The organism is Paracoccus sp. Z118, from assembly GCF_019061185.1.
Lineage (GTDB): Bacteria > Pseudomonadota > Alphaproteobacteria > Rhodobacterales > Rhodobacteraceae > Paracoccus.
Map to the genome: position 1 here is coordinate 54,652 of NZ_JAHQZU010000010.1, position 54,971 is coordinate 109,622.

Annotated in this window: 58 protein-coding genes (1 of these 58 running past the window's edge); 13 read left to right on the forward strand and 45 right to left on the reverse strand. The window is 68.5% G+C overall.

Annotation, left to right across the window (positions count from 1 at the left end; genetic code table 11):
* Window positions 1–810, reverse strand: the 5' portion of a protein-coding gene (locus KTN05_RS10250; RefSeq protein ID WP_217329309.1) for a class I SAM-dependent methyltransferase. 264 nt of this gene lie to the left of the window's left edge; 810 of the gene's 1,074 nt are visible here — the first part of the coding sequence; it begins with the start codon at window positions 808–810; its stop codon lies off the left edge, out of view.
* Window positions 807–1,691 carry a prolipoprotein diacylglyceryl transferase gene (lgt, locus tag KTN05_RS10255; protein ID WP_217329310.1) on the reverse strand — a complete coding sequence of 295 codons (885 nt, stop codon included), beginning with the start codon at window positions 1,689–1,691 and terminating at the stop codon, window positions 807–809. The genes KTN05_RS10250 and lgt overlap by 4 nt, the downstream gene beginning before the upstream one ends.
* Before the next feature lie 139 nt (window positions 1,692–1,830).
* Between lgt and KTN05_RS10260 the strand changes: the two genes are divergently transcribed.
* The gene (locus tag KTN05_RS10260) at window positions 1,831–2,097 is read left to right on the forward strand and encodes an accessory factor UbiK family protein (RefSeq protein WP_217329311.1); all 267 of its coding nucleotides are present in this window, start codon (window positions 1,831–1,833) and stop codon (window positions 2,095–2,097) included.
* A 3-nt stretch (window positions 2,098–2,100) separates the two neighbouring features.
* On the opposite strand, the gene KTN05_RS10265 is transcribed toward KTN05_RS10260, so the two are convergent.
* The gene (locus KTN05_RS10265) at window positions 2,101–2,406 is read right to left on the reverse strand and encodes a DUF6476 family protein (protein WP_217329312.1); all 306 of its coding nucleotides are present in this window, start codon (window positions 2,404–2,406) and stop codon (window positions 2,101–2,103) included.
* Between KTN05_RS10265 and KTN05_RS10270 the strand changes: the two genes are divergently transcribed.
* The 3 genes from KTN05_RS10270 to KTN05_RS10280 all read left to right on the forward strand — a co-directional run bounded on the left by KTN05_RS10270 (window position 2,405) and on the right by KTN05_RS10280 (window position 5,960).
* Window positions 2,405–3,439 (forward strand): pseudouridine synthase, encoded by a 1,035-nt coding sequence (locus KTN05_RS10270; protein WP_217329313.1) that lies wholly within the window; start codon window positions 2,405–2,407, stop codon window positions 3,437–3,439. The two genes, KTN05_RS10265 and KTN05_RS10270, sit on opposite strands and share 2 nt — an antisense overlap.
* Window positions 3,440–3,500: 61 nt before the next feature.
* Entirely contained in the window at window positions 3,501–4,406 is a 906-nt protein-coding gene (gene rpoH, locus KTN05_RS10275) for an RNA polymerase sigma factor RpoH (RefSeq protein ID WP_217329314.1), read from the forward strand.
* 504 nt (window positions 4,407–4,910) lie between these two features.
* Entirely contained in the window at window positions 4,911–5,960 is a 1,050-nt protein-coding gene (locus KTN05_RS10280) for a hypothetical protein (RefSeq protein ID WP_254368116.1), read from the forward strand.
* Between the two features lie 106 nt (window positions 5,961–6,066).
* On the opposite strand, the gene KTN05_RS10285 is transcribed toward KTN05_RS10280, so the two are convergent.
* The 3 genes from KTN05_RS10285 to KTN05_RS10295 all read right to left on the reverse strand — a co-directional run bounded on the left by KTN05_RS10285 (window position 6,067) and on the right by KTN05_RS10295 (window position 8,303).
* Entirely contained in the window at window positions 6,067–7,119 is a 1,053-nt protein-coding gene (locus tag KTN05_RS10285) for an SPOR domain-containing protein (RefSeq protein WP_217329315.1), read from the reverse strand.
* Window positions 7,120–7,187: 68 nt separating this feature from the next.
* Window positions 7,188–7,826 (reverse strand): uracil phosphoribosyltransferase, encoded by a 639-nt coding sequence (gene upp, locus KTN05_RS10290; RefSeq protein ID WP_217329316.1) that lies wholly within the window; start codon window positions 7,824–7,826, stop codon window positions 7,188–7,190.
* A gap of 72 nt (window positions 7,827–7,898) precedes the next feature.
* The gene (locus tag KTN05_RS10295; protein ID WP_217329317.1) at window positions 7,899–8,303 is read right to left on the reverse strand and encodes a cytidine deaminase; all 405 of its coding nucleotides are present in this window, start codon (window positions 8,301–8,303) and stop codon (window positions 7,899–7,901) included.
* Window positions 8,304–8,387: 84 nt separating this feature from the next.
* Here KTN05_RS10295 and KTN05_RS10300 point away from each other — a divergent pair, with 84 nt between their 5' ends.
* Both KTN05_RS10300 and KTN05_RS10305 read left to right on the forward strand, forming a co-directional pair.
* Entirely contained in the window at window positions 8,388–10,670 is a 2,283-nt protein-coding gene (locus tag KTN05_RS10300; RefSeq protein ID WP_217329318.1) for an NADP-dependent malic enzyme, read from the forward strand.
* Window positions 10,671–10,726: 56 nt separating this feature from the next.
* Window positions 10,727–11,653: an AEC family transporter gene (locus KTN05_RS10305; protein WP_217329319.1), complete on the forward strand. Its 927-nt coding sequence runs from the start codon at window positions 10,727–10,729 to the stop codon at window positions 11,651–11,653.
* A gap of 3 nt (window positions 11,654–11,656) precedes the next feature.
* On the opposite strand, the gene aroA is transcribed toward KTN05_RS10305, so the two are convergent.
* The 27 genes from aroA to nudC form a co-directional block, all read right to left on the reverse strand.
* Entirely contained in the window at window positions 11,657–12,988 is a 1,332-nt protein-coding gene (gene aroA / locus KTN05_RS10310) for a 3-phosphoshikimate 1-carboxyvinyltransferase (protein ID WP_217329320.1), read from the reverse strand.
* Window positions 12,989–13,096: 108 nt separating this feature from the next.
* The gene (locus KTN05_RS10315; protein ID WP_217329321.1) at window positions 13,097–13,792 is read right to left on the reverse strand and encodes a tRNA (guanosine(46)-N(7))-methyltransferase TrmB; all 696 of its coding nucleotides are present in this window, start codon (window positions 13,790–13,792) and stop codon (window positions 13,097–13,099) included.
* Between the two features lie 120 nt (window positions 13,793–13,912).
* Window positions 13,913–15,586 (reverse strand): ribonuclease J, encoded by a 1,674-nt coding sequence (locus KTN05_RS10320; RefSeq protein ID WP_217329322.1) that lies wholly within the window; start codon window positions 15,584–15,586, stop codon window positions 13,913–13,915.
* Window positions 15,579–16,358, reverse strand: a complete 780-nt coding sequence (locus KTN05_RS10325) for a type III pantothenate kinase (RefSeq protein ID WP_217329323.1) — start codon at window positions 16,356–16,358, stop codon at window positions 15,579–15,581. The genes KTN05_RS10320 and KTN05_RS10325 overlap by 8 nt, the downstream gene beginning before the upstream one ends.
* A gap of 1 nt (window position 16,359) precedes the next feature.
* A complete protein-coding gene (locus tag KTN05_RS10330; RefSeq protein WP_217329324.1) occupies window positions 16,360–17,154 on the reverse strand; it encodes a biotin--[acetyl-CoA-carboxylase] ligase in 795 nt (264 codons plus the stop codon).
* The gene (gene nuoN / locus KTN05_RS10335; RefSeq protein WP_217329325.1) at window positions 17,147–18,643 is read right to left on the reverse strand and encodes an NADH-quinone oxidoreductase subunit NuoN; all 1,497 of its coding nucleotides are present in this window, start codon (window positions 18,641–18,643) and stop codon (window positions 17,147–17,149) included. The genes KTN05_RS10330 and nuoN overlap by 8 nt, the downstream gene beginning before the upstream one ends.
* A gap of 10 nt (window positions 18,644–18,653) precedes the next feature.
* The gene (locus KTN05_RS10340; RefSeq protein ID WP_217329326.1) at window positions 18,654–20,201 is read right to left on the reverse strand and encodes an NADH-quinone oxidoreductase subunit M; all 1,548 of its coding nucleotides are present in this window, start codon (window positions 20,199–20,201) and stop codon (window positions 18,654–18,656) included.
* Window position 20,202: 1 nt separating this feature from the next.
* Window positions 20,203–22,440: an NADH-quinone oxidoreductase subunit L gene (gene nuoL, locus KTN05_RS10345; RefSeq protein ID WP_217329327.1), complete on the reverse strand. Its 2,238-nt coding sequence runs from the start codon at window positions 22,438–22,440 to the stop codon at window positions 20,203–20,205.
* A gap of 7 nt (window positions 22,441–22,447) precedes the next feature.
* Window positions 22,448–22,753, reverse strand: coding sequence for an NADH-quinone oxidoreductase subunit NuoK (nuoK, locus tag KTN05_RS10350; protein WP_217329328.1), 306 nt, complete (start codon window positions 22,751–22,753; stop codon window positions 22,448–22,450).
* Between the two features lie 88 nt (window positions 22,754–22,841).
* A complete protein-coding gene (locus KTN05_RS10355; RefSeq protein ID WP_217329329.1) occupies window positions 22,842–23,444 on the reverse strand; it encodes an NADH-quinone oxidoreductase subunit J in 603 nt (200 codons plus the stop codon).
* Entirely contained in the window at window positions 23,441–23,848 is a 408-nt protein-coding gene (locus KTN05_RS10360; protein ID WP_217329330.1) for a carboxymuconolactone decarboxylase family protein, read from the reverse strand. Before KTN05_RS10360 ends, KTN05_RS10355 begins: the two co-directional genes overlap by 4 nt.
* 21 nt (window positions 23,849–23,869) lie before the next feature.
* Window positions 23,870–24,361, reverse strand: coding sequence for an NADH-quinone oxidoreductase subunit NuoI (gene nuoI, locus KTN05_RS10365; protein WP_217329331.1), 492 nt, complete (start codon window positions 24,359–24,361; stop codon window positions 23,870–23,872).
* Between the two features lie 4 nt (window positions 24,362–24,365).
* The gene (locus KTN05_RS10370; protein ID WP_217329332.1) at window positions 24,366–24,560 is read right to left on the reverse strand and encodes a hypothetical protein; all 195 of its coding nucleotides are present in this window, start codon (window positions 24,558–24,560) and stop codon (window positions 24,366–24,368) included.
* A 3-nt stretch (window positions 24,561–24,563) separates the two neighbouring features.
* The gene (gene nuoH, locus KTN05_RS10375; RefSeq protein WP_217329333.1) at window positions 24,564–25,628 is read right to left on the reverse strand and encodes an NADH-quinone oxidoreductase subunit NuoH; all 1,065 of its coding nucleotides are present in this window, start codon (window positions 25,626–25,628) and stop codon (window positions 24,564–24,566) included.
* Window positions 25,629–25,646: 18 nt separating this feature from the next.
* Window positions 25,647–26,438 carry a hypothetical protein gene (locus KTN05_RS10380; protein ID WP_217329334.1) on the reverse strand — a complete coding sequence of 264 codons (792 nt, stop codon included), beginning with the start codon at window positions 26,436–26,438 and terminating at the stop codon, window positions 25,647–25,649.
* 4 nt (window positions 26,439–26,442) lie between these two features.
* Window positions 26,443–28,473: an NADH-quinone oxidoreductase subunit NuoG gene (nuoG, locus tag KTN05_RS10385; protein ID WP_217329335.1), complete on the reverse strand. Its 2,031-nt coding sequence runs from the start codon at window positions 28,471–28,473 to the stop codon at window positions 26,443–26,445.
* A gap of 21 nt (window positions 28,474–28,494) precedes the next feature.
* On the reverse strand, window positions 28,495–28,677 hold the full coding sequence (locus tag KTN05_RS10390; protein ID WP_217329336.1) for a hypothetical protein: 183 nt from the start codon (window positions 28,675–28,677) through the stop codon (window positions 28,495–28,497).
* Window positions 28,674–29,084, reverse strand: a complete 411-nt coding sequence (locus tag KTN05_RS10395; protein WP_254368117.1) for a DUF5333 domain-containing protein — start codon at window positions 29,082–29,084, stop codon at window positions 28,674–28,676. Before KTN05_RS10395 ends, KTN05_RS10390 begins: the two co-directional genes overlap by 4 nt.
* A 95-nt stretch (window positions 29,085–29,179) precedes the next feature.
* Window positions 29,180–30,475, reverse strand: coding sequence for an NADH-quinone oxidoreductase subunit NuoF (gene nuoF, locus KTN05_RS10400; RefSeq protein WP_217329337.1), 1,296 nt, complete (start codon window positions 30,473–30,475; stop codon window positions 29,180–29,182).
* A 9-nt stretch (window positions 30,476–30,484) separates the two neighbouring features.
* Entirely contained in the window at window positions 30,485–30,739 is a 255-nt protein-coding gene (locus KTN05_RS10405) for a DUF5337 domain-containing protein (protein WP_254368118.1), read from the reverse strand.
* Window positions 30,736–31,437, reverse strand: a complete 702-nt coding sequence (locus tag KTN05_RS10410) for a hypothetical protein (RefSeq protein ID WP_217329338.1) — start codon at window positions 31,435–31,437, stop codon at window positions 30,736–30,738. Before KTN05_RS10410 ends, KTN05_RS10405 begins: the two co-directional genes overlap by 4 nt.
* Window positions 31,438–31,444: 7 nt before the next feature.
* On the reverse strand, window positions 31,445–32,314 hold the full coding sequence (gene nuoE, locus KTN05_RS10415; RefSeq protein ID WP_217329339.1) for an NADH-quinone oxidoreductase subunit NuoE: 870 nt from the start codon (window positions 32,312–32,314) through the stop codon (window positions 31,445–31,447).
* A gap of 43 nt (window positions 32,315–32,357) precedes the next feature.
* Window positions 32,358–33,596: an NADH-quinone oxidoreductase subunit D gene (locus KTN05_RS10420; RefSeq protein WP_217329340.1), complete on the reverse strand. Its 1,239-nt coding sequence runs from the start codon at window positions 33,594–33,596 to the stop codon at window positions 32,358–32,360.
* Complete coding sequence (locus KTN05_RS10425) at window positions 33,596–34,243, reverse strand: NADH-quinone oxidoreductase subunit C (protein WP_217329341.1); 648 nt, start codon at window positions 34,241–34,243, stop codon at window positions 33,596–33,598. The genes KTN05_RS10420 and KTN05_RS10425 overlap by 1 nt, the downstream gene beginning before the upstream one ends.
* Before the next feature lie 3 nt (window positions 34,244–34,246).
* Complete coding sequence (locus KTN05_RS10430; protein WP_371823332.1) at window positions 34,247–34,873, reverse strand: NADH-quinone oxidoreductase subunit B family protein; 627 nt, start codon at window positions 34,871–34,873, stop codon at window positions 34,247–34,249.
* Entirely contained in the window at window positions 34,864–35,229 is a 366-nt protein-coding gene (locus KTN05_RS10435; RefSeq protein WP_217329342.1) for an NADH-quinone oxidoreductase subunit A, read from the reverse strand. Before KTN05_RS10435 ends, KTN05_RS10430 begins: the two co-directional genes overlap by 10 nt.
* A gap of 189 nt (window positions 35,230–35,418) precedes the next feature.
* Window positions 35,419–36,381, reverse strand: coding sequence for an NAD(+) diphosphatase (gene nudC, locus KTN05_RS10440; RefSeq protein WP_254368119.1), 963 nt, complete (start codon window positions 36,379–36,381; stop codon window positions 35,419–35,421).
* A 112-nt stretch (window positions 36,382–36,493) separates the two neighbouring features.
* Between nudC and KTN05_RS10445 the strand changes: the two genes are divergently transcribed.
* Genes KTN05_RS10445 through KTN05_RS10460 form a run of 4 tightly spaced genes read left to right on the forward strand, consistent with a single transcriptional unit; the run spans window position 36,494 to window position 39,772 of the window.
* Entirely contained in the window at window positions 36,494–38,308 is a 1,815-nt protein-coding gene (locus KTN05_RS10445) for a DNA polymerase III subunit gamma/tau (protein ID WP_217329384.1), read from the forward strand.
* A 4-nt stretch (window positions 38,309–38,312) separates the two neighbouring features.
* Window positions 38,313–38,657 carry a YbaB/EbfC family nucleoid-associated protein gene (locus KTN05_RS10450; RefSeq protein ID WP_217329343.1) on the forward strand — a complete coding sequence of 115 codons (345 nt, stop codon included), beginning with the start codon at window positions 38,313–38,315 and terminating at the stop codon, window positions 38,655–38,657.
* 9 nt (window positions 38,658–38,666) lie between these two features.
* Window positions 38,667–39,272, forward strand: coding sequence for a recombination mediator RecR (recR, locus tag KTN05_RS10455; protein ID WP_217329344.1), 606 nt, complete (start codon window positions 38,667–38,669; stop codon window positions 39,270–39,272).
* Window positions 39,269–39,772 carry a thioesterase family protein gene (locus KTN05_RS10460; RefSeq protein WP_371823333.1) on the forward strand — a complete coding sequence of 168 codons (504 nt, stop codon included), beginning with the start codon at window positions 39,269–39,271 and terminating at the stop codon, window positions 39,770–39,772. The genes recR and KTN05_RS10460 overlap by 4 nt, the downstream gene beginning before the upstream one ends.
* A 121-nt stretch (window positions 39,773–39,893) precedes the next feature.
* Here the strand turns inward: KTN05_RS10460 and KTN05_RS10465 are convergent, their stop codons facing one another.
* Window positions 39,894–40,382, reverse strand: coding sequence for an Hsp20 family protein (locus tag KTN05_RS10465; protein WP_217329345.1), 489 nt, complete (start codon window positions 40,380–40,382; stop codon window positions 39,894–39,896).
* Window positions 40,383–40,554: 172 nt separating this feature from the next.
* On the opposite strand from KTN05_RS10465, the gene KTN05_RS10470 reads away from it, so the two are divergent.
* Window positions 40,555–41,250, forward strand: a complete 696-nt coding sequence (locus KTN05_RS10470) for a DUF599 domain-containing protein (protein ID WP_217329346.1) — start codon at window positions 40,555–40,557, stop codon at window positions 41,248–41,250.
* 3 nt (window positions 41,251–41,253) lie between these two features.
* On the opposite strand, the gene KTN05_RS10475 is transcribed toward KTN05_RS10470, so the two are convergent.
* The 11 genes from KTN05_RS10475 to KTN05_RS10525 form a co-directional block, all read right to left on the reverse strand.
* Window positions 41,254–42,057, reverse strand: a complete 804-nt coding sequence (locus KTN05_RS10475) for a crotonase/enoyl-CoA hydratase family protein (protein WP_254368121.1) — start codon at window positions 42,055–42,057, stop codon at window positions 41,254–41,256.
* Window positions 42,054–42,902, reverse strand: a complete 849-nt coding sequence (locus KTN05_RS10480; RefSeq protein WP_217329347.1) for a hydroxymethylglutaryl-CoA lyase — start codon at window positions 42,900–42,902, stop codon at window positions 42,054–42,056. The genes KTN05_RS10475 and KTN05_RS10480 overlap by 4 nt, the downstream gene beginning before the upstream one ends.
* Complete coding sequence (locus KTN05_RS10485; protein ID WP_217329348.1) at window positions 42,895–43,590, reverse strand: glutathione S-transferase family protein; 696 nt, start codon at window positions 43,588–43,590, stop codon at window positions 42,895–42,897. The genes KTN05_RS10480 and KTN05_RS10485 overlap by 8 nt, the downstream gene beginning before the upstream one ends.
* Window positions 43,587–45,509 carry an acetyl/propionyl/methylcrotonyl-CoA carboxylase subunit alpha gene (locus tag KTN05_RS10490; RefSeq protein WP_305799903.1) on the reverse strand — a complete coding sequence of 641 codons (1,923 nt, stop codon included), beginning with the start codon at window positions 45,507–45,509 and terminating at the stop codon, window positions 43,587–43,589. The genes KTN05_RS10485 and KTN05_RS10490 overlap by 4 nt, the downstream gene beginning before the upstream one ends.
* 38 nt (window positions 45,510–45,547) lie before the next feature.
* Window positions 45,548–45,736, reverse strand: a complete 189-nt coding sequence (locus tag KTN05_RS10495) for a hypothetical protein (protein ID WP_217329350.1) — start codon at window positions 45,734–45,736, stop codon at window positions 45,548–45,550.
* A gap of 246 nt (window positions 45,737–45,982) precedes the next feature.
* Window positions 45,983–47,587 carry a carboxyl transferase domain-containing protein gene (locus tag KTN05_RS10500; RefSeq protein WP_217329351.1) on the reverse strand — a complete coding sequence of 535 codons (1,605 nt, stop codon included), beginning with the start codon at window positions 47,585–47,587 and terminating at the stop codon, window positions 45,983–45,985.
* 1 nt (window position 47,588) lies between these two features.
* Window positions 47,589–48,116, reverse strand: a complete 528-nt coding sequence (locus tag KTN05_RS10505) for a lysozyme inhibitor LprI family protein (RefSeq protein ID WP_217329352.1) — start codon at window positions 48,114–48,116, stop codon at window positions 47,589–47,591.
* Window positions 48,113–49,672 carry an AMP-binding protein gene (locus KTN05_RS10510; protein WP_217329353.1) on the reverse strand — a complete coding sequence of 520 codons (1,560 nt, stop codon included), beginning with the start codon at window positions 49,670–49,672 and terminating at the stop codon, window positions 48,113–48,115. The genes KTN05_RS10505 and KTN05_RS10510 overlap by 4 nt, the downstream gene beginning before the upstream one ends.
* A gap of 166 nt (window positions 49,673–49,838) precedes the next feature.
* A complete protein-coding gene (locus KTN05_RS10515; protein ID WP_217329354.1) occupies window positions 49,839–50,270 on the reverse strand; it encodes a DUF1622 domain-containing protein in 432 nt (143 codons plus the stop codon).
* 55 nt (window positions 50,271–50,325) lie between these two features.
* A complete protein-coding gene (locus KTN05_RS10520) occupies window positions 50,326–51,471 on the reverse strand; it encodes an isovaleryl-CoA dehydrogenase (RefSeq protein ID WP_217329387.1) in 1,146 nt (381 codons plus the stop codon).
* 58 nt (window positions 51,472–51,529) lie between these two features.
* The gene (locus KTN05_RS10525) at window positions 51,530–52,282 is read right to left on the reverse strand and encodes an alpha/beta fold hydrolase (protein WP_217329355.1); all 753 of its coding nucleotides are present in this window, start codon (window positions 52,280–52,282) and stop codon (window positions 51,530–51,532) included.
* Between the two features lie 163 nt (window positions 52,283–52,445).
* Between KTN05_RS10525 and thrS the strand changes: the two genes are divergently transcribed.
* Both thrS and KTN05_RS10535 read left to right on the forward strand, forming a co-directional pair.
* Window positions 52,446–54,392, forward strand: coding sequence for a threonine--tRNA ligase (gene thrS / locus KTN05_RS10530; RefSeq protein WP_217329356.1), 1,947 nt, complete (start codon window positions 52,446–52,448; stop codon window positions 54,390–54,392).
* A 230-nt stretch (window positions 54,393–54,622) separates the two neighbouring features.
* Window positions 54,623–54,829, forward strand: coding sequence for a cold-shock protein (locus tag KTN05_RS10535; protein ID WP_217329357.1), 207 nt, complete (start codon window positions 54,623–54,625; stop codon window positions 54,827–54,829).
* Window positions 54,830–54,971: the final 142 nt, after the last annotated feature.

A 54,971-nucleotide genomic window follows, 5' to 3' on the forward strand; every position in this document is an offset into this window, starting at 1 on the left:
CGCCGCGAGCGGGGCGAAATCGACATGCGAGGTCAGGTCCGCCTCGCCCGGATGGGCCAGCGGGTTGTCGTATTCATGCCCGCGCAGCGCCTGCAGGCTGTCGCCGCGCCCCTCCCATGTGCCGTAATCGATGGAGATCGCAACGCCGCCATGCGCCACGATACGCCGCGCCACCTGCGCCGCGACGGCGGGCGCGGCGGGGCGATCCTCGAACACTTCGCCCAATGCGCCCTGCCGGGGAAGCGGCATCGGCGGGGCCAGCGCGAAGGACAGCACGCCATCCGCCTGCGTCACCATCCGCTCGGCCCAGCCGCCCTCGACGCGCAGGAACTGACGGATCGGCAGGGCGTCGAAGAACTCGTTCGCGATCAGGAACAGCGGCGCTTCTGGCAAATCGTCCGCGCGGTCCAGATGGGTGACGGCGCCAAGTTTCTCGGTCTGCACCTGCCGCAGATGGGGCGAGGCCTCGACCAGCGCCACCTGCGCTGCATCGCCCATGCCGGGCACCACCCGCATCGCGCGGCGCATGTCGGCCATCAGCGTGCCCCGGCCCGGCCCGATCTCTGCCAGCGTGAAGGGCGCGGGGCTGCCCTGATCCATCCACGCCTGCGCCAGCGCGAGGCCCGCAAGCTCGCCGAACATCTGGCTGATTTCCGGCGCGGTGGTGAAGTCCCCCGCCGCGCCGAAGGGATCGCGGGTGGCGTAATAGCCGTGCTGCGGATGCAGCAGGCAGGTCTGCATGTAGTCGTCCAGCCGCATCGGCCCCTCGCGCGCGATCCGCGCGGCGATCAGGCGGCCGAGCGGGGTCATGGCAGCGGCCCCTCGGGTCGGCGGCGGGCGCGGATGATAAAGGCCAGCCCGATCAGCACCATCGGCAGCGACAGAAGCTGGCCCATCGTCACGCCAAGGACCGGCCCGCCCAGCACATGGCCCAGCGGGTTGTCGGGGGTGATGAAGCGGGCGTCGGCCTGGCGGAAGAACTCGACGATGAAGCGGGCGAGGCCGTATCCCGCGACGAACACGCCGAGCGCCAGCCCCGGCCGCCGCAGCCCGCCCCGTCGGACCAGCCAGAACAGCACCAGCGCCAGCAGCACGCCTTCCAGCGCGGCCTCGTAAAGCTGGCTCGGGTGGCGGGCGCAGGGCATGGCGGCGGTGGCGCAGGCCTGCGCGGCCTCGCCCGGGAAGATCACGCCCCACGGCAGGTCGGTCGGGCGGCCCCACAGCTCGGCGTTGATGAAATTGGCGATGCGTCCCAGCCCCAGCCCGATCGGCGTCGCCACAGCCAGCGCGTCCGCCAGCCGCAGCGGCGGAATGCCGTTCCGGCGGGCGAAAATCCACGCCGCCAGCACCACGCCCAGAAAGCCGCCGTGAAACGACATGCCGCCCTGCCAGACGCGGATGATCTCGGTCGGGTTGGCGAGGTAGTAGGCGGGCTCGTAGAACAGCACGAAGCCCAGCCGCCCGCCCAGCACGACGCCGACCACGATCCAGGTCAGCAGCTCCTCGACCTGTCCGGGGTGCATCGGCGCGGCGCCGCCCCACAACGCGGGGCGCTTCATCAGCCGCATCATGATCCACCAGCCCAGCAGCAGCCCGACCAGATAGGCCAGCGCATACCAGCGCAGCGCGAAGTCGCGCCCGGCGATGGTGATGGAAAAGACGTCGGGCGAGATGTCGGGGAACGGGATCATGCTTGCCCTGAGCTATTGCGGCGCGGCCACGCTTGGACGGGCGGGCTGGCCAAGTCAACCGCGCCGCGCCTCACGCCTCATTGAAGCCGCGCCCTGCGCTTGCCATATAAGCGGCAAACGCTAGTCCCAAGGAACTCCGATGACGCAGTCCAACCGCATGTTCGACGACCTCTCGCGCCTGATGACCAACGCGGTCGGAGTGGCGCAGGGTGCCCGCGACGAGGCCGAAACCGCCCTCAAGGGCTGGGTGGACCGCTGGCTCGCCGACCGCGACTTCGTCACCCGCGAGGAGTTCGAGGCGGTGCGCGAGATGGCCATCAAGGCCCGGACCGAGAATGCAGAGCTGCGCGCGATGATCGAGGAACTGCGGGCCGGGAAGACCGCAGACGACACCACGGTCGGCTGAGGGCTACTCCGCCGGCACCTGCCGGTGCAGCGAGCCGTCGCGCGCAAACAGCAGGATCTCGCCCGCTTCCGTGACCACCACCGTCCAGTCGCGGGCGAAGGTCACCGCGGCGGGCGCCGCCCCCTCCGGCAGCGCGAGGTTCGCGGGCAGCGCCGGCAGCGGCGGCACCGACAGCCGCAGCCACAGGATCGCCGTCACGGCGATGATCCCCAGCACCATCGTCCCCGCCAGCACCGTCACCAGCATCTGCAGCCAGCGCAGTTCCGGCACTTTCGCCAGCTCGTCGTTCGGCCTATCGTCCTGCCCCATGCCCGACCTGTTCCTGACCATTCCCGAAAACCCGCCCGAGCGCGTTGATAAGGCGCTGGCGACGGCTGCGCCAGACGATGCGGCGCTGTCGCGCTCGCGCCTTGCCAAGCTGATCGCGGAAGGCGCCGTGCATGGCCCGTCCGGCCCGGTCCGCGACGGCAAGGCGAAGGTCAGCGCGGGCGAGACCTACCGCATCGAGCTGGGCGAGCCCACCCCCGTCGAAACGCTGCCCGAAAAGATCCCGCTGAACGTCGTCTATGAAGATGGCGAGATCATCGTCATCGACAAGCCCGCCGGCATGGTCGTCCACCCTGCCCCCGGCAGCCCGTCCGGCACGCTGGTCAACGCGCTGCTGGCCCATTGCGCCGGTAGCCTGTCGGGGATCGGCGGCGAGGCGCGGCCGGGGATCGTGCACCGGATCGACAAGGACACCTCGGGCCTGCTGGTCGCGGCGAAATCCGACCGCGCGCATCAGGCCCTCGCCCGCCAGTTCGAGGATCACAGCGCCGCCCGCCGCTATCTCGCGCTGGCTTACGGCACCATCGACCCGGCCGATCCGCGCCTGCGCGGCCTGCCCGGCGTCGCGTTCGAGCCGGGCGGCCTGCTGCGCATCACCACCAGGCTGGGCCGCCATCCGACCGACCGGCAGCGGCAGGCGATCAGCTTCGATCGCGGCCGCCACGCCGTCACCCGCGCCCGGATGCTGGAACGCTTCGGCACGCCGCCCGCCGCGATGCTGGTCGAATGCCGGCTGGAAACCGGCCGCACCCACCAGATCCGCGTGCATCTGAGCCATTGCGGGCTGGGCCTGATCGGCGATCCCGTCTATGGCGGCGCCCGCCGCGCCTCGGCCCGTGCGCTGGGGCCGGCGGCGGCGCAGGCGGCCCTCGCCTTTCCCCGGCAGGCGCTTCACGCGGCATTCCTGGGCTTTTCGCACCCGGTCACGGGCATTTGGCTGGACTTTGAAAGCCCCCTGCCCGATGACATGACCGCCCTGCTGGAGGAGCTGCGCGCCGGAACCCCCGTTCCCTGATCCGCGTTCGTTTCCTTCCAGCGACACGGATATCATCGGCCCCGAGGCCCCAAGGACCACAATGGCAAACTTCACCGGCCTTCCCGCGCCAAGCCCCGAACAGGGGCTGAACCGCTACCTGCAGGAGATCCGCAAGTTTCCCCTGCTGGAACCGGAAGAGGAATACATGCTGGCCAAGGCCTGGGTGGACCATCAGGACGCCGAGGCCGCGCACCGGCTGGTCACGTCGCATCTGCGGCTCGCGGCCAAGATCGCCATGGGCTATCGCGGCTACGGCCTGCCGCTGGGCGAAGTGGTGTCCGAGGCGAATGTCGGCCTGATGCAGGCGGTCAAGCGCTTCGACCCGGAAAAGGGCTTCCGCCTGTCCACCTATGCGATGTGGTGGATCCGCGCCTCGATCCAGGAATACATCCTGCGCTCGTGGAGCCTGGTGAAGATGGGCACCACCTCGGCGCAGAAGAAGCTGTTCTTCAACCTCCGCAAGGCCAAGGCCAAGCTGGGCGCGCTGGAGGAAGGCGATCTGCGCCCCGAAAACGTCGCCCAGATCGCCAATGACCTCAGCGTGACCGAGCGCGAAGTGATCGAGATGAACCGCCGCCTGTCGGGGGGCGACGCGTCGCTGAACGCGACGGTCGGCTCGGCGGACGGCGATTCGACGGCGCAGTGGCAGGACTGGCTGGAAGACGAGAGCGCCGATCAGGCGGGCGATTACGCCGAAGCCGACGAGCTGGAGACCCGCCGCTCGATGCTGACGGCGGCGATGGACGTGCTGAACGACCGCGAGCGCGACATCCTGATGGAGCGGCGCCTGCGCGACGATCCCCTGACGCTGGAGGAGTTGTCGGGCCGCTACGAGGTCTCGCGAGAGCGCATCCGCCAGATCGAGGTCCGCGCATTCGAGAAGCTGCAGGAGCGGATGCGGAACCTGGCGAAGGATCGGGGGATGCCCGTCGCCGAGGAGGAGTGACCGGCGAAGGCGCGGCAAGGTCGCGCCGCGCCTGCCATCCGGCCTCCGGCTCGGCTGCCACGCATCCCAATGGCGCAGAACGCGCCATTCACCATCTTTGCGGCGACCGAAGTGCTGAAAATCCGCCCTCGGCACGAAGCTGACCCGCCTCACACCGGCCTCGACACGCTGCTGCGCCATTGCGGGTCCGCCATCCGCCGCCCTATCCTGCGGGCAACGAAGGCGGCGCGGCAGGAGGCGAGACACGAGGATGACGGCGGAAGACGAGGCGGGTGGAAGCGCCGGGCTGGCTGACCGGACGCGCCGTAACTTGCGCGGCCGTCGCGCGCCGGGACGGACCGGCGTTTGCGCCGGAAAGCCAAGCGTTGGTGCCTCGCTGGCGGCCGGGTCCGCCCGTGCTTTCAGCGGCACCGCTGCAAGCCCGCCTCCGACGCGCGGATGCGTCGCAATCGCTCGCCCCGGAACGGTCTTTCCTGCCCGACTCGCCGGCGGCAGACCGACGACATGGAGCGGAGACCGGTGACGGCGCTCAGCGCGTTCCAGCGGCTCGAAGCGCCGGGCGTGTGGCGCGAGGGGCCGGAGGCGCGGCTGCGCGATGTCGTCATTTCCGTGGGCGACGCGACGCTGATCCTCAGCGATCCGTTGTCCGAGCAGCCGCTGTCGCACTGGTCGCTGCCGGCGGTCACGCGGCTGAATCCCGGCCAGCTTCCGGCGATCTACGCCCCCGGCGCGCCCGAGAACGACGAGATCCTGGAAATCGACGACGAGCTGATGATCTCGGCCATCGAGAAGGTGCATCTGGCGATCCGCGCGAGCCGTCCGCATCCCGGCCGCCTGCGCGGCGGGCTGGTGGCGGCGGCGGTCGCGCTGGTCGTTCTGGCGGGCATGGCATGGATACCGGGCGCCGTGGTGCGTCACGCCGCGCTGATCGCGCCGCCGGCGCAGCGCGAGGCGGTCGGGCGGCAGATCCTGGCGCAGCTTTCGGCCTCGACGGGCACCCCCTGTGCGCGCGCTGCCGGATCGGCGGTGCTGGACCGGCTTCCGCAGCGGATCACGGGGCTGGACAGCCGGGTGATCGTCCTGCCCACGACGCTGCGCGGGGCGCGGGCGCTGCCGGGCAAGCTGATCGTGATCGGCAACGATCTCGTCGCCGGGCAGGACACGCCGGACGTCGCGGCCGGCCATATCCTTGCCGCCGAACTGACCGCGCGGGATGCGGACCCGATGGCAGAGGCGCTCGACTACGCGGGTTTTCGCGCGGCGGTCACGCTGCTGACCAGAGGCGCGCTGCCGGATGGCGCGCTGCTGGGCTATGGCGAGACGCTGCTGTCCCATCCCCCGCCCCGCCCCGCCGACGACATCCTGCTGGCCCGGTTCGAGGAGGCGGGCGTCGCGAGCACGCCCTATGCCCGCTCGCTCGATCCCACGGGCGAGTCCGTGCTGGGTCTGATCGAGGCCGACCCGTTCCGCGTCCGGAACCCCGGCGAGCCGGTGCTGAGCGACGGCGAATGGGTGCAGTTGCAACGGATCTGCGACGGCGGAGCGCCAGCATAAGCTTGAGGTCCGACCGGCAAGCTGGGCGAATCGATCCGCCCGGCGAGTAGCGGCAAACGCTGCCGTGGCGATCCGGCTGGTCCGGTCGGCGCGGCCATAGGCAACTTCACCGCGGATAGGCATTCGGGAATCCGCCGCCGCGAACCTTGTGCAGGGCTCGCACCAGCTTCTCGCGGCTGTCGAACGGACCGGCCAGCACCCTCACCAGCCGCTCGCCTTCCAGCGCCGCCTCGGCGCGGGCGACGGGCAGGCCAAGCGTGGCAAGTCTGCGCGCGGTGCGCTGCACGCTGGCTTCATCGCGAAACATGCCGACCTGAACGAATCGGGCGCCGGGCGGGATCATGCCGGCGCGACCCTCGCTCTCGGGTTCTCGCCGCGCTTTCGCGGACGCGCGCTGCGTCTCGGCAGGTGTCCTTGCGGCAACCGGTGCTGCCTTCTGCGCCGGGGCCGGCGCTGTTGCTTGGGCGTCCTGGGGTTTACGGGCAGGCGCGGCGGAAGCGGAGGCGACCGATGCAGCCCGCCTCGGCAGGTCCACCGCGGTCATCGCACCGCAGAGGCCGAGCGCGTCCTGCCCGCCGGGGCCGCCGCCGCCGAAGGGCTCGGCACCCAGAAGGCGGCAAAGCTGCGCGGTGTGGTTTCCCGCGCTGGCCCGCGCCATCCCGGCGCGAATCTCCGGGACTGCGGCGATCATGCGCGGCAGCGATGCGGATTCGTCCGCGTCCGGCTGGCTGGCCGCAGACCCCGCCGCTTCGGCGCCGACCTCGCCCGCGCCAGAAAGTTCGCCCGTCTGCAGCCCCGCCATGACCGTTTCGGTCAGCTCACGCGAAATGCGAACGGCGTCATCCTCGGCCGGGCCGGGGAACAGCGGCGCCAAGTCGGCGGGCGCGGTCCGGCGGGCCGAGAGAGTCGGCGGATAGCCGCAGATCGGCGCGCCGTTCCGGTCCTGCCGGGGGCTCCAGCCGCTCCCCTCCCGCACGAAGACGCAGCCGGCGCTGTCGATATACTGCGCCGCTCGGAAATCGGCGGGGGGCAGCTCCGCCGGGCGCTGCGCGGCGGGTGGCGTCGAACCCTCCGATCCGCTCGCGACCTGCCAGGACAGCAGCAATGCCCAGATCGCCGCCGACACAAACATCAGCGCGGAAAAACCGTTCACCTTCATGCTGCATTCCCGATTCGTGCCGTCAGGCCCGAGCGTTACGGGAAAACATCTAAGCGCCCGTTAATCGGCTACTTGGTCCCGAACATCCGATCGCCCGCATCCCCGAGTCCGGGCCAGATATAGCCGTGCTCGTCCAGCCGCTCGTCCAGCGCGGCGGTGAAGATCGGCACGTCGGGATGCGCCTCCTGCATCCGCTTCACGCCCTCGGGCGCGGCCAGCAGGCACAGGAAACGCAGGTTGCGCGCGCCCGCCTTCTTCAGCATGTCGATGGCCGCGACCGAACTGTTCCCCGTCGCCAGCATCGGGTCCACGACGATCACCATGCGCAGGTCCAGATTGGCCGGAACCTTGCTGTAATATTCCACCGGTTGCAGCGTCTCGGGGTCGCGGTAGAGGCCGAGGAAGCCCACCCGCGCCGCCGGGATCAGCTCCAGAATCCCGTCCAGCAGCCCGTTCCCCGCCCGCAGGATGGAGATGAGGGCAAGCTTCTTCCCCTCCAGCACCGGGGCCTCCATCGGGCAAAGGGGCGTTTCGATCAGCGTCGTGGTCAGATCCAGCTCGCGCGTGACCTCATAGGCCAGCAGCAAGCTGATTTCCCGCAGGAGCTTGCGGAAACCTCCGGTCGATGTGGTCTTGTCGCGCATGATCGTCAGCTTGTGCTGGATCAGCGGGTGATCGACGATGGTCAGATGGGGCGTGGCTGGCATGCGGGAACCTTCAGGAAGCGGCGGTCGCGATCATGCGCGAAGCCGCGGCCGAGCGCCACCGCGAAGCGCCGGTCAGGGGGCGGCATTCGCCATGTGGCCGGTGCCGAAGCGGCCCGGCAGCAGGGCGCCGATGGTCGTCTCCAGCACCTGCCCCGATGTCGTGGCCAGCAGCACCGGCACGTCCGGGCCGCCGAACTCGGCCAGCTTCTGCCGGCAGCCGCCGCAGGGCGGAACGGGGCTGGGGCTGTCGGCGATCACGCAGATCGCGGCCAACGCCGTATCGCCGCCCGCCACCATCGCCGCGATGGCTCCCGCCTCGGCGCAGGTGCCCTCGGGGAAAGCGACATTCTCGACGTTGCAGCCGCGATAGATGCGGCCCGACGCGGCCCGGATCGCGGCCCCTACCCTGAACCCCGAATAAGGCGCATAAGCGGTTTCCCGCACCTCGCGGGCGGCGTCGATCAGCGCGTCGGGCATCGGGCTTCCTTTCTCGCGCATCGGCCTTGGAGTGGCTGAAAAAGCGGTTTAACGTTGAACCATTACCGGCTGGAGGGCTTTCGAATGGACGATCGGCGGCAGGACACGGCGCGGCAGGCGGCGCTGGATTATCACGAATTTCCCAAGCCCGGTAAGCTGGAAATTCGCGCCACCAAGCCGCTCGCGAACGGGCGCGATCTCAGCCGCGCCTATTCGCCGGGTGTTGCCGAAGCCTGCCTGGAAATCCAGGCCGATCCGGCCAATGCCGCCCGCTTCACCTCGCGCGGGAACCTCGTCGCGGTCATCAGCAACGGCACGGCGGTGCTGGGGCTGGGGAATATCGGCGCGCTCGCCTCGAAGCCGGTGATGGAAGGCAAGGCGGTCCTCTTCAAGAAATTCGCCAATATCGACTGCTTCGACCTAGAGGTTAACGAAACCGACCCCGAAAAGCTGGCCGCCATCGTCCGCGCGCTGGAGCCGAGCTTCGGGGCCGTGAACCTCGAAGACATCAAGGCGCCCGAATGTTTCGTGGTCGAGAAGCTGTGCCGCGAATCGATGAACATCCCGGTTTTCCACGACGACCAGCACGGCACCGCCATCGTCGTCGGCGCGGCGGCGACCAACGCGCTGCGCGTCGCCGGCAAGCGGTTCGAGGATATCAAGGTCGTCTCGACCGGTGGCGGCGCGGCGGGCATCGCCTGCCTCAACATGCTGCTGAAGCTGGGTGTCAGGCGCGAGAACATCTGGCTCTGCGACATCCACGGCCTCGTTTACGAAGGCCGCGAGATCGACATGAACCCGCAGAAATCCGAGTTCGCGCAGGCCACCTACCTGCGCGTGCTGGCCGACGTGATCGGCGGCGCCGACCTGTTCCTCGGGCTCTCGGGTCCGGGCGTGCTGACGCAGGACATGGTCAGGCGGATGGCCGATCCGCCGATCATCTTCGCGCTCGCCAACCCCCGGCCCGAGATCATGCCCGAGGATGCCAAGGCCGTCAGCCCCAACGCCATCATCGCCACGGGGCGCAGCGACTATCCGAACCAGGTGAACAACGTCCTCTGCTTCCCGTTCATCTTCCGCGGCGCGCTGGACGTGGGCGCGACCCAGATCAATGACGAAATGCAGATCGCCTGCGTCGAGGGCATCGCCGCCCTCGCCCGCGCCACCACCAGCGCCGAGGCGGCGGCCGCCTATAGCGGCGAGCGGCTGACCTTCGGCCCCGACTACCTCATCCCCAAGCCCTTCGATCCGCGCCTAATCGGCGTCGTCGCGACCGCCGTCGCCCGCGCGGCGATGGAATCGGGCGTCGCTACCCGCCCCCTGCCCGACATCGACGCCTACAAGCGCAATCTGGACGGCTCGGTCTTCCGCTCGGCGCTCATCATGCGCCCGGTGTTCGAGGCGGCGGGCACCGTCTCGCGCCGGATCGTCTTTTCCGATGGCGAGGACGAGCGTGTGCTGCGCGCCGCCAACGCCATGCTGGAGGAAACGACCGAGGTGCCGATCCTCATCGGCCGCCCCGACGTCATCGCCACCCGCTGCGAACGCGCGGGGCTGCCGATCCGGCCCGATATCGACTTCGAGATCGTGAACCCCGAAAGCGACCGCCGCTACCGCGATTACTGGGAAAGCTATCACGGGCTGATGGCGCGCCGCGGAATCACGCCGGATGTCGCCCGCGCGGTCATGCGGACCAACACCACCGCCATCGGCACGATCATGGTGCATCGTGGCGAGGCGGACAGCCTGATCTGCGGCACCGTGGGACAGTATTCCTGGCACCTGAAATACATCACCGAGGTGCTGGGACGCGGCGGCCTGACACCGATCGGGGCGTTGTCGATGATGATCCTTCAGGACGGACCCATCTTCATCGCCGACACGCAGGTCAATCACGATCCGACGCCCGAGCAGGTCGTCGCCACCGCCTTCGGCTGCGCCCGTCACCTCCACCGCTTCGGCATGACACCGCGGATCGCGCTGTGCAGCCATTCGCAGTTCGGCAATCTCGACACCTATTCGGGGCGCAAGATGCGCGAGGCGCTGCGGCTGCTGGACCAATCGGACGCCGACTTCATCTATGAGGGCGAGATGCACGTGGACGCCGCGCTCGACCCCGTGGTGCGCGAGCGGATCTTCCCCGGCTCGCGGCTGGGGAACGAGGTCGCGAACGTGCTGATCTTCGCCGGCACCGACGCGGCATCGGGCGTGCGCAACATCCTCAAGACCCGCGCCGAAGGGCTGGAGGTCGGGCCGATCCTCATGGGCATGGGCAACCGCGCGCATATCGTGACGCCCTCGATCACCACGCGCGGGCTGCTGAACATCTCGGCCCTCGCCGGAACGCCGGTCGCCCATTACGGCTGATCGGTTGCCCCTGCGGCCGCCGGCGCTATGGTGCCGGCGGCTTCTGGAGATCGCCCTTGCTGTCACAAGTCCTCGCCGCGCTGGTCCCGGCCGCGCTACTGATCGCGCTGGGATTCGTGCTGCGCGCGCGCAAGCTGCTGGCCGAAACCTTCTGGGGTCCGGCCGAGTGGCTCAGCTACTACATCCTGCTGCCATCGCTGTTCATCTACGGCCTCGCCACCGCCGACCTCAGCGAGATGCCCGTCGGCCGGATCTTCGCGGTGCTGCCCGGCGCGGCTCTGATCGCGGCGGCGCTGGTCGTCGGGGCGCGGCGGCTGTTCCGGGCGGACGACGCTGCCTTCACCTCGATCTTTCAGGGATCGACCCGGTTCAACAACTACGTCGGCGTGATGATCGCCACCGGGCTCTACGGCGCACAGGGCACCGCGCTGGCGGCGGTCGCGAACGCGGCGCTGGTGCCGACTGTCAACATCCTCAGCGTGCTGGTCTTCAGCCGCTTCGGCACCGCCCGGCCGAGCGCCTGGGGCGTGGTGCGGCTGGTCGTCACCAACCCGCTGGTGCTCGCCTGCGCGATCGGCATGGCGCTGCAACAGACCGGCATCGGCCTGCCGCCGGGGATCGCCGGGACGTTCCGCGCCTTGGGCCAGGCTGCGCTGGCGGTCGGCCTGCTCTGCGTCGGCGCGGCATTGCAGCTGGGCAGCATCCGCCGCGATCTGGACCCTGTGCTGCGAAGCTCGGTCGTGAAGTTCACCGTCCTGCCCGCCATCACCTTTGCCGCCTGCCTGATCGCCGGATTGCGGCACGAGGCGGCGGTGGTGGTGATGACCTTCCAGAGCCTTCCCACGGCCTCGTCATCCTACATCATGGCCCGCCAGCTCGGCGGCGACGGGCGGCTGATGGCGAGCATCATCGCCCTGCAGACGCTGATCGCCGGGGCTGCAATCCCGGTCGTGGTGACGCTCGCCGCCCTGTTTCTCGGCTGACCCTCAGCCGATCTCGGCCCCAAGACCGCGCATCAGTGGCAGGAAATCGGGGAAGCTGGTGGCGATCGGCCCCGCATCATCCACCGTGACCGGCGCGCGCGAGACGAGCCCCAGCACGAGGAAGCTCATCGCGATGCGGTGGTCCAGATGCGTCGCGCAGGTCGCCCCGCCCGGCACCTCGGCCATGCCGTGAACGGTCATGCTGTCCCGCGTCTCCTCGACCCGCACGCCGTTCGCCTCGAGCCCCCGCGCCATCGCGTCGATGCGGTCGCTTTCCTTGACGCGCAGTTCCGCGACCCCGTTCATCACCGTAGTCCCTTCGGCCAAGGCCGCGACGACCGACAGGATCGGAAACTCGTCGATCATGCTGGCCGCGCGGTCCGCCGGCACCTCGACCCCGCGCAGGGCGGAGTGGCGCACGACCAGATCGGCCACCGGCTCGCCGCCTTCCTCGCGGTCGTTCTCCCATGTCAGGCCGGCGCCCATCTCGGCCAGCGTGACATAGAACCCGTCGCGGGTCGGGTTACGGCTGACGCCCGGCACCCGGATCTCGGACCCCGGCACCAGCAGCGCGGCCGCCACAGCGAAGGCCGCGGAACTGGGGTCGCGCGGCACCGCGACCGTCTGCGCCCGCAGTTCCGGCTGGCCGGTCAGGGTGATGACGCGGCCTTCCTCGGTCACCTCGGTACGGATCTCGGCGCCGAACCCGGCCAGCATCCGCTCGGTGTGATCGCGCGTCGGCTCCGACTCGATCACCACCGTCTGCGCGGGCGCGTTCAGCCCCGCCAGCAGCACCGCCGATTTGATCTGCGCCGACGCCACAGGCGTGCGATACCGCACCGGCACCGGATCGGCCGCGCCGCGGATCGTCAGCGGCAGCAAGCCGCCTTCGCGCGCCGTCACCTCGGCCCCGAACAGCTCCAGCGGCCCGGTGATCCGCCCCATCGGCCGACGCGACAGGCTCGCATCGCCCGTGAAGGTCGCGGTGATCGGCGTGGTCGCCATCGCCCCCATGATCAGCCGTACGCCGGTCCCGGAGTTGCCGCAGTCGATCACGCCCTCCGGCTCGGCAAAGCCGCCGACGCCCACCCCGTGCACCGACCACTCGCCCTCGCCCACCCGCTCGACCTGCGCCCCGAAGGCCCGCATCGCCCTGGCGGTGTCGATCACGTCCTCGCCTTCCAGCAGCCCGGTGATGCGCGTTTCCCCCACGGCCAGCGCCCCGAGGATCAGCGCCCGATGGCTGACCGACTTGTCGCCGGGAATCATGGCCTCGCCGCGAAGCGGGCCGGAGCGGCGGGCGGTCAGCGGCTGGGATTCGGCATCGTGCGGCATTGGACTCTCCTCGTTTCGGGCGCGACGATAGCCCGCGGCGCGCGCCCCTTCCATCTTCTGTCTGAAAATATCCCCGCCGGAGGCCCCCCTTTCAGGCGGCACGGCCCCTCAGCGGTGGAAGGTAGCGTAATGCGGCACCCGCCCCTCGCGCAGCGCCTTCTGCTCGTAGCGGGTCGAACGCCAGTCGCCCCAAGCCTCCGGCCCCTCGGAGACCAGCGCGAAACCGGCCTTCGGCACTTCCTCCAGCGTCTGGCGCATGTAATCGGGAATGTCGGTCGCCACCCGGAACTCGGCCCCCGGCGCCATTACCCGATGCAGCGGGACCAGATGTTCGGGCGTGACGAACCGGCGGCGGTGATGCCGGGCCTTGGGCCAAGGGTCGGGGTAGTTGAGGAACGCCCTGGCGATGGAGCGGTCCGGCAGCACGTCCATCAGGTCGCGGGCATCTCCGGGATGAACGCTCAGATTCGTCACCCCCGCCGCGCGGATCTTGCCCAGCAGCATGGCCACGCCGTTGATGAACGGCTCGCAGCCGATGATGCCGATCTCGGGATAGCGGGCGGCCATCGCCACCATATGCTCACCGCCACCGAAGCCGACCTCGAGCCAGACCGGGCGGTCGTCGCCGAAGATCGCCGCCGGGTCGATAGGGCGGCGCTCGGGATTGTCCGCCAGGGTGATCCCGCGCGGCCGCAGATCGCCGAGATCCTCCGCCAGATAGCCCTTCTGGCTCTGGCGCAGGGTCTTGCCATGGCGGCGGCCGTAGAAGTTGCGGCGGGGCGGGGTCGGGTCGAACTCGGTCATGCGCGGGAGGTGCCAATGTAGCGGCGGAAGGTCAAGCGGCACGGAAGGACGGGGGCGCTGCCCCCGCCGCGCCTTGCGCGACTCCCCCGGGATATTTGTCCGAAGAAGAAGGGGCCGTCGTCAGTCAGCCGCCAGACGGCTGATGATGACCTTGACCTCGGGCTTCTTGCCGATCTCCTCCATCGAGACCTGCCGGGTAATCTTGCGGATCGCCTCGTCCAGCTTCTTGTCGTCCATCACGGTGCGGGCGTCGGCGCGATCGAGGAACTCGGCCAGTTCCGATTCGATGTGGCGGGACAGCGGCACGCCCGCGCGGCCCTGCCTGGCGAGGCCCATCGTTTCCACCCAGGCGTCGGGCAGCGGCTCGTCATTCTCGTCGATGATGATCGACACGGTGGCGTGGCCGTTCAACGCCATGCGGATGCGGTCGCGGACGATCCCGTCCATCGCCCCGATCAGCACCGTGCCGTCGAGATAGAGCCGGCCGGTATCCACCTCGTCCACGACGCGCGGCACCCGGCCGGTCAGGTCCAGCATCGTGCCGTTCGTGGCGATGGCCGTGGCGATGCCCTTTTCGGCGCCGAGCTTGGCGTGTTCGCGCAGATGCATGTGCTCGCCATGCATCGGGATCAGGATTTCCGGCTTCAGCAGATCGTGGACCGCCTGAAGGTCGGGGCGGTTCGCGTGGCCCGAGACGTGATACATCCCGTCATCTGCGTCGAAGATGTCCACCCCACGGCGGCTGAGGTTGTTCATGATGCGGATGACCGGCTTCTCGTTGCCGGGGATGGTGCGGCTGGAGAACAGGAAGCTGTCCCCCTCCTTCAGCTCCAGCCCCAGATAGCGGCCCATGGACAGTTGCATGGATGCCGCGCGGCGCTCGCCCTGGCTGCCGGTGACGATCAGCATGACCTTGTTGCGCGGCAGATCGGCAGCTTCCTCGGGGCCGATCACCTCGGGGAAGCTGGTCAGCACGCCCGTCTCGATCGCGGCCGTCACCATCTTGCGCATCGCCCGGCCCAGCAGGCAGATCCGGCGGCCCGCCGCCGTGCCCGCATCCGCCAGCGTCTTCAGCCGCGCGACATTCGAGGCGAAGGTCGTCGCCACCACCATCTGCTTCTGCGCCATCACGAAGTCGAGCAGCGGGTTCGCCAGCGTCGCCTCGGACCGGCCGGGATTGGGGCTGAACACGTTGGTCGAATCGCAGGCCAGCACGCGGATCGGCGCCTCCTTGGCGATCTCGTGCCAGGCGAGGGCGTCAAAGGGCTCGCCGACGACCGGCGTCCCGTCCAGCTTGAAATCGCCGGTATGGACGATCCGCCCGGCCGGGCTGTCGATGATGAGGGCCGAGCTTTCGGGGATCGAGTGGCTCAGCGGGACGAACTGCACCTCGAACGGGCCGGCGCGCACCACCTCGGGACGCGGAGCGACGATCCGCAGCTTGTCGAGGGGCTGGCCGGCTTCCTCCAGCTTGAGACGGGCGAGCGTCGCCGTGAAACGGCGGGCATAGACCGGCACCTTCAGGCGACCGAACAGCAGCCCCAGCGCGCCGACGTGATCTTCATGCCCGTGGGTGATGAAGATCGCCTCCAGCCGGTCCTTGTTGTCTTCCAGCCAGCCGGTGTCGGCCATGATGAGGTCGATCCCCGGCGCGCTGTCCATGTCGCCGAAGGTGACCCCCAGATCGACGAGGATCAGCCGTTCCCGTCCCGGCTCGCCATAGCCGTAGACATAGGCGTTCATGCCGATTTCGCCCGCGCCGCCCAGCGGCAGATAGATCAGCCGTTCAGACATTGCCCATCTCCTTGTTGTAATCGTGGATGAGCCGCAGCCCGTGCATCGTCAGATCCTCGTCCCACCCGTCGAACAGCCCGTCCGCCTGGTCGAACAACGGGGCGAGGCCGCCAGTTGCGATGACCTTCATCTTTCGCCCGCGCTCTGCGGCGATCCGCGCGCAGATCTCGCGCACGAGGCCGGCATAGCCCCAGAACACGCCCGACTGGATGCAGGCAACCGTGTTCGTGCCGATCACCTGCGCGGGCATCGTCACATCGACATGCGGCAGCGAGGCCGCGCCCATATGCAGCGCCTCAAGCGAGAGGTTCACGCCCGGCGAGATCACCCCACCCTCATAGCTGCCGTCTGCCCCGACCACGTCGAAGGTTGTCGCAGTGCCGAAATCCACGACGGTCAGGTGCGGGCCGTAACGCTCGAACGCGGCCCAGGTGTTCACCAGCCGGTCGGGGCCGACCACCGTGCCCTCGTCCACGCGGGGCTGGACCGGCAGCAGGCAGTCGGGCTTGCCGACCACCAGCGGGCGCAGGTCGAAATATCGGTTGCAGAGGACACGCAGGTTGAACACCACCCGCGGCACGGTCGAGCTGATGATGCAGGCGTCGATGCACAGGTCCAGCTTGCGCAGCGTCAGCATCGAGGAGAGCCAGACATAATATTCGTCGGCGGTGCGCAGGTGATTGGTCGAGATGCGCCAGATCCCGATGAACCGCTCGCCATCCCAGATCGAGAAGGTGCTGTTGGTGTTGCCGGTGTCGATGCAGAGCAGCATCTCAGCCCCTTTGCGGGAAGTAGATATCCGCGGCGGGAATGACCTCGCGCCCGCGGGGCGTGGTCAGGATCAGCGCGCCGTTGTCGTCGATGCCGTCGAACCGCCCCTCGCGGCTGGTCGCGCCGGTGCGGGCGGTGATCATCTCGCCCAGCCGCGCCGCGCGGGCGAGCCAGGCGCGGCGGATCGGGGCGAAGCCCCAGGTTGCGAGCTGACCCTGCCAATGAGCGAAGGCCGGGGCGAGCAGGTCGAGCATCTCGTCCGGTGTGACGGTGAGGCCGGTTTCCCCGCGCACCGACACGGGCGCCAGCGCGCCGGGTTCGATCGCGCCGGTATCGGGCGCGGCAGCCAGGTTGATGCCGATGCCGACGGCGAGGATCTGCACGCCTGCGCCCGCGCCGAGGCTTTCCAGCAGGATGCCCGACACCTTGCCGCCATTCAGCAGGACGTCGTTGGGCCATTTGATCGCCAGCCGCGCGAGCGGTCCGCAGGCCGCCGCCAGCGCGTCATGGACGGCCAATGCGGCCACGAAGCCGAGCAGCGCCGCCGACTGGGCCGAGCCTTCCGGGCGCAGCACCAGAGTCGCGGCAATGTTGCCCGGCGGCATGACCCACGCGCGGCCCCGGCGGCCCCGGCCCTCGGTCTGCTCGCGGGCCATGATCCAGGCCGGACCGGTCAGCGAGGGCGCGAGCCGCAGCGCCTCGGCGTTGGTGCTGTCCACGCGCGGCAGGACATGCCGGGCGACGCCGGCAGGCCAGCGGGCAAGCTGTGCCGCGTCCGCCGCGCCGGCGTCAGTCAACGCGCACCGTCGCGACCGCGACCGGATCACTCACGGGTGCGTCCGGCGTCACCAGCGAGGCGGCGGCGCGCCCCGCCGCATCGTCCACGCCCAGCATGGTGATGGCCCCGAAGGTCATCATCGCCGCCGAGCCGACCAGCGCCACCCATTGCGGCGCCGCCATGCGGAGCGCGACCGCGCCGTCCCGCTCGGCCCCGAAATAGATGTAGTAGACCATGCGGAGGTAATAGAACGCACCGATCACCGAGGCGATCACGCCCAGCACCGCAAGCCAGGCGAGGCCCGCATCCACCGCGGCGCTCAGCACCCCGAACTTGGCGAAGAAGCCCAGGAACGGCGGCACGCCGGCAAGGCTGAACAGCAGCACCAGCATCGCGGCCGAACTGACCGGGTGGCTGCGCGCGAGCAGGTTCAGGTCCTCCAGCGCGGTGACGGGACGGCCGTCCCGCTCCATCGACAGGATGAAGGCGAAGGCGCCGACGTTCATCACCGCGTAGATGGCCATGTAGAGCAGCATCGTCTGCACACCGAACGCCGTGCCCGCGGCAAGGCCGACCAGCGCGAAGCCCATGTGGGAGATCGACGAATAGGCCATCAGCCGCTTGATGTCGCGCTGCCCGATACCGCCGATGGAGCCGAGGAACATCGACAGCACGGCGAGCAGCGCGATGATCTGCGTCCAGTCGCTCACCACGTTGCCGAAGGCGCCGAACATCAGCCGCGCGATCAGCGCCATCGCCGCGACCTTGGGCGCGGTGGCGAAGAACGCGGTGACCGGCGTGGGCGCGCCCTCATAGACGTCGGGGGTCCACATGTGGAACGGCACCGCGCTGACCTTGAACGCAAGGCCGACGAGGATGAACACCATCCCGAACAGCAGTCCCACCGGCAGCTCGCCCGAGACGAGGACCGCCCCGATCGCGGCCAGGTTGGTCGTGCCCGCGAAGCCATAGACCAGCGAGGCGCCATAGAGCAGCATCCCCGAGCTGAGCGACCCGAGCACGAAATATTTGAGCCCCGCTTCGGACGAGCGCACGCTGCCCCGCCGCATTGCCGCGACGACATAGAGCGCCAGCGACTGCAATTCCAACCCCATGTAGAGCGACAGCAGGTCGCCCGCCGAGACCATGATCATCATGCCGATGACCGCGAGGACGACCAGCAGCGGCAGCTCGAACCGCAGCATGTTGGTGCGGTCGAGGTAACGGACGCTCATCGCCAGCACGGCGGCGGCCGAGGTCAGCATGACGACCTTGGCAAAACGCGCAAAACCGTCGTCGATGAACATGCCGAAGAAGGCCTGCCCGCCCGCGGGCCGCCAGCCAGTGCCGATCGCGAAAGCGGCGGCCAGCAGCGCGATCACCGTCAGCCACAGGATCGTGTGGCGTTGCTCGTCCTTGCCCGCGAACGCGCCCAGCAGCAGCGCGGCAAGCGCGAACAGCGCCAGCCCGGCCTCGGGGAGGATGGTCGAGAAATCCAGCGAGGTCATCTGTGCCCCCTCAGTTGCCGGCCATGGCCACGGCGTCCTCGGACGCGGGCGCAGGCTGGCTGGCGTGATAATCGTTCAGCAGGGCCGACACGGCGGGCTGGGTGATGTCGGTGACGAGTCGCGGATAGACGCCCAGCAGGATCGTCATGACGATCAGCGGCACGAAGATCCAGCGCTCGCGCGCGGTCATGTCGGTGATCGACTTCAGCCCGTCCTTGACCAGCGCCCCCAGCGTCACCCGGCGATAGAGCCAGAGGCCGTAACCCGCCGAAAGGATCACGCCGGACGTCGCGACCACCGCGACCCAGGTATTGGCCCGGAAGGTGCCGAGCAGGGTCAGGAACTCGCCCACGAACCCGGATGTGCCGGGCAGGCCCACATTCGCCATGGTGAAGAACATGAAGACCAGCGCATAGGCGGGCATCCGGTTGACCAGCCCGCCATAGGCGTCGATCTCGCGCGTGTGCATCCGGTCGTAGATCACGCCCACCAGCAGGAACAGCGCGCCCGAGATGAAGCCGTGGCTGATCATCTGGAAGATCGCCCCATCGACCCCCGCCTGGTTCGCGGCGAAGATCCCCATGGTGACATAGCCCATGTGGGCCACCGACGAATAGGCGATCAGCTTCTTCATGTCGGTCTGGGCCAGCGCGACGAGGCTGGTATAGACGATGGCGATCGCGGACAGCCACAGGATGAACGGCTGGGCGAGCGCCGACGCCTCGGGGAACATCGGCAGGCTGAAGCGCAGGAAGCCGTAGCCGCCCATCTTCAGCAGCACCGCCGCCAGCAGCACCGACGCCGCCGTAGGCGCCTGCACGTGCGCGTCCGGCAGCCAGGTGTGGACCGGCCACATCGGCAGCTTGACCGCAAAGCTCGCCAGAAACGCGAGGAACAGCAGCGTCTGAAGCCCGCCGAGCAACTGCGTGCCGAACAGCGGGATCGCCTCGCTGGAGAAGTTGGAGCCCATCAGCGTCGGAATGTCGGTGGTGCCGGCCGTCACGGCCATCGTCACCATCGCGACCAGCATCAGCACCGAGCCGAGGAAGGTATAAAGGAAGAACTTGAACGTCGCATAGATGCGGTCCGCCCCCCCCCAGATCCCGATGATGAGGAACATCGGGATCAGCCCGGCCTCGAAGAACAGATAGAACAGGAACAGGTCCAGCGCGGTGAAGACGCCGATCATCAGCCCTTCCAGCACCAGGAAGGCGATCATGTAGTCCTTGACGCGGACCGTCACCTCCCACGTGGACAGGATCACCAGCGGCATCAGGAAGGTCGTCAGCATCACGAACAGGATCGAGATGCCGTCCACGCCCATCTTGTAGCGCAGCCCCATGATCCAGGGCTGGTCCTCGACGAACTGGAAGCCGGTATCGGCGGGATCAAACCCGGCCAGCAAGAAGCAGGACAGGATGAAGGTCGCGGTGGTGGCGACCAGCGCCAGCCACTTGGCGTTGCGGGCCGCCGCCTCGTCATTGCCGCGCAGGAACACGGCCATGATGAGCGCCGCGACGATCGGCAGGAAGGTGATGATGGAGAGTAAATTCGTCATCTCAAAGCGCGCCCCGCATCGTCACCCAGATCAGAAGGCCGACAAGGCCGAGCACCATGCCCAGTGCGTAGTGGAAGAGATAGCCCGACTGCACCCGACCGGCGAAGCGGGTGATGCGGGGAATGAGGCCCATCGCGACGCCGTTGATCGTCCCGTCGATCAGCCGGCCATCGCCGCCGCGCCACAGCAGCCCGCCGATCCAGCGCGTCGGGCGGACGAAGACCCACTCGTAGATCTCGTCGAAATACCACTTGTTCAGCAGGAAACGGTACAGCGGTTGCTGCGTCTCGGCCAGCCGCGCGGGCACGGCGGGGTTGCGGATATACATGACCCAGGCCAGCCCCAGCCCCGCCAGCATGGCGAAGAACGGCGAGGCTTTGACCCAGACGGGGGCGTGGTGCGCCTCGTCCATGACGTGGTTGTCGGGGTGCATGTAGATCGCCCCGCCCACCGGCGCGGGAACGTCCGTGCGGACGCCGCCTTCGGTCGCGGAATCCGCCGCCGCATGAGCCTCGGCCTCGGGCGACGGTGCGCCCGGTGTCGCGGTTTCGGCGGGCGCGGCCGCGTGGTCCGCCGGATCGGCGCCGGGCTGCTGCGCCCCGACCGTCGCGTGCGGCGCGTGGAAGAAGGCGTTGACGCGGTCATGGTCGCCGAAGAACGGCCCATACCACACCATCCCGGCGAAGACCGCGCCGACCGCAAGCAGCCCCAGCGGGATCAGCATCACACGCGGGCTTTCCTGCGCGTGCTCATAGGCTTCCAGCCCGCCATGACCATGAGCGTGGCCGTGGTCGTGCGCGACAGGTTCCGCCGCCTCGGCGGTCTGGACCTCTTCCTCGGCCTTGATCTCGGGGTCCCAGACCCTCTGCGGGCGCGGCGCGCCGAAGAAGGTCAGGAACATCAGCCGCCAGCTATAGAAACTGGTGCACATCGCGGCGATGACCAGCAGCCAGAAGGCATAGGCCGAACCCGAGGCGAAGGCGCTTTCGATGATCGCGTCTTTGGACAGGAAGCCGGCGAAGCCGATGGTGGTCAGCGGAATGCCGACGCCGGTGATCGCCAGCGTGCCGATCAGCATCGTCCAGAAGGTGAAGGGCAGCTTCTTCCGCAGCCCGCCATAGTTCCGCATGTCCTGCTCGTGATGCATCGCGTAGATGACCGAGCCGGCGCAGAGGAACAGCAGCGCCTTGAAGAAGGCGTGGGTCAGCAGGTGGAACATCGCCGCGGAGTAGACCCCGACGCCGGCGGCCACGAACATGTAGCCGAGCTGCGAGCAGGTCGAATAGGCGATCACGCGCTTGATGTCGTTCTGCACCAGACCCACGGTCGCGGCGAAGAACGCCGTGGTCGCGCCGATGAAGATGATGAACGTCCGCGCATCCGGCGCGAATTCATAGAGCGGCGACATCCGGCAGACCAGGAACACGCCCGCCGTCACCATCGTCGCGGCGTGGATCAGCGCGGAGACCGGAGTCGGCCCTTCCATCGCGTCGGGAAGCCAGGTGTGCAGCCCGAGCTGCGCCGACTTGCCCATCGCGCCGATGAACAGCAGCACCCCGGCCAGCTCGGCCGCGTTGAACTGCCACCAGAGGAACGGCACCTGCGTCTGCGCGATCTGCGGCGCTTGCGCGAAGATGTCGTCGAAGCGGATCGAGCCGGTGAGCCAGAACAGCGCGAAGATCCCCAGCAGGAAGCTGAAGTCGCCGACGCGGTTCACGATGAACGCCTTCATCGCGGCGGCGTTGGCGCTGGGTTTCTTGTAGTAGAAGCCGATCAGCAGATACGAGGCGAGGCCCACGCCTTCCCAGCCGAAGAACATCTGCAGCAGGTTGTCGGCCGTGACCAGCATCAGCATCGTGAAGGTGAAGAACGACAGATAGGCGAAGAAGCGGGCGCGGTAGGGCTCGTCCTCGGTCCAGTTGTCGTCATGGGCCATGTAGCCGAAGGAATACAGGTGGACCAGCGCCGACACGGAGGTGACGACGATCAGCATGATCGCGGTCAGCCGGTCGATGCGCAGCGACCACTCGGCGGCGAAGCCCTCGGTCACGATCCAGTCCATGACCGGAACAAGGCGGGGCGTGCCGTCGAAGCCCAGGAACACGATCCACGACAGCAGGCAGGCGACGAACAGGATGCCCGTGGTCAGCCACTGCGCGCCCTTTTCAGAAATCACCCGCCAGCCGAAACCGGCGATGAGGGCGGCGACCAGCGGGCCGAAGACGATGAACTTTTCCATGCCCGCCTCAGCCTTTCATCACGTTGACGTCTTCGACATCGATGGTGCCGCGGTTGCGGAAGAACACCACCATGATCGCAAGCCCCACCGCCGTTTCGGCCGCGGCCACCGTCAGCACGAACAGCGTGAAGACCTGCCCGGCGAGATCGCCCAGATGGGACGAGAAGGCGATGAAGTTGATGTTCGCCGACAGCAGGATCAGTTCGATCGACATCAGGATGACGATCACGTTCTTGCGGTTGACGAAGATGCCGAACAGGCCGGTGACGAACAGGATCGCCCCCACGACCAGGTAATGTGTCAGTCCGATCATCTGCCTTGTCCCTTCCCGGCGCGTTCGCCGGATCTTGTCTTTCGCCCCTGCCGGGCCGGATTACAGCCTTCGCCCCCGAAGGGCGGGATCAGAGCCCCTGCCCCGGTTTCGGGTCGGTCATCCGTATCGTCTTCGCCGGGTCGCGCCACATCTGCTGCAGCACGTCCTGGCGCTTGATGTCCCTGCGGTGGCGCAGGGTCAGAAGGATCGCGCCGATCATCGCCACCAGCAGGATCAGCCCCGCGAGCTGGAAGGCGAGCAGGTAGCGGTCATACAGCACCATCCCGATCGCGTGGGTGTTGAGCGTGTTCTCGACGATCGGCACCGCCCGCGCCGCCTCGGCTGTGCCGGCCGATTCCCACCCGCCGAAGGCGATCGCCAGCTGCGCCAGCATCACCAGCGCGATCAGCAGCCCCAGCGGCAGGTAGTTGGCGAGATCGGCCTTGAGCTTGGCGAAGTCCACGTCGAGCATCATCACCACGAACAGGAACAGCACCGCCACGGCGCCGACATAGACGATGATGAGCAGCATCGCCACGAATTCGGCCCCCAGCAGCACGAACAGGCCCGACGCCGACAGGAAGGCGAGGATCAGCCACAGCACCGAATGGACCGGGTTGCGCGAGATCACGACCATGAACCCCGCGATCGTCACGCTCAGCGCGAACAGATAGAAGGCGAAGGTCATCATTTCTCGGCGTCCTCTTCGGCAAAGACGGACTGGGCCAGCTCCAGCGCCTTCTGCATGGCGGGCATCCCGCCGAACATGCTCATCTGCCAGATCGTCTCGGCGATCTCGCGCTGGGTCGCCCCCGCCTGAAGCGCGTGGCGAACCGCCAGCCGCAGCTGTGGCTCGGCCAAGGCGCCCTGAACGGTCAGTGCGCCGATCGTCAGCAGCAGCCGGGTCTTGGCGTCCAGACCTTCACGGTTGAAGGTGCGGCCGAACCACATCTCCATCATGTCGGCGGACATGGTGGGGAACATCTTCTCCCACGCCTTCGTGTCCAGATTCTCAAGCCCCGGATTGAAGGCGCGCGCCATCTCCTGCCCCGAGGCGAGCATCTGCGAGAACAGCTTGGTATAGGCGTCGCTCATCTGGATGATCCTTCCGCGGGGTCAGCGATAGGGGGCGTCGATCTGCAGGTTGCGGGCGATCTCGGCTTCCCAGCGGGCGCCGTTGTCCAGCAGCTTCTGCTTGTCGTAGAGAAGTTCCTCGCGGCTTTCGGTCGCGAATTCGAAGTTCGGCCCCTCGACGATGGCATCGACCGGGCAGGCCTCCTGGCAGAAGCCGCAATAGATGCACTTGGTCATGTCGATGTCGTAGCGCGTGGTCCGGCGGCTGCCATCCTCGCGCGGCTCGGCGTCGATGGTGATGGCCTGCGCCGGGCAGATCGCCTCGCACAGCTTGCAGGCGATGCAGCGTTCCTCGCCGTTGGGATAGCGGCGCAGCGCATGCTCGCCCCGGAAGCGCGGCGACAGCGGGCCCTTTTCATGCGGGTAGTTGATGGTGGGCTTGGGCGCGACGAAATACTTCATTCCGAGGCCGAAGCCCTTGATGAAGTCCCAGAGGAAGAAATACTTCGTCGCCCGGACGAAATCGAACGCCATCTTACTACCTGTCCTCATCCTGCGCCTGCCCGCCCTCGGGCGCGGCGAAACGGTCGAGCGCGCCGACGATCACGTGCTTGGCGACCTCGTCCTGCATCAGCCCGTGAGGGCCGAGCGCCTCCAGCAGGAACTGCGCCAGCTCGGCCTTTTCGATCTCGGTCGCGTTGGTCAGCGCGGAACGGATTTCATTGTTGGTCATGGCTCAACCTCCGACTACGGCGCCGATCGGCGTCAGGTGATCCCAGCGGGCCCAGGCCCCGCCCAGCACGTCGTAACGCGCGAGGAAGGCGACCAGCACGACCCAGCCCAGCGACAGCGGCAGGAACACTTTCCAGCCGATCCGCATCAGCTGGTCGTAGCGATAGCGCGGGGTGATCGCCTTCACCATGGCGAACATCCAGAACCAGAACACCATCTTCAGGACCATCCAGAAGGCGCCATCGGGAATGAAGCCGGGGATGGGCGACAGCCAGCCGCCGAAGAACAGCAGCGAGATCAGCGCGCACATCAGCCAGATGGCGATGTATTCGCCCGCCATGTAGAGCAGGTAGAGCGTGGACCCATATTCGGTCATGTGGCCGGCGACGAGTTCCGATTCAGCTTCCGCGAGGTCGAAGGGCGGGCGGTTCGTCTCGGCCAGCGCCGAGATGAAGAACAGCACCAGCATCGGCAGATGCGGCAGCCAGTACCAGTTGAGGAAGCCGTAGCCGCCCCGCTGGCTTTCCACGATCCCCGACAGATTCAGCGTGCCCGACGTGATGATGACCGCGATGACGATGAGGCCGAGGCTGACCTCGTACGAGATCATCTGCGCAGCCGAACGCAGCGAGGCGAGGAACGGATATTTCGAGTTCGAGGCCCAGCCGCCCATGATGACGCCGTAAACCTCCAGCGAGGACACGGCGAGCACGAACAGGATGCCGACGTTGATGTCGGACATGACCCAACCGGGCGCGAAGGGAATGACGACGAAGGCGGTCAGCGCCAGCGTCATGCTGAGGAACGGGGCCAGGAAGAACACGAACTTGTCCGCCCCGGCGGGAATGACGATTTCCTTGCAGACGTATTTGATCGCGTCCGCGAAGGTCTGAAGCAGGCCCCAGGGGCCGACCACGTTCGGGCCGCGCCGCATCTGCACGGCGGCCCAGATCTTGCGGTCGCCATAGACCAGCCAGACCAGCGACAGCATCACGAAGGCGATGACGGCCAGACCCTGCAACAGCAGGATCAGCGCCGTTCCCAGGGGGGATGCAAGGAAGTCAGCCATTCACGTCCGTCCCTTCGTTCACGCGGCGGGGAAGCCGCGATCCTTGCACTCGCGCAAGGTGTCGCTCGTTTCCATGACCCTCAGGCCCATCGGCTTGCTGTCCGACAGGGTGAAGACCGCCCCGACCAGAAGCATGCCGCGGCGCTTGTCCTGAAGGGTGCGGATATGGCGGGCATAATCCTGCCCCTCATCCTCGGCCCAGCCCGCAAGCGCGCAGGTGGCATAGGCCAAGGCCACGTCGGCGTCCACCCCCGGCTTGAGGTTGGCGATCACCTCCACCAGCGACCCCCGCTCGTCCCCGCGCACGGTCTGGACCTGCGTGCCGAGGAAGACCTCGGGGTCGGCCTGGAAGCCTGCGGGAAAGCGCGGCAGCGCCGGCTGGGTGCGGGCGGCGAACGCCTCCAGCGCCTTTTCCTGCGCCGTGGGACCGCGCCGCACCTGACGCGGCGATATGTTGAAATTGCCCGCGAGCGGCGCGGACAGATCGAGGCCGAGATTGACCGACAGCGCCGCCAGCTCCTCTTCGGACACGTCGAAGGCGTCGCGGCCGCTGGGGCTGTCCAGCGCAACCTCGGTCACGGAGCCATCGGGTTCCAGAATCAGGATGTCGCCCGATTTGGTGGACACCCGCCCGCGCGTGAGCTTTGCCCCGCCCTTGCCCTTCTGGACGACGGCGACGCCAAGCTCGTCCGGCTTCGTCGCCGGGCGAGGGTCCTTGCTGTCCGAAGCGCAGCCCGCCAGCGCCGCCGCGATCGCCGCGACGGCGAGCAGGCGGGCCGGTGCCGGGCGGGGGGCGAGAGCGCCGGCCATCGCCTTACTCGGCCGCCAGCGCGGACGTCGTGCGTCCGGCTGCAAGCGCCGACAGCTGCCCCATCAGGGCCGAGCTGCGGGCGATCGGGTTGGTCAGGTAGAAGTCCCGGATCGCGGGCCGGAAATCGGCGGCGCCGAGCGGCCCCGCCTCGACCGGCGTCCACCCGTTCTCGGGCACCTCGTCGATATCGGCCAGATGCGGAACGGCCGCGACCAGTTCGCGGCGCAGCTCCGCCAGCGACTGCCACGGCTGGGTCTTGCCCAGCATCGGCGACAGGGCGCGCAGGATGGCCCAGTTCTCCTTGGCCTCGCCCGGCGCGAAGTTGGCGCGCATGGCAAGCTGCGGGCGGCCTTCGGTGTTGACGAACAGGCCGTTCTCCTCGGTGTAGCAGGCGGCGGGCAGGATCACGTCGGCGCGGTGCGCGCCGCGGTCGCCGTGGCTGCCCTGATAAATGACGAACGGCCCGCCCTGATCGCGCGGCGCGATCTCGACCTCGTCGGCGCCGAGGCTGTAGACCACCTCGGCCCCGTCGATGGCGGCGCTCAGCCCGCCTTCGGTCACAGCGCCCACATCCATCGCCCCGACGCGGGCGGCGGCGGTGTGCAGGATCAACAGCTTGCAGTCGCCCGCCTCGCAGATCCGCATGGCGTGGCCCAGAACCGCCGCGCCATCCGCCTCGCGCAGGGCGCCCTGCCCCACGATGACGATGCCGGGCGTGCCCTCGGTATTGGTCAGATCCTGCTCGAGCAGGTTGGCGAGCGCGTCGCGGCCCGCGCCGAAATGGTGGTAGTCATAGGTCAGGTCCGCCGCCTCGCCGACCAGCGCGACCTGCGCCCCGTGCGTCCAGGCCTTGCGGATGCGGGCGTTCAGCACCGGCGCCTCGGTCCGAGGATTGGTGCCGATCAGCAGGATGCGTTTGGCGCTGTCGATATCCTCGATACGCGCCGTCCCGGCATAGCCCGAGCGGTTGCCCGCCGGCAGGCGCGCATTGTCGGTGCGGCACTCGACCGTGCCGCCGACCGCCTCGACCAGCTGCTTCAGCGCGAACACCGCCTCAACGGGGGCGAGATCACCCACCAGCCCCGTGACCTTGCGGCCCTTCATGGCGCTCGCCGTAACCTCCAGCGCCTCGGGCCATGTCGCCGGGCGCAGCCGCCCGTTCTCGCGCACATAGGGCCGGTCGAGCCGCTGGCGGCGCAGCCCGTCCCAGACGAAGCGGGTCTTGTCGGAGATCCATTCCTCGTTCACGCCGTCATGGTTGCGCGGCAGGATCCGCATGACCTCGCGCCCCTTGGTGTCCACGCGGATCGACGAGCCGAGCGCGTCCATGACGTCGATCGTCTCGGTCTTGCTCAGCTCCCACGGGCGGGCGGTGAAGGAATAGGGCTTCGACACCAGCGCCCCCACCGGGCACAGGTCGATGATGTTGCCCTGAAGGTTCGAATCCAGCGTCATATTGAGATAGCTGGTGATTTCCGAATCCTCGCCGCGCCCGGTCTGGCCCATCTGGGTGATGCCCGCGACCTCGGTCGTGAAGCGCACGCAGCGGGTGCAGGAGATGCAGCGGGTCATGTGCGTCTCGACCAGCGGGCCGAGGTTCAGCTCCTCCGACGCCCGCTTCGGCTCGCGGTAGCGGCTGAAGTCCACGCCATAGGCCATCGCCTGGTCCTGAAGGTCGCACTCGCCCCCCTGGTCGCAGATCGGGCAATCGAGCGGGTGGTTGATGAGCAGGAACTCCATCACCCCCTCACGCGCCTTCTTGACCATCGGCGAGTTGGTGCGGACCTCGGAGGGCGCGCCGTCCGGGCCGGGGCGCAGGTCCTTGACCTGCATCGCGCAGGACGCGGCGGGCTTGGGCGGACCGCCCACGACCTCGACAAGGCACATCCGGCAGTTGCCGGCGATGGACAGCCGCTCGTGATAGCAGAAGCGCGGCACCTCGATCCCCGCCTGCTCGCAGGCCTGGATCAGGGTCATGTTCGGATCGACCTCGATCAGCTGGTCGTCGATCTTGATCGTGCGGAGATTGCTCATCTGCGTGCCTTGCAATGCGCCTCAGCCCCGAGGGCCGGGGATCCTGTCCTTATAGCCGTGATCGGCCCCGGTTTCGACCGTGATCGCCACGTCAGCCGAATGCGATGCGGCGACTGTGTCCGCAAGAAGCAGATCCGCCATCAGCATCGTCGCGGCCGCGGCCACGGTGATGCCGATGCCGACCCAGCGCACGACCCGCTTCATCTCGCCACCAGAAGCGAGCCGGTGACGGTGTTCGCCTGGATTTCGCGATGGCCGATCTGGCAATAGCTCTGCGGATCACCCTCGCGGACGCCGTTCCGCGTCAGGTATTGCTCGGCCACGGCATAGATGCGTTTGCGGTCTTCCTTGCTGTCGAGGAACGTGTCGATCTGTTCCTCGCTGTAACCCTTGTCCAGCGCGTATTGCTTGAGCGCGCGGGCCTGCTGGTAGGCATAGATCATCCGGGCGTTGATCGACGGGCAGTTGCGGCGGATGCGGTCGGCGATCCGCGCCGCGATCAGGCGGTCGTTGATGTAACGCTCCTGCGGCAGCGGCTCCAGCGCGGCGGCGGGCGAGGCCAGCGCGGCCAGAGCGGCGGCGACGAGCATGGATTTCGACACGATCTTCATGGCGGTTTCCTTCTTGCAGATGGCTGCAAGATAGTCACCCGAACGCGCGAGCGCCCTGCACGCCCGCGTCAACGGATCGTGAGCGGCCAGTCCCGTCATTCCGCAGCCATCGCCCCCATGCGGCCGGTGCGCTTGGCCTTGATGCGGTCCTCGATCTCCTCGCGGAAATGGCGGATGAGACCCTGGATCGGCCAGGCGGCGGCGTCGCCCAGGGCGCAGATGGTGTGGCCCTCGACCTGCTTGGACACGTCCAGCAGCATGTCGATCTCCTCGACCTCGGCCTCGCCCTTCACCAGCCGCTCCATCACCCGCATCATCCAGCCGGTGCCTTCGCGGCAGGGCGTGCACTGGCCGCAGCTTTCGTGCTTGAAGAACGCCGACAGCCGCCAGATCGCCTTCACCACGTCCACCGAGTTGTCCATGACGATCATGCAGGCGGTGCCGAAGCTGGACCGCAGCTCGCGCATGCCGTCGAAGTCCATGATCGCGTCCTCGCACAGATGGGCGGGCAGGATCGGGCAGGACGCGCCGCCGGGGATGATCGCCTTGAGGTTCGACCAGCCGCCGCGGATGCCGCCGCCGTGCTTCTCGATCAGCTCGCGCATCGAGATCGACATCGTCTCCTCGACCACGCAGGGCGTGTTGACGTGGCCGGTCAGACCGAACAGCTTGACGCCCGCGTTGTTCGGGCGGCCAAAGCCTGCGAACCACTCCGCCCCGCGCCGCAGGATGGTGGGCACGACGGCAATCGATTCGACGTTGTTCACGGTCGTCGGGCAGCCATAGAGCCCCGCCCCCGCCGGGAACGGCGGCTTCATGCGCGGCATGCCCTTCTTGCCTTCGAGGCTTTCCAGCAGCGCGGTTTCCTCGCCGCAGATATAGGCCCCCGCGCCGTGGCTGAGGTAAAGATCGAAGTCCCAGCCCGAACCGGCCGCGTTACGGCCCAGCAGCCCGGCGTCGTAGCATTCGTCGATCGCGGATTGCAGCGCCTCGCGCTCGCGGACGAACTCGCCGCGGATGTAGATATAGGCCGCGTGGGCGCCCATGGCGAAGCTGGCGATCAGCGCCCCCTCGATCAGCGTATGCGGATCGTGGCGCATGATCTCGCGGTCCTTGCAGGTCGCGGGCTCGGATTCGTCGCCGTTGATGACGAGATACGAGGGGCGGCCGTCGGATTCCTTCGGCATGAAGGACCATTTCAGCCCGGTCGGGAAACCCGCCCCACCGCGCCCGCGCAGGCCGGATTTCTTCATCTCGTCGATGATGGCGTCGCGGCCGCGGGCGATGATGCCGGCGGTGCCGTCCCAGTGGCCGCGCGCCTGCGCGCCTTTCAGCGAGCGGTCGGCCATGCCGTAGAGGTTGGTGAAGATCCGGTCCTGATCGCTCAGCATCGCGTCGTCCTATCGTTCGCGCGGGCCGCCGGGCCCGCCCTGTTGCGCGCCGGAATCGCGGCGCCGCCATATCCGCCAGGTCACCAGCAGCGACCAGACCAGCGCCCCCATCGCCGCGAAATCGGCGAGAAAGGCATATTCCGCAGGCCAGCCATAACGCCGCCCCGCCCAGTTCACCGCCAGCCAGACCAGCATCGTCAGCGCGATCACTGCCCCGACCAGCCGCATCTGCCCCGCATCATTCGGGGGCGGCCGCTGGCTCAACCTTCGTTCCCCTGTCCGGGCCCCGGCTCGACCACCCGCACCTTGCCGCCGCGCTTGTGCGACGATCTGGGCTTCGACTTGCCAGCTTCCGCCACGTCCTCACGCGGGGGCCGTTCGTCCTGGGCGCCGCCGGGCTCGGCCACCGGCACCGCCTCGCCGGGCATGTCGTGATGTTCCGACTGCGATGGATCGTGCAGCACGGCGCGCGTGTCCTCGACCGGGCTGTCGCCGGCCAGCGGCTCGGGCGCGGCCTGCCCTGCCGAGGCGGCCGGGCTGTAGGACTGCCCGAAGGTCGGCGCCTGCCCCTGACCGGTCGCGGCAGGGACCGCACCTTCCGACATCGTCGTCTTCGCACCGGCAACGATGCCCGACGGCGCGGCGAGTTCGCCCACCGGCACGACCGAGCCGAAGCGCCCCGCGCCCGAGCCCATCAGCACGACCTCATGCGCCTCGGGATCATCATGGCGGTTGATGTTGACCTCGCGCTGCTCCGGCCCGTCGGCGACCTGCCCATGCGCCCGCCCGCCCGCGCCGTCGCAGGCCAGCCATTGCAGCATCCCGCCCAGAATCCCCCCCGCGAGGATGCCCAGGAACAGGGCCGCGACGAAGCCGAAGCCGGGACCGCCGAAAATGACGATCAGCAGGCCGAGGACGCCCCCGGCGATCCAGCAATTGCGTTTGCAGACGTTGGTTTCCATGGGCAGCCTACTCCGTGTCCTTGGCATCTGCCGGCATCCCGGCGGGTTCACGTTTCGAGACCGGCCGGCCCGGCGAGGTCGCCGCCGCTTCCTGCACGGTCACGCCGGTCTTGTCGATCGGCCGCCCTTGCGAGGGTTTCGGCTCGGTCTGCTCATCCCCCTCGGCAGCGTCGCGGCGCTTCCACGGGGTGAGGATCGGGGCCTCGGTCCCATCGATCCGCTTGATCGTGTCGCGCTGCCGGACGGCCCGCGCGACCGAGGCGTTCTCCGTCTCGCCGCCCGCCGTCCCGGCCAGCGCCGTCGCCCCGCCCAGCGGCTCGGACGAGAACCGGCCGTTCTGCGGCCCCGGAACGGGCAGCTTGCCGGCGGCGAGGGCGTCGATCAGTTCCGACAGCTTCTCGGCGGTCAGATCCTCGTAGTAGTCCTTGCCGATCTGGGCCATCGGCGCGTTGGAACAGGCGCCCGCGCACTCGACCTCTTCCCAGCTGAGATTGCCATCGGCGGACAGCGTGTGCGGGGTCGGCGCGATCTTCTCGCGGCAGATGGCGATCAGCTCCTCGGCCCCGCAGATCATGCAGGTCGTGGTGCCGCAGATCTGGATATGCGCAATCCTGCCAACGGGTTGAAGCTGGAACATGAAGTAGAATGTCGCCACTTCCAGCGCCCGGATGAAGGGCATCCCCAGCAGGTCCGCGACATATTCGATCGCCGGCCGCGACAGCCAGCCTTCCTGTTCGTGCGCCCGCCACAGGATCGGGATGACGGCCGATTGCTGCCGCCCCTCGGGGAACTTGGTCATCTGCGCGCGCGCCCATTCGAGGTTCGCGGGCGTGAACTCGAACGAGTCCGGCTGGACATGGGCAAGGCGGCGCAGCATCAGGAACGAACTCCGGCGGCAGGGATCAGGGGGGCGGAATGGCTCACCGGTCCACCTCGCCGAACACGAGGTCGAAGGTCGCGATCAACGCCGACACGTCGGCCAGCATGTGGCCGCGCGCCATGTGGTCCATCGCCTGCAGATGCAGGAAGCCCGGCGCCCGCAGCTTGGCGCGATACGGCTTGTTGGTGCCGTCGCTCACCATATAGACGCCGAACTCGCCCTTGGGCGCCTCGACGGCGGCATAGACCTCGCCCTTGGGCACCTTGAAGCCCTCGGTATAAAGCTTGAAGTGGTGGATCAGGCTTTCCATGTCGCGCTTCATCTCGGCGCGGCGGGGCGGGGTCAGCTTGCCGCGCGCCAATACGTCGCCCGCAGGCTCGGCCTTCAGCTTGGCGATCGCTTGGCGGATGATGCGGGTGGACTGGCGCATCTCCTCCATGCGGATCAGATAGCGGTCGTAGCAGTCGCCGTTGGAGCCGACCGGCACGTCGAACTCGAACTCGTCATAGCATTCGTAGGGCTGCGAGCGGCGCAGATCCCACGCCAGCCCCGAGCCGCGCGCCATCACGCCCGAAAAGCCCCAGTCCAGCACCTCCTGCTCGGTCGCGATGCCGATATCGACGGTGCGCTGCTTGAAGACCCGGTTCTCGGTGATGAGAATATCGAGGTCGCGGATGCGGGCCGGGAACTGCTCGGCCCACTCGTCGATGTCGTCCAGCAGGTCCGGCGGCAGGTCCTGATGCACGCCGCCCGGCCGGAAATAGGCCGCGTGAAGCCGCGCGCCCGAGGCCCGCTCGTAGAAGATCATCAGCTTCTCGCGCTCCTCGAACCCCCACAGCGGCGGGGTCAGCGCGCCCACGTCCATCGCGCCGGTGGTGACGTTCAGGAGGTGGTTCAGAACGCGCGTGATCTCGCAGAACAGCACGCGGATCAGGCTGGCGCGGCGGGGAATTTCCACCCCCGTCAGCTTTTCGATGGCAAGGCACCACGCATGTTCCTGCGAGATCGGCGAGGTGTAGTCCAGCCGGTCCAGATAGGGCAGGTTCTGCAGATAGGTGCGGCTTTCCATCAGCTTCTCGGTGCCGCGGTGAAGCAGTCCGATATGCGGATCGCACCGTTCCACGACCTCGCCGTCAAGCTCGATGATGAGGCGCAGCACGCCGTGCGCGGCGGGGTGCTGCGGGCCGAAGTTGATGCTGAAGTTGCGGATGCGCTGCTCGTCCGTCAGCACGTCCACGCTGCCGTCGTCATAGACGTTGTTGCGGATATCGCCGTCCATCACTTCTTGCCCTCTGCCGTGACGCCGGTGGTCGCCGGCGCCTTTTCGTCGCCGGGCAGCACGTAGCTCGCGCCTTCCCACGGGGACAGGAAATCGAATTGCCGGTATTCCTGGGTGAGGTTGACCGGCTCATAGACGACGCGCTTCAGGCTGTCGTTCCAGCGCACCTGAACATAGCCGCTGGTGGGGAAGTCCTTGCGCAACGGATGGCCCTGGAAGCCGTAGTCGGTCAGGATGCGGCGCAGGTCGGGATGGCCCGAGAACATGATCCCGAACATGTCGAAGACCTCGCGCTCGAACCATCCGGCCGAGGGATGGACGCGGGTGAGCGAGGGAACCAGATCATCCTCGCGCACCGCCGCTTTGATGCGGATGCGCTGGTTGGTGTACATCGACAGAAATTGCCAGACCACATCGAACCGCGCGGGGCGGTTCGGAAAGTCGATGGCGGTGATGTCGATCAGCGTGCTGAAGCGGCAGGTCGGCTCGGTCCGCAGGAACTCGGCCAGCGCGGCGATGCCGCCGGCGTTGACGGTCAGCGTCAGCTCGTCGAACTCGACCTGGGCCGACAGCACCTCGCTTTGCCGGCGCAGGGCGATCATCTCGCCCAGTTCGGTCAGGGCGGCCGTATCGGGATAGGTTGCCATGGCTTACCTCACCAGCGTGCCGGTGCGGCGGATGCGCCGCTGAAGCTGCAAAATGCCGTAGAGCAGCGCCTCGGCGGTGGGCGGGCAGCCGGGAACGTAGATGTCCACCGGCACGATCCGGTCGCAGCCGCGCACGACGGAATAGGAATAATGGTAATACCCCCCGCCATTGGCGCAGGAGCCCATGGAGATGACGTAGCGCGGCTCGGGCATCTGGTCATAGACCTTGCGCATCGCCGGGGCCATCTTGTTGGTCAGCGTGCCCGCCACGATCATCAGGTCGGACTGGCGGGGCGAGGCGCGGGGCGCGGTGCCGAAGCGCTCGATGTCATAGCGCGGCATCGACATCTGCATCATCTCGATCGCGCAGCAGGCAAGGCCAAAGCTCATCCAGTGCAGCGAGCCGTTGCGCGCCCAGTTGATGATGTCCTCGGTCGTGGTCAGCAGGAAGCCCTTGTCCTGCAATTCGCGGTTGAGGACCTGCGTCGCAGCCTCCTTGTCGGGCCCGGCGGTGTTCGCGCCGGTCTGGAAGCCGGAGGTCGGCTGGATCAGCCCCGATTTCACGCCGGTCGGGTGCGCCCCGTGAAAGGCCGGGCCGCCCGTCTGACCGCTTTTGTCCATCACGCCCATTCCAGCGCCCCTTTCCGCCATTCATAGGCGAAGCCGACCGTCAGCACGGCCAGGAACGCCATCATCGACCAGAACGCCACGTCAGACAGGCTCATGAAGCTGACCGCCCAGGGAAACAGGAACGCGACTTCCAGATCGAAGATGATGAACAGGATCGACACGAGATAGAACCGCACGTCGAACTTCATCCGCGCGTCGTCGAAGGCGCTGAAACCGCATTCATAGGCGCTGACCTTTTCCGGGTCGGGGTTGCGCACGGCGATCACCCACGCGGCCAGCACGAGGATGATGGCGAGCGCCGAGGCCATTCCGAGAAAGACGAGAATCGGCAGATATTCGGACAGAAGATAGTCCACGCGCTGGCTCCCTGACGTCGCGGGGCGAGTGGCCTCCGCGAGTGGCTTGGCAAAGCGTCGTTTATCCCCGGCGGACACGAGGGTCAATGCGATGCCGCCGCGCGGGGACGCTTCGTCGTCCTGCCATGCTGCGCCGTTTCGCCGCAGCGGGCAAGGCAATGCGCGGCTGCGGCGAGAGCCCCACGGCGGTCAGCGTGCGCTGGTCGCCCCCAGCGTTCCGCTCAACCACCCGGCGATCAGCCATCCCGCGATCGGCCCCTTGCGCGGCGGGCGGATCTTGGGATGCTCGCCCCCCATGATCTGCGCAACCTCGCTGCGCGACACCCACAGCGCATCCTCCAGTTCGACGGTGTCGAGCGTGATCTCATCGGTCAGCGCCTCGGCCGCGCAGCCGAGCATCAGAGAGGCGGGGAACGGCCAGGGCTGGCTGACGATGTGGCGGACCTCGCCGGTTCTGACGGCGGTTTCCTCGAACACCTCGCGGCGCACGGCGGCCTCGACGGTCTCACCCGGCTCGATGAAGCCGGCGAGGCAGGAATACATCCCCTCGGGCCAGCCCGGCGAGCGGCCCAGCAGCAGCCGATCCTCGCGTTCCACCAGCATGATGACCACGGGATCGGTGCGGGGAAAATGCGATGCGCCGCAGGCGGTGCAGCGGCGCTGCCAGCCGGACTGCACGGGCTCCGAGGGCTGGCCGCAGGCGGCGCAGAAGCGGTGCGTCGCGTGCCAGCCGGTCAGGGCGCGGGCGGTGGCGGCAAGCTCGCCCTCGGCCGGGGACAGCGCCGCCATCGCCCCGCGCAGTTCGGCGAAGCGGGCGCCGTCGATCTCGGGGTGGCGCTGCTCGGTCGGGTCCAGGAAAAGCTGCGTCTCGGCCATGTTGGGCGGCGCCCAGGCGGACATGTCCTGCGTGGCGACCGCCCGGCCATGCAGCACGCCCAGCAGCATCGGCGGCAGCGCATCCTCCAGCGCCGGATGGCCGGGCGCGAGCCATGCGAGGTTGCCCGCGTCGTCCAGCAGCAGCTTGCCGCGCCAGACCGGCAGCACCTGCGCGCCCGCCTGCCATGCGCCGTCCCCGCGCAGATGGGCGGCGCGATCGAAACTGCGCGCGCCATTCCCCTCGCCCGCGAAAGCCAGCATCCATTCATCCGTCATACGCGGTTCCTTCCCTGCCGGCAGGCACCGTGCCGCAGGGGCGGTCCGGCGGCAAGCCGCGGTTTACCTTGGCCCGCCGCGCACCTAGATTGCCCCCGTCATGGAGAACGCGATGCCCGACACCGCCACCCCGCCGGCCCCCGCCTATCAGGTGCTGGCCCGGAAATACCGGCCCGAGACGTTCGCCGATCTGGTGGGGCAGGACGCGATGGTGCGCACGCTCAAGAACGCCTTCGCCGCCGACCGGATCGCGCAGGCCTTCATCATGACCGGCATCCGCGGGACCGGGAAGACGACCACCGCCCGGATCATCGCCAAGGGCATGAACTGCGTCGGCCCCGATGGCACGGGCGGTCCCACGACCGAGCCTTGCGGCGTGTGCGAGCATTGCCGTGCGATCATGGAAGGCCGCCATGTCGATGTGCTGGAAATGGACGCGGCGTCCAGAACCGGCGTGAACGACATCCGCGAGATCATCGATTCCGTTCATTACCGGGCGGCGTCCGCGCGCTACAAGATCTACATCATCGACGAGGTCCACATGCTGTCCACCAGCGCGTTCAACGCGCTGCTGAAGACGCTGGAGGAGCCGCCGCCGCATGTGAAGTTCATCTTCGCCACCACGGAGATCCGCAAGGTTCCGGTCACGGTGCTGTCGCGCTGCCAGCGCTTCGACCTGCGCCGGATCGAGCCCGAGGTGATGATCGCGCTTCTGCGCAAGATCGCGGCGGCCGAGAGCGCGCAGATCACCGATGACGCGCTGGCGCTGATCACCCGCGCGGCGGAAGGATCGGCCCGCGACGCGACCAGCCTGCTCGATCAGGCGATTTCCCACGGCGCGGGCGAGACCACCGCCCCGCAGGTCCGCGCCATGCTGGGGCTGGCCGACCGGGGCCGGGTGCTGGACCTCTTCGACATGATCCTGCGCGGGGCCGCCGCCGAGGCGCTGGCGGAACTGCAAAGCCAGTATGCCGAGGGCGCCGACCCGCTCGCCGTGCTGCGCGACCTGGCCGAGATCACCCACTGGGTCAGCGTCGTGAAGATCACCCCCGAGGCGGTGGACGACCCGACCATCGGTCCCGACGAACGCGCGCGCGGCGGCGACATGGCCGGGCGCATCCCCATGCGGGCGCTGACCCGTCTGTGGCAGATGCTGCTGAAGGCGCTGGAAGAGGTGTCGGCCGCGCCCAACGCGATGATGGCAGCGGAAATGGCGATCATCCGCCTGACCCACGTGGCCGACCTGCCCGACCCCGAGGCGCTGATCCGCAAGGTGCAGGCGGCGCAGGCGGCCGGGGACTTCACCCGCTCCGCCAGCCCGGCAGCGGCCCCGGCGGGCGTGACGGCGAATGCGGCTCATGCGCCGCGGGCGCTCCGCTCGGGCATGGTGACGGCGCGGGGGGCGGTGGCCGTCGCGGCGCTCGCCGGTGACCCGGCGCCCGATGCACTGGCGGGCTATCCCGACTTCCAGTCGGTCGTCGAACTCATCCGGCGGATGCGCGACATGCGACTGCTGCTGGAGGTGGAAACCCATGTCCGGCTGGTCCGCTATTCGCCGGGCCGGATCGAGTTCCAGCCGACGCCCGACGCGCCGCGCGATCTCGCCCCCCGCCTTGCCGACCGGCTGCGCGGCTGGACCGGCGGCGCCCGCTGGGCGGTCTCGGTCGTCGATCAGGGCGGCGGGCCGACCATCGCCGAGAAGCGCGCCGAACGTGAGGCGGCCGAGATCGCCACCGCGCGGCAGAACCCGGTCGTGCAGGCGATCCTGTCGGTCGTGCCCGGCGCCCCCATCAGCGTGCGCCACGAGATCCCCCCCGCCCCGCCTGAACCGGCCGAGGGCGAGACCCCGGCCGAGGATCTGCACGGCCCCTCGGACGGGCCGGTCTCGGCGGTCGAGGAATGGGACCCCTTCGAGGATGAGGAGTGAGACGATGAAGAACCCCTTCGGCGGCATGGGCGATCTGTCCAAGATGATGCAGGCCGCGCGCGACATGCAGGACAAGGTGGACAGCCTGCAGAAGTCGCTGGACGAGATCACCGTGACCGGCGAGGCCGGCGCGGGGCTGGTCAAGGCCACCGCCACGGCCAAGGGCGAGCTGACCGCGCTGGACATCGACCCGTCGATCTTCGTCGCCAGCGAGAAACAGGTGGTCGAGGACCTGATCCTCGCCGCGATCAAGGACGCGCAGCGCCGGGCGCAGGATCGCGCGCAGCAGGAAACGCAGCGGATGGCGGGCGATCTCGGCCTGCCGCCAGGCATGAAGCTGCCGTTCTGAGGCGCGGCCGTGGCCGAGGGCAGCAACGACATCCAGGCGCTGATCTCGCAGATGGCGCGGTTGCCGGGGCTCGGGCCGCGCTCGGCCCGGCGGGTCGTGCTGGCGCTGATCCGGCGGCGCAGCACGCAGATGACGCAGCTTGCGGCGCTGATGGCCCGCGTCGCGGAAAACAGCCGCGAATGCGCCCGCTGCGGCAATATCGGCGAGGCCGAGATCTGCGACATCTGCGCCGATCCGACCCGCGCCAATGGCGAGCTGTGCGTGGTGGAAAACGTCGCCGATCTGTGGGCGATGGAACGCGGGCGGGCCTTTCGCGGCCGCTATCACGTGCTCGGCGGGACGCTGTCGGCGCTGGACGAGGTGGGGCCGGACGAGCTTGGCATCCCGCGCCTGATCTCTCGCGTGGCCGATGAGCGCGTGGTCGAGGTGATCCTCGCCCTGAACGCCACCGTCGAGGGCCAGACCACCGCCCATTACATCGCCGAGGCGCTGGCCGCCCTGCCCGCGCCCGTCACCGTGACCGGGCTTGCCCATGGCGTGCCGATCGGGGGCGAACTGGATTTTCTGGACGATGGCACCATCAGCGCGGCCCTGCGCGCAAGGAGGACGCTGTGACCGATCTTTCCGCCCCGATCGTCACGCCCGAGCAGCTCGTCCTGGACGGCTGGACGGACCATAACGGCCATCTGAACATGGCCTATTACCACGTCATCTTCGATCTCGCCGCCGACATGGCGCTGGCGGAATTCGGCATCAGCCCCGAACGGGCGGCGACCGACGGGAGATCGGTCTTCACCGTCGAGGCGCATATCCACTATCTGCGCGAGCTGAACGCGGGCGACCGGGTGCGTGTGTCGTTGCAGGTGCTGGCAAGCGACGCCAAGCGGCTGCACTACGTCCAGACGATGCAGCGGGTGGTGGACGGCGAATGCAAATTCGTCGCGGCGATCACCGAGAACCTGGTCCTCAGCGTGGATCTGAGGACCCGCCGCGTGGCCCCGTGGGCGCCGGACGTCGCCGAACGGCTGGCGGCGCTTGCCGTCGGCCATTCCGCCCTGCCGGTGCCGCGGCAGGTCGGGCGGATCATGGGGCTGGGCCGGCCCGGACAGTTCTGACGCCGGAACGCGAAGGACGCAGCGCCCGGAGCAGGCGCTGCGCCCATGTATCCCGTCGCGACCCTCACCTCAGGGGCATTGCCCAAAGGTCAGCCCGCCGGGATCGTCGAGCCGTGGCCGATCAGCTGTCGAGCTTTTCGGCCGGCTTCTGCTCGCCCTCGACCTGCGCCTCGACCGTGCGCGGCGCGGCTTTCGAGATGGCGATCTTGCGCGGCTTCAGCGCCTCGGGCACCTCGCGGACCAGTTCGATATGCAGCATTCCATCCACATGGCTCGCGCCGGTGACGCGGACATGGTCGGCAAGGGCGAACTTGCGCTCGAACGCGCGGGTCGCGATGCCGCGATGCAGGTAGCTGCGCTGGCCGTCGTCCTCGGCCTTGCGGGCCGAGACGATCACGGCGCCATCGCGCATTTCGACCGACAGATCGTCAGCCGAGAAACCGGCGACGGCGATCGAGATGCGATACGCATTCTCGCCGGTCTTTTCGATGTTGTAGGGCGGATAGGTCGGCGCGGCGACGTCGGCGGTCAGCGCGCGGTCCATCAGGTCGGCCATCCGGTCGAATCCGACCGAGGCCCGGTAAAGCGGGGTGAGATCCATATTACGCATCGTTACATCCTCAAGGTTCAAGCGATGTCATTTGCTGCCCCCCGAAGTTCCGGGCGGGCTGTGATGCCGGCGCTGTGACGCCATCCGGCATGGAGTGGATCTAGGCCGCCTCCGCCGCGATTCAAGGCCGCCCCGCTTCCCAGCGAAGCGCCGACCGGCTAGATTACCGGTGATGGACCTGCTGCACCCCCTCACCCTGAACGCCACCGACCTCGCCGCGCTGGCGCTGCTTCTGGTCACATGGTTCGCGGTCGGCGGGGTGATCGAGCATCCGCCGGCAAAGCGCGTTTCGGTGTCGGTGCTGATGCAGCACTACCGGCGCGCATGGATGGCCGAACTCATCACCCGCGAAAGCCGTATCTTCGACGGCAATACCCTGTTCGGCCTGCGCGAGGGCACGGCGTTCTTCGCCTCGGCCTGCATGATCGCGCTGGGGGGCGGGCTGGCCCTTCTGGGCAACACCGAGCCCCTGACCGGCATCGCCCGCGATCTGGAGGCCGAGACGGTGCCAGTCCTGCTGCTGCAACTCAAGATCCTGCTGATCCTGGCCTTCGTGGCCAACGCCTTCCTGAAATTCGTCTGGTCGCACCGGCTGTTCGGCTATTGCGCGATCATGATGGCGGCGGTGCCGAACGAATCCGGCCACCCGCAGGCCCGGAAGCGCGCGACGGCCGCGGCCGAGATGAACATCAAGGCCGCGCGCCACTTCAACAACGGGCTGCGCTCGGTCTATTTCGCGCTGGGGGCGACGGGCTGGCTGCTGGGGCCGCTGGGGCTGATCGCCGGCACCGCCATCGTCACGACCATCACCCTGCGGCGCGAGTTCGCGTCGGCCTCGCGGCAGGCGATCCTCGACGACCTCTACTGAGCTTCAGCCCTGCCACCGCGGCTTGCGCTTGTCGAAGAACGCCGCGATCCCGTGCGGGGCCTCGTCGTCCTCCCATACCGCGACGAGGCGGTCGATGGTCATCTCGATCACCTCGGCGTCGATCCGGGGGCCGAGCGCGCGGGTCAGCGCCTTGGCCGCCGCGACGGCCTTGGGTGCGACCTGAAGGTAAGGCGCGACCTCGTCTTCCACCGCGGCGTCCAGATCCTCGGGATCGACGACATAGGCGAGCAGGTCCAGCCGCTCGGCCTCCTCCGCCTCGAAGATGCGGGCGGACATGAAGACGCGCCGCGCCTTGCCCTCGCCCATCCGCGCGACGACATAGGGACCGATGGTGGCTGGAATCACACCCAGCCGGGTTTCCGTCAGCCCGAACCTCGCCCCGCGCGCCCCGACCGCCACGTCGCAGACCGACATCATGCCGATGCCGCCACCGAAGGCGTTGCCGTGAACCCGGCCGATCAGCGGCTTGGGCAGGGTGTTGAGCGTCTGCAGCATCTCGGCCAGTTGCCGCGCCCCGGCCCGGCGGGTGGCGGCATCGGCGGTCATCTGTTCCTGCATCCAGGCCAGATCGCCGCCGGCGCAGAAGCTTTTCCCCTCGGCCGCGAGGATCACCGCCCGCACCGCCGGATCGTCGCCCAACTGCCGGGCGGCGAGCGTCAGCTCCTCCAGCATCCGCGCCGACAGGGCGTTGTGCTTGTCGGCCCGCGCAAGCCACAGCGTGGCGACGCCACGCGCGTCCGTGTCGATGCGGATGGTTTCCATGCGCCGCTCTTCCGCCGCGCTCATGCGCGCAGTCCTTTCGCCATCGCAGCCGCCCGCTCCACCACATCCATGTCGAGGCCGGTGCTGAACCCGCGGGATGCCAGATGCGCCGCGACCTTCTCGGTGGCGACGTTCCCCGCCGCGCCGGGCGCATAGGGGCAGCCGCCAAGGCCGCCCACCGCCGCGTCGAAGACGCGCAGCCCGCGTGCGAGGCTTGCGTCGATATTATCGAGCGCCCGGCCCGCCGTGTCGTGGTAATGCCCGGCCAGCATCGGGGCCGGCACCTCCTCCAGCACGGCGGCGAGCATCGCGTCCACCGCCTCGGGCCACGCCTGCCCGATGGTGTCGGCGAGGCTGATCTCGTAGCAGCCCGCGTCGTGAAGGGCCTTTGCGACACGCACAACGTTTTCGGGCGGGATCTTCCCGTCGAAGGGGCAATCGGTCACGACGCTGACATATCCCCGGACCGGCACGCCATCGACCTTGGCCGCCGCGATGATCGGCGCGAACCGTTCGAGGCTTTCGGCAATCGTGCAGTTCAGGTTCGCCCGCGCGAACCCTTCCGAGGCGCTGGTGAACACCGCGATTTCCGAGGCACGCGCGACGCGCGCGCCCTCGTAGCCCTTAAGGTTCGGGGTGAGAACCGCGTAGCTGACACCGGGCGCGCGGGTGATGCCCGCCATCACCTCGGCGGCGTCGGCCATCTGCGGCACCCATCTGGGCGACACGAAGCTTGTCACCTCGATCCGGCGGAAGCCCGCCTCGGACAGCAGGTCCACCAGCGCGATCTTGTCCGCCGCGGGGATCAGGCGCGTTTCGTTCTGAAGCCCGTCGCGCGGACCCATCTCGAAGATCTCGACATCAGACATCGGGAACCTCGTAGAACTCGCGGGAATACAGCACCGGCACATCTTCGGGCGGCAGGCTGCGCCCGAAGGCGGGCCGGGCCGCGCAGCGTTCGGCATAGGCGGCGAGCGCGGGACGTTCCTCGAATCGCACGAAGCGCCGAGCAGTCCAGACCGACCAGCCGACCGCGCAATCGACGCCCGAGAAGCCCGCGCCCATCAGCCAGTCCTGACTTTCGACCGCCTTCTCCACCAGCCCGAGCGCGCGCGACAGCCGCGCCGCCTCCAGCTTCATCACCGTGGGCGAGCGCTGCCAGTCCTCGCGCAGCATGATGTGGTGCTGGGTCAGGTTGGCGATGTGCTGGGCCAGCGTTTCCGCGAAATGCAGCCAGTCGAGCCAGCCGATCCGCCCCTCCTCGCCCGGCGCGCGCCACAGCTCGGGCGCGCGGGTTTCGCACAGCCATTCGACCATCGCGCCGGATTCGTGGAAGGTGATGTCGCCGATCTGCATCGCAGGCGAACGGCCGACCGGGTGGATCGCGGCATAGGGCTCCTTGCGCATCGAGCCGTCGAGGAACGACAACTCGCGCAGTTCATAGGGGCAGCCGATCTCCTCCAGCAGCCACAGCACGCGCATGGAGCGCGACAGCGGGACGTGCCAGAGGATCGGGGTGTCATGGCCTTCCGTTGCGCCCTTCGCGGGTTCGGTCATTCCTCCTCCTCCAGCCGGATCAGCGCCGCACCCGCTTCGACCTGATCGCCCGCTTGCGCCAGAACCTCGGCCACGGTGCCGTCGCGGGCCGCGGTCAGCGTGTGCTCCATCTTCATCGCTTCCAGGATCGCCAGCCGGTCGCCCGCCGCGACCTGCTGGCCGGGGGCGACGAACACCGCCTTGACCAGCCCCGGCATGGGCGACAGCGTCAGCCCCCCGCCCGCCGCCTCGGTCTGCCGGTCCAGCGGGTCCTGCGGCACCAGCGTCAGGCTGCGGCCGCCGAAGACGCTGACACCCGCCGGATGGGTCACGATGCGCGAGCGGCGGGGCGCGCCGTTCACCCACCAGCGCTCCCCCTGCCACAGGACTTCATGCGCGGTGCCATCCAGCGTCACCCGCGCGACGCCGGGGCCGAGCACCTCGACGACGCCCTCGCCTCCCTCCCACGTCACGGTGCGCTTGAGCGGCGACCAGAGCGTGATGCCGCCGCGCACGTCCGGCTCGTGCAGCCCTGCGACCCCGAGCGCGGCCAGTGCACGGGTTTCAGGCGGGGGTTCGGCCTGATCGAGCAACTGGTCCAGATCGCGGGCGATCAGGCCGGTATCGACCTCGCCGCGGCGGAAACCCTCGTGCCGGGTCAGGGCGATCAGGAAGTCGATATTGGTGACGGTGCCCGCGACCTCGGTATCGACCAGCGCGGTTTCCAAGGCGCGAAGGGCAATCGCGCGGGTCGGGCCGTGGGTGACGACCTTGGCGATCATCGGATCATACCACGGGCTGATGCTGTCGCCCTGCCGCACGCCGGTCTCGACGCGGGCGTTGCCCGCGAATTTCAGATGCGCGAGCCGGCCCGTCGCGGGCAGGAAGCCCGCCGGCACGTCCTCGGCATAAAGCCGGGCCTCGAAGGCGTGGCCGGTGATGGTCAGCTCGTCCTGCCGCTTCGGCAGCGGCTCGCCGGAGGCCACGCGCAACTGCCATTCCACCAGATCGACGCCGGTGATGGCCTCGGTCACGGGGTGTTCCACCTGAAGGCGGGTGTTCATCTCCATGAACCAGAAGCCGTCCGGGCGCAGTCCGTTGGAGCCATCGACGATGAACTCGATGGTGCCCGCGCCGGCATAGCCGATGGCCTCGGCCGCGCGAACGGCGGCGGCGCCCATCGCGGCGCGGACCTCGGTGGTCATGCCGGGGGCCGGGGCTTCCTCGATCACCTTCTGGTGCCGGCGCTGAAGCGAGCAGTCGCGTTCGAACAGGTGAACGGCGCGAGTGCCGTCGCCGAAGACCTGCACCTCGATATGGCGGGGGGCAGTGACGTATTTCTCGATCAGCACGGAGGGGTTGCCGAAGGCGGTCTGCGCCTCGCCCTGCGCGCTGGCGAGCGCATCCGCGAAGTCCGGGGGCGCGTCCACCTTGCGCATCCCCTTGCCGCCGCCGCCCGCCACGGCCTTGATGAGCACGGGATAGCCGATCCGGTCGGCCTGATCGGCGAGAAAGGCGGCGTCCTGATCGGCGCCGTGATAGCCGGGGACGACCGGCACGCCGGCCTTCTCCATCAGCGCCTTGGCCGCATCCTTGAGGCCCATCGCCCGGATCGCGTCCGCCGAGGGGCCGATGAAGACCAGCCCCGCCGCCGTCACCGCATCCACGAAGTCGGGGTTCTCGCTCAAGAATCCATAGCCCGGATGGATCGCCTGCGCGCCGGTGTCCAACGCCGCCCGGATGATCGTATCGCCCCGCAGGTAGCTGTCCTTGGGCGCGGGGCCGCCGATATGGACGGCCTCGTCGGCCATCGAGACATGGCGCGCGCCGCGGTCGGCGTCGGAATAGACCGCGACCGTGCCGACTCCCAGCTTGCGGCAGGTGTCGATGACTCGGCAGGCGATCTCGCCCCGGTTGGCGATCAGGATCTTGTCAAACATGGCGGGCATCCTTCGATCGGACGCCCGCCACCGATGGGTCAGCGACGCAGCGCCCCGGCCACGCCGCCGATGGCGGCACCCGCCAGCGGCTCGTCGGCGACGACCTCGCCCACGACCGCGCCGCCCAGGGCGCCGGTGGTGGCGCGCTCGGCGCCGGTATCGCCGCAGGCCGCGACGAGCAGCAGCAGGGCTCCGCCGGCGAAGAGTTTGGTGACTGTGGTCTGCATGGCTCGCTCCAGATTCGGCCGCGCGACCTCCTCGCGCGGCTCTCGTGGACGACCAACGCGCCCGACGCCGGAAAGTTCGCCCGGACATCCGTCGCTTGCGCGGTCCGCTCGTCCGGGCAGGCGATCTTGTCCCGGTTGGCGATCAGGATCTTGCTGAACATGCGTTCGCCCCATGTTGCCGCGCCGCACCGGGGGCTTCGCGCCCCCGGACCCCCGCGGGATATTTCTGGACAGAAGATGGCATCGTCACATCCTGAACACGCCGAAACGTGTCGGCTCGATCGGGGCGTTGAGGCTGGCGCGCAAGGACAGCGCCAGCACGTCGCGGGTCTTGCGGGGGTCCACCACGCCGTCGTCCCAGAGGCGGGCGGAGGCGTAGAGCGGGTGGCTCTGCCGGCCGAACATCTCGATGGTGGGCCGCTTGAACTCGGCCTCCTCCTCGGCCGACCACTGCCCGCCCTTGCGCTCGATCCCGTCGCGGCGGACGGTGGCGAGAACGCCGGCCGCCTGCTCGCCGCCCATGACGCTGATGCGGCTGCTGGGCCAGGTCCAGAGGAACCGGGGCGAGTAGGCGCGGCCGGCCATGCCGTAGTTGCCGGCACCGAAGGAGCCGCCGACCAGCATGGTGATCTTGGGGACCGAGGTCGTCGCCACCGCCGTCACCATCTTGGCGCCGTGGCGGGCGATGCCCTCGTTCTCATACTTCCGGCCGACCATGAAGCCGGTGATGTTCTGGAGGAAGATCAGCGGGATGTTGCGCTGGCTGCACAGTTCGATGAAATGCGCGCCCTTCACGGCGGCTTCCGAGAACAGGACGCCGTTGTTGGCGACGATGCCGACCGGGCAGCCCTCGATATGGGCGAAACCTGTCACCAGCGTCTCGCCGAAGCGGGGCTTGAACTCGTCGAAGCGACTGCCGTCCACGACGCGGGCGATGACCTCGCGGATGTCGTAGGGGGTGCGCAGGTCGGCGGGGACGACGCCGAGGATTTCCTCGGGGTCGTAGAGCGGGGCTTCCGGCGACTGCCACACGACCGTCTGCGGAAGGCGGCGGTTCAGATGGCTGACGGCGCGGCGGGCCAAGGCCAGCGCATGGGCGTCGTCCTCGGCCAGATGGTCGGCCACGCCGGACAGCCGCGTGTGGACGTCGCCGCCGCCCAGGTCCTCGGCGCTGACGACCTCTCCGGTCGCGGCCTTCACCAGCGGCGGGCCGGCGAGGAAGATGGTGCCCTGATCGCGAACGATGATAGTGACGTCGGACATGGCGGGGACATAGGCGCCGCCTGCGGTGCAGGACCCCATCACCACGGCGATCTGGGGGATGCCCTTCGCGCTCATCTGCGCCTGATTATAGAAGATGCGGCCGAAATGGTCGCGGTCGGGGAACACCTCGTCCTGCTGCGGCAGGTTCGCGCCGCCGGAGTCCACCAGATAGATGCAGGGCAGGTGGCAGGCCTCGGCGATCTCCTGCGCGCGCAAGTGCTTCTTGACCGTCATCGGATAGTAGGTGCCGCCCTTCACGGTGGCGTCGTTCGCGACCACCATCACGTCGAGACCATGCACCCGCCCCACCCCGGCGATCACGCCCGCGCCGGGCGCCGCGCCGTCATACATGTCATGCGCGGCTGTCGCGCCGATTTCGAGAAACGGCGAGCCGGGGTCCAGCAGGTTCGCCACCCGTTCCCGTGGCGGCATCTTGCCGCGCGAGACGTGGCGGGCCAGCGCGTCGGGGCCGCCGCCTGCCGCTGCGGCGTCGGCCGCCTGCCGGATCGTCTCCAGCATCGCCAGATGCGCCTGCCGGTTGGCGCGGAACGCGTCCGAGGATGGCAGGGCGGTGGTGCGCAGTTTCATGTCAGTTCCCTTTCGGCGCGTCGAGATCGGCGGCAAGCCGCAGCGCATGGCGCGCGGTTTCATCCAGCAGGCAGCGGGCGGCGACGACCCGCGCAAGGCTGCCGCCGGCATAGGCCGAGGCCTCGAACGTGCACCATTTGTCGCGCCAGCCGATCCAGGCGCGTTCCATCTCGACCAGCGAGTCGAGCGGCGGGGGCATCTGATCGGAACCGATGTCGTCCTGCAATGCCGCGCGGCCCTGGCGCTGCGCCGCGTAGATCTCGTTGAGTTGGACGTCCCACCAGCCTGTCTCGGCCGCGAGGCAGTCGATCATGCCCATGGTGGTCTGCCCGTCCGGCAGGCTCATGCAGATGTCGGCCTGATTTCCGACGCAATCCATCACGTCGTCGATCCGCGCGGCACCGGCGGCGAGCGCGCCCCGCGCGCCCGAGAGGCAGGATTGCAGCGCCGTTTCGTCCAGCTGCACGGGCTCCTGCGCCCAGGCGGGCATGGCGAGCAAGGCGCCGAAAATGGTGGTTCGCAGGATCATCCCTCTCCCTCCGCCAGCTTGCGCAGCTCGCGCCGCATCACCTTGCCCGTCACCGTCATCGGCAGCGCGTCGAGAAACGCCACCTCGCGCGGGTAGCTGTGCGCGGCGCAGAGGCGGCGGGCGTGGTCCTGCAACTGCTTTGCCAGTTCCTCGCCGGCGGCGTATCCGGGGCGCAGGACGACATAGGCCTTGACGATCTCGGTCCTGAGCGCGTCCGGCTTGCCGATCACCCCAACCGAGGCGACGGCTTCGTGCTGCATCAGCACGTCCTCGATTTCCGAGGGACCGATGCGGTAGCCGGCGGATGTGATCACATCGTCGTCGCGGCCGACGAAGCGGATATAACCGTCGTCGATCTGCCCCCGATCGCCGGTCACGAGCCAGTCGCCGCGGAACTTCTCGGCCGTTTCCTCGGGACGGTTCCAGTAGCCGAGGAACATCGACCCGGCCCGCCCCGCGGCGGAGGTGCGGCGGATGGCGATGTCGCCCTCGCCGTCGATCTCCGTTCCCGCGTCGTCGATCACCACCACGTCGAAGCCCGGCACCGCGCGGCCGATCCAGCCGGGGCGCGGCGGGAACACGGTTCCGGCGGCCGAGGCGACCATGTTGCACTCGGTCTGGCCGTAGAACTCGTTGATCGTCAGCCCGAACGCGCGGCGGCCCCAGTCGAGCATCTCGGCCCCCAGCGGCTCGCCGCCGGAGGCGACGCTGCGCAGCCCCGGCACCTGCGCGTCGGCGGCCTTGAGCATCTTGAGCGCGGTCGGCGGGAAGAAGACGTTGCGGACGCCGTGGCGGGCGATCAGGTCCACGCAGCCATCGACCGTGAAGCGCGGCATTCGCGCCGCGACCACCGGCACCCCCAGCGCGAGCCCCGGCATCAGCACGTCGAACAGCCCGCCGATCCACGCCCAGTCAGCGGGGGTCCACAGGCAGTCGCCCGGCTGGCCGAGCCGGTCGTGGGAAAGCTCCACCCCCGGCAGATGGCCAGTCAGCACGCGATGGCCATGCAGCGCCCCTTTCGGCGCGCCGGTGGTGCCCGAGGTGTAGATGATGACCGCCGGATCATCCGGCCCCGTCGCGGCGACCGGGAAGCCGCCCGCTTCCGGCAGCCCATCCTCGGGGACGATCACCCGCAGGCCGAAGGGGGCCAGCATCTCGCGCCCTTCCGGGTCGGCCACGACCGTCCGCACGCCGGCATCGCGCAGGCGCAGCCCCAGCGCCTCGGGGCCGAACAGCTTGAACAGCGGGATCGAAATCGCGCCCGCCTGCCAGATCGCGACATGCGCCGCCGCCGTCCACGGCGACTGGGTCCGCAGGATGGCGACCCGCTCGCCCGGCTCGGCTCTCATCGCGTGGGCCAGCCGGTCGGCCATCGCGGCAAGCTCGCCATAGCTGACATGCGCGCCGGTTTCCGCGTCGATCAGCGCCGTGCGCCCCGGCTCGGTCCGCGCCCAGTCGTGGCAGGCCTGATCGGCCATGTTGAGGCGGTCCGGTGCAGGCCAGCGGAACGCCGCCCGCATCGCCTCGTAATCACCGGGGGGCAGAAGCGGGCGCATCATGCCCCCCGCTGCCGCCCGGACGGGCCGGCGATGCCCCACGTCGCCGACAGGTCCGGCAGTGCGATGAGCCGAACGCTATACGGCCCCACCGCATGATGAACCGCGGCGAACAATGGCCCGCCCGCCAAGAAGCGATCCGATCTCTTCCGCCTGCCTGCGCTGCTCATCGCCTGCCCCCCTTTTCGGTTAAGCCGCCGCCGTTCCCCAGTTCACGCTCCACCGTCTGAAGCTCGCGCTCAAGGAAGAACGAGATGACCGAGCGGATCACGACGAGGATACCCAGGAACACCAGATCGGCCATCGCCAGGCTGACCGCCGTGGCGATGATATCCGACACGATCAGGATTTCGAGCCCCGCGAGGATGTAGCGCCCCAGCTCGACCCTTTCCGCGTTCAGGCCTCGCTTGCGCTCGTCCTCTCCGCGCCGGAATTCGGCCCTCAGATATCCGATCAGGAAGCGGGTCGCCCCGACAAGGAGGACGGCGATCGCCACGAGGTCGATGATGGCGGCCGCCGCCTCGATGGCGGCGACCAGCCACTCCATCCGGCCATGCAGCAGTCCCTCGTCGCGGACGTAGTCGAGAAAGCCCTCCATCAGCACCCCAGCATGCGGCCGGGGGTCCGAAACGCCGGCAGGTCGCGCCCGGAACTCATTCCAGCGCCATCAGCTCGCGGCCGATCAGCATCCGCCGGATTTCGCTGGTGCCCGCGCCGATCTCCATCAGCTTGGCGTCGCGGAACAGGCGGCTGACGGTGGAATCGTTCAGGAACCCCGCGCCGCCCAGCGCCTGCACGGCCTGATGCGCCTGCACCATCGCCTGCTCGCTGGCGTAAAGCACCGCCCCCGCCGCGTCCTGCCGGGTGACCTTCCCGGCGTCGCAGGCCTTGGCGACCTCGTAGACGTAAGCCTTCGCGGTGTTCATCGCCACATACATGTCGGCGATCTTGCCCTGCATCAGCTGGAAACTCCCGATCGGCTGGCCGAACTGTTTGCGCTCGCGCGCATAGGGCAGCACCTCGTCAAGGCAGGCGGCCATGATCCCCGTGCCGATGCCCGACAGCACCAGCCGCTCGTAATCCAGCCCCGACATGAGGACGCGGACGCCCCTGCCTTCGGTGCCCAGCACATTCTCGAAGGGAATTTCAGCGTCCTCGAAGATCAGCTCGCCCGTGTTGGAACCGCGCATCCCGAGCTTGTCGAAATGCGGCCCCTGGCTGAAATCCTTCGTCCCTTTCTCGACGATGAAGGCGGTCATGCCTTTCGACCCGGCCTCGGGGTCGGTCTTGGCATAGACGACCAGCACATCGGCGTCGGGGCCGTTGGTGATCCAGTATTTGCTGCCGTTGAGGACGTAATAGCCGTTCCGCTTCTCGGCCCGCAGCTTCATCCCGACCACATCGGACCCCGCGCCTTCCTCGGACATGGCCAGCGCGCCGACATGCTCGCCGGAGCAGAGCTTCGGCAGATACTTCCGCTTCTGCTCGTCCGAGCCGTTCAGCTTCAGCTGGTTCACGCAGAGGTTGGAATGCGCGCCATAAGACAGGCTGACCGAGGCGGAAGCGCGGGCGATCTCCTCGACCGCGATGGTGTGGGCCAGATAGCCCATCCCGGTGCCGCCATATTCCTCGGGGACGGTGATGCCGAGCAGGCCCAGATCGCCCATCTCGCGCCACAGATCGGCGGGGAACTCGTTGGTGCGGTCCACCTCGGCGGCGATCGGCTTGACGCGCTCCTGCGCCCAGCGATGCACCATCTCGCGCAGCGCGTTCACGTCCTCGCCGAGGTCGAACTCCATGCCCTTCGTGAACACCCTCGCTCCCCCTCCCAAGGTTATTGAACGACCGTTCGGATAACTATGCGTCGGCGCGGCCCGCCGCGTCAAGAATTTCCGCAAGCGTCGCGCGCAGCAGATCAAGCTGCGGCGGCGCGGAAAAGCGGTGATCGGCATCCTTGACCAGCGTCAGCCGGATATCCGGGCCGCTTGCATGATCCAGCAGCCGCAGCGCATCGGCCATCGGCACATCGGCATCCGCCGTGCCTTGCAGAAACCGCACCGGCATCGGCAGATGCAGGGGCGCGGCGAATACCTGGTTCCCGGCCCCCTGATCGAACAGCCGCCGCGAGAAGGTGTAGTCGCCGCCCTCGTATTCGCTGGGCCGGGTCACGAAGCCCCATGCGGCGAGGTCTGAGTGATCGGTGACGGTGAACTCCGCCCACATCCGCTCGGTGAAATCCGGCGCCGCGGCGATGGTGACGAGGCCCGCCACCCGCTCGGGCCGCGCCCGCGCCAGCAGCAGCGACAGCCAGCCGCCGAGGGACGAGCCGACCAGCACATGCGGCCCCGGCACCAGCGCGTCGATCAGGTCCGCCGCATCCTCCAGCCAGTCAGCGATCCCGAACGCCTCGACGGTGCCGGCCGATTCGCCATGCCCCGACAGATCGAGGGCCAGCATCGCCCGGCCCTCGGCCGCGCACCATTCCCGCAGCGCCACCACCTTCGTTCCCTGCCGATCCGACCGGAACCCGTGCAGGAACACGACCGCCGGCCCCTTCCCGTCGGTCAGATCATACGCCAGCCGCCGCCCCTTCGCCGTGGTATGGAACATCGCCGTCTCCCTCTTTCTTCTTTGCACAAATATCCCACGGGGGTCCGGGGGCGTGAAGCCCCCGGCTTCCCTCTCCATTGACACCGCGCGACCCAAGGTTCACATCGCCCCCACATACCCGCAACCGGGCGTTCCGTGGGCGCCAAACCGATTGGGAGGACGCATGTCCCAGATTTCCCTCACCTTCCCCGACGGCGCGAGCCGTGACTACCCCGCCGGCATCACCGCCGCAGAGGTCGCATCCTCCATCGCGCCGAGCCTTGCGAAGAACGCGATCAGCGCGACGCTGGATGGCAGCCACATCGATCTCGCCTGGCCCATCGAAGCCTCGGGCCGCATCGCCATCAACACGATGAAGGACAGCGCCCCGGCGCTGGAACTCATCCGCCACGACTTCGCCCATGTCATGGCCCGCGCCGTGCAGGAGCTTTGGCCCGACGTGAAGGTCACCATCGGCCCGGTGCGCGACTATGGCTGGTTCTACGACTTCGACCGGGCCGAGCCGTTCACGCCCGAGGACTTGGGCGCGATCGAGGCGAAGATGCGCCAGATCATCGCCGCCCGCGATCCGGTCCGCACCGAGGTCTGGGACCGCCAGCGCGCGCTCGACTACTACGAACAGCGCGGCGAGCCCTTCAAGGTCGAGCTGATCGACCGCATCCCCGAGGGCGAGGACCTGCGGATGTACTGGCACGGCGACTGGCAGGATCTCTGCCGCGGCCCGCATCTGCAGACGACCGGCCAGCTTCCCGCCGACGCCTTCAAGCTGACCCATGTCGCGGGGGCCTACTGGCTCGGCGATTCCACGCGGCCCATGCTCCAGCGCATCTACGGCGTGGCGTTCCGCAACAAGGACGAGCTCAAGGCCCACATGACCATGCTGGAGGAGGCCGCCAAGCGCGACCACCGCAAGCTGGGCCGCGAGATGGACCTGTTCCACATGCAGGAGGAAGCGCCCGGTCAGGTGTTCTGGCACCCGAACGGCTGGACGATCTACACCACGCTTCAGGACTACATGCGCCGCCAGCAGCGCCGCGGCGGCTATGTCGAGGTCAACACCCCGCAGGTCGTCTCGCGCAAGCTGTGGGAGGAAAGCGGCCACTGGGAGAACTATCAGGAGCACATGTTCATCGTCGAGGTGGACGAGGAACATGCCCGCGAAAAGACCGTCAACGCGCTAAAGCCGATGAACTGCCCCTGCCATGTGCAGGTGTTCAACGTCGGGCTGAAATCCTATCGCGACCTGCCCCTGCGGATGGCGGAGTTCGGGTCCTGCAACCGCTACGAGCCCTCGGGCGCGCTGCACGGGATCATGCGGGTGCGCGGCTTTACGCAGGATGACGCGCATATCTTCTGCACCGAGGACCAGATCGAGCCGGAATCCCGCCGCTTCATCGAGTTCCTGTCGGGCATCTATGCCGATCTCGGCTTCGACAAGTGGCGCATCAAGCTGTCCACCCGCCCCGAAAAGCGCATCGGCTCGGACGAAAGCTGGGACCGGACCGAGGCGGCGCTCGCCAACGCTGTCACCGCAGCAGGCCACAGCTACGAGATCTTCGAGGGCGAAGGCGCCTTCTACGGCCCCAAGCTGGAATTCGTGCTGACCGATGCCATCGGCCGTGACTGGCAATGCGGCACGTTACAGGTGGACCCGAACCTGCCCGAACGGCTGGACGCGGAATATGTGGGCGAGGACGGGCAGAAGCATCGCCCGGTCATGCTGCACCGCGCCGTGCTGGGCAGTTTCGAGCGGTTCATCGGCATGCTGATCGAGAACTATGCCGGAAAGCTGCCCCTGTGGCTCGCGCCGCGGCAGGTGGTGGTCGCCTCGATCGTGTCGGACGCCGACGATTACGTGATCAAAGTCGTGGCGGCGCTGAACGCGACCGGCATCCGGGCCGAGGCGGATACGCGCAACGAGAAGATCAACTACAAGGTGCGCGAGCATTCGCTGGGCAAGGTGCCGGTCATCATGGCCGTCGGCATGAAGGAGGTCGCGGACCGCACCGTGTCGATCCGCCGTCTGGACCAGCAGGGATCGCGCGTGCAGGCGCTGGACGAGGCAGTCGCCGCGCTGGTGGCAGAGGGGACGCCACCGGACCTGCGCTGATCTGTCCTGGCAACTGCCACTTTGGTCAAGTGGCGGAAAATTGCCGCTGCGTCACGGCTCCGGTCGCGCAAGCGTGATTCAAACTCTTGCGTTTCGTCGCGAATCGGGCATCGTTATCGGGCGTTGCATGACTTTCTACCGCCTCCCTTCACGGGGCAGCCGGACTACGGAAGGGGCTGCACGGCCCGGAACGGCAATCTCGCCGCCGGGAGACTGAAGGAGACAAGGTCATGGCGACCGGCACTGTGAAATGGTTCAATGGTACCAAGGGTTACGGCTTCATCGCCCCCGATGATGGCGGCAAGGACGTCTTCGTCCACATCTCGGCGGTCGAGCGTGCCGGCCTGACGGGCCTCAACGACAACCAGAAGGTCGAATACGAGCTGCAGTCGGGCCGCGACGGCCGCGCCTCGGCCTCGGACCTGCGCCTGCTCTGATCGGCCGATCCCGGCTGCGCAGCGCGCCTATCGCGACTTTTCCACGGCCCGCCCCCGGTGGGCCGTTTGCATTTCGGGCCCCGGCCTCGCCGGGTCTTGTGCAGGCCGCTCGCCGGCACCATGAATGAACCATGACTTATAA

Excerpts from the sequence above, each read along its gene's own strand:
- lgt (WP_217329310.1), bottom strand. The coding sequence starts at position 1,691 with ATGATCCCGTTCCCCGACATCTCGCCCGACGTCTTTTCCATCACCATC.
- KTN05_RS10260 (WP_217329311.1), top strand. The coding sequence starts at position 1,831 with ATGACGCAGTCCAACCGCATGTTCGACGACCTCTCGCGCCTGATGACC.
- KTN05_RS10270 (WP_217329313.1), top strand. The coding sequence starts at position 2,405 with ATGCCCGACCTGTTCCTGACCATTCCCGAAAACCCGCCCGAGCGCGTT.
- KTN05_RS10265 (WP_217329312.1), bottom strand. The coding sequence starts at position 2,406 with ATGGGGCAGGACGATAGGCCGAACGACGAGCTGGCGAAAGTGCCGGAA.
- rpoH (WP_217329314.1), top strand. The coding sequence starts at position 3,501 with ATGGCAAACTTCACCGGCCTTCCCGCGCCAAGCCCCGAACAGGGGCTG.
- KTN05_RS10280 (WP_254368116.1), top strand. The coding sequence starts at position 4,911 with ATGGAGCGGAGACCGGTGACGGCGCTCAGCGCGTTCCAGCGGCTCGAA.
- KTN05_RS10285 (WP_217329315.1), bottom strand. The coding sequence starts at position 7,119 with ATGAAGGTGAACGGTTTTTCCGCGCTGATGTTTGTGTCGGCGGCGATC.
- upp (WP_217329316.1), bottom strand. The coding sequence starts at position 7,826 with ATGCCAGCCACGCCCCATCTGACCATCGTCGATCACCCGCTGATCCAG.
- KTN05_RS10295 (WP_217329317.1), bottom strand. The coding sequence starts at position 8,303 with ATGCCCGACGCGCTGATCGACGCCGCCCGCGAGGTGCGGGAAACCGCT.
- KTN05_RS10300 (WP_217329318.1), top strand. The coding sequence starts at position 8,388 with ATGGACGATCGGCGGCAGGACACGGCGCGGCAGGCGGCGCTGGATTAT.
- aroA (WP_217329320.1), bottom strand. The coding sequence starts at position 12,988 with ATGCCGCACGATGCCGAATCCCAGCCGCTGACCGCCCGCCGCTCCGGC.
- KTN05_RS10315 (WP_217329321.1), bottom strand. The coding sequence starts at position 13,792 with ATGACCGAGTTCGACCCGACCCCGCCCCGCCGCAACTTCTACGGCCGC.
- KTN05_RS10320 (WP_217329322.1), bottom strand. The coding sequence starts at position 15,586 with ATGTCTGAACGGCTGATCTATCTGCCGCTGGGCGGCGCGGGCGAAATC.
- KTN05_RS10325 (WP_217329323.1), bottom strand. The coding sequence starts at position 16,358 with ATGCTGCTCTGCATCGACACCGGCAACACCAACAGCACCTTCTCGATC.
- nuoN (WP_217329325.1), bottom strand. The coding sequence starts at position 18,643 with ATGACCTCGCTGGATTTCTCGACCATCCTCCCCGAGGCCGGGCTGGCG.
- KTN05_RS10340 (WP_217329326.1), bottom strand. The coding sequence starts at position 20,201 with ATGACGAATTTACTCTCCATCATCACCTTCCTGCCGATCGTCGCGGCG.
- nuoL (WP_217329327.1), bottom strand. The coding sequence starts at position 22,440 with ATGGAAAAGTTCATCGTCTTCGGCCCGCTGGTCGCCGCCCTCATCGCC.
- nuoK (WP_217329328.1), bottom strand. The coding sequence starts at position 22,753 with ATGATCGGACTGACACATTACCTGGTCGTGGGGGCGATCCTGTTCGTC.
- KTN05_RS10355 (WP_217329329.1), bottom strand. The coding sequence starts at position 23,444 with ATGATGACCTTCGCCTTCTATCTGTTCGCGCTGAGCGTGACGATCGCG.
- KTN05_RS10360 (WP_217329330.1), bottom strand. The coding sequence starts at position 23,848 with ATGAGCGACGCCTATACCAAGCTGTTCTCGCAGATGCTCGCCTCGGGG.
- nuoI (WP_217329331.1), bottom strand. The coding sequence starts at position 24,361 with ATGGCGTTCGATTTCGTCCGGGCGACGAAGTATTTCTTCCTCTGGGAC.
- KTN05_RS10370 (WP_217329332.1), bottom strand. The coding sequence starts at position 24,560 with ATGACCAACAATGAAATCCGTTCCGCGCTGACCAACGCGACCGAGATC.
- nuoH (WP_217329333.1), bottom strand. The coding sequence starts at position 25,628 with ATGGCTGACTTCCTTGCATCCCCCCTGGGAACGGCGCTGATCCTGCTG.
- KTN05_RS10380 (WP_217329334.1), bottom strand. The coding sequence starts at position 26,438 with ATGGCCGGCGCTCTCGCCCCCCGCCCGGCACCGGCCCGCCTGCTCGCC.
- nuoG (WP_217329335.1), bottom strand. The coding sequence starts at position 28,473 with ATGAGCAATCTCCGCACGATCAAGATCGACGACCAGCTGATCGAGGTC.
- KTN05_RS10390 (WP_217329336.1), bottom strand. The coding sequence starts at position 28,677 with ATGAAGCGGGTCGTGCGCTGGGTCGGCATCGGCATCACCGTGGCCGCG.
- KTN05_RS10395 (WP_254368117.1), bottom strand. The coding sequence starts at position 29,084 with ATGAAGATCGTGTCGAAATCCATGCTCGTCGCCGCCGCTCTGGCCGCG.
- nuoF (WP_217329337.1), bottom strand. The coding sequence starts at position 30,475 with ATGCTGAGCGATCAGGACCGGATCTTCACCAACCTCTACGGCATGGCC.
- KTN05_RS10410 (WP_217329338.1), bottom strand. The coding sequence starts at position 31,437 with ATGGAAACCAACGTCTGCAAACGCAATTGCTGGATCGCCGGGGGCGTC.
- nuoE (WP_217329339.1), bottom strand. The coding sequence starts at position 32,314 with ATGCTGCGCCGCCTTGCCCATGTCCAGCCGGACTCGTTCGAGTTCACG.
- KTN05_RS10420 (WP_217329340.1), bottom strand. The coding sequence starts at position 33,596 with ATGGACGGCGATATCCGCAACAACGTCTATGACGACGGCAGCGTGGAC.
- KTN05_RS10425 (WP_217329341.1), bottom strand. The coding sequence starts at position 34,243 with ATGGCAACCTATCCCGATACGGCCGCCCTGACCGAACTGGGCGAGATG.
- KTN05_RS10430 (WP_371823332.1), bottom strand. The coding sequence starts at position 34,873 with ATGGGCGTGATGGACAAAAGCGGTCAGACGGGCGGCCCGGCCTTTCAC.
- nudC (WP_254368119.1), bottom strand. The coding sequence starts at position 36,381 with ATGACGGATGAATGGATGCTGGCTTTCGCGGGCGAGGGGAATGGCGCG.
- KTN05_RS10445 (WP_217329384.1), top strand. The coding sequence starts at position 36,494 with ATGCCCGACACCGCCACCCCGCCGGCCCCCGCCTATCAGGTGCTGGCC.
- KTN05_RS10450 (WP_217329343.1), top strand. The coding sequence starts at position 38,313 with ATGAAGAACCCCTTCGGCGGCATGGGCGATCTGTCCAAGATGATGCAG.
- KTN05_RS10465 (WP_217329345.1), bottom strand. The coding sequence starts at position 40,382 with ATGCGTAATATGGATCTCACCCCGCTTTACCGGGCCTCGGTCGGATTC.
- KTN05_RS10470 (WP_217329346.1), top strand. The coding sequence starts at position 40,555 with ATGGACCTGCTGCACCCCCTCACCCTGAACGCCACCGACCTCGCCGCG.
- KTN05_RS10475 (WP_254368121.1), bottom strand. The coding sequence starts at position 42,057 with ATGAGCGCGGCGGAAGAGCGGCGCATGGAAACCATCCGCATCGACACG.
- KTN05_RS10480 (WP_217329347.1), bottom strand. The coding sequence starts at position 42,902 with ATGTCTGATGTCGAGATCTTCGAGATGGGTCCGCGCGACGGGCTTCAG.
- KTN05_RS10485 (WP_217329348.1), bottom strand. The coding sequence starts at position 43,590 with ATGACCGAACCCGCGAAGGGCGCAACGGAAGGCCATGACACCCCGATC.
- KTN05_RS10490 (WP_305799903.1), bottom strand. The coding sequence starts at position 45,509 with ATGTTTGACAAGATCCTGATCGCCAACCGGGGCGAGATCGCCTGCCGA.
- KTN05_RS10495 (WP_217329350.1), bottom strand. The coding sequence starts at position 45,736 with ATGCAGACCACAGTCACCAAACTCTTCGCCGGCGGAGCCCTGCTGCTG.
- KTN05_RS10500 (WP_217329351.1), bottom strand. The coding sequence starts at position 47,587 with ATGAAACTGCGCACCACCGCCCTGCCATCCTCGGACGCGTTCCGCGCC.
- KTN05_RS10505 (WP_217329352.1), bottom strand. The coding sequence starts at position 48,116 with ATGATCCTGCGAACCACCATTTTCGGCGCCTTGCTCGCCATGCCCGCC.
- KTN05_RS10510 (WP_217329353.1), bottom strand. The coding sequence starts at position 49,672 with ATGCGCCCGCTTCTGCCCCCCGGTGATTACGAGGCGATGCGGGCGGCG.
- KTN05_RS10515 (WP_217329354.1), bottom strand. The coding sequence starts at position 50,270 with ATGGAGGGCTTTCTCGACTACGTCCGCGACGAGGGACTGCTGCATGGC.
- KTN05_RS10520 (WP_217329387.1), bottom strand. The coding sequence starts at position 51,471 with ATGGAGTTCGACCTCGGCGAGGACGTGAACGCGCTGCGCGAGATGGTG.
- KTN05_RS10525 (WP_217329355.1), bottom strand. The coding sequence starts at position 52,282 with ATGTTCCATACCACGGCGAAGGGGCGGCGGCTGGCGTATGATCTGACC.
- thrS (WP_217329356.1), top strand. The coding sequence starts at position 52,446 with ATGTCCCAGATTTCCCTCACCTTCCCCGACGGCGCGAGCCGTGACTAC.
- KTN05_RS10535 (WP_217329357.1), top strand. The coding sequence starts at position 54,623 with ATGGCGACCGGCACTGTGAAATGGTTCAATGGTACCAAGGGTTACGGC.